The 57,671-nt window shown below is 29.8% G+C and carries 43 protein-coding genes, 2 tRNA genes, 1 rRNA gene, 1 other RNA gene and 1 pseudogene (1 of these 48 running past the window's edge); 5 read left to right on the top strand and 43 right to left on the bottom strand.

Annotated elements, in window-relative coordinates:
- The 3 genes from QJQ40_RS00240 to rpsT all read left to right on the top strand — a co-directional run.
- Positions 1-1,465, top strand: the 3' portion of a protein-coding gene (locus tag QJQ40_RS00240; RefSeq protein WP_282861309.1) for a TrkH family potassium uptake protein. 20 nt of this gene lie to the left of the window's left edge; the window shows 1,465 of its 1,485 coding nt (coding positions 21-1,485); its start codon lies off the left edge, out of view; its stop codon occupies positions 1,463-1,465.
- 97 nt (positions 1,466-1,562) lie between these two features.
- A complete protein-coding gene (locus QJQ40_RS00235) occupies positions 1,563-2,018 on the top strand; it encodes a YhcH/YjgK/YiaL family protein (RefSeq protein ID WP_282861308.1) in 456 nt (151 codons plus the stop codon).
- A gap of 144 nt (positions 2,019-2,162) precedes the next feature.
- Positions 2,163-2,435, top strand: a complete 273-nt coding sequence (gene rpsT / locus QJQ40_RS00230; protein ID WP_044285775.1) for a 30S ribosomal protein S20 — start codon at positions 2,163-2,165, stop codon at positions 2,433-2,435.
- A gap of 106 nt (positions 2,436-2,541) precedes the next feature.
- On the opposite strand, the gene rplA is transcribed toward rpsT, so the two are convergent.
- From rplA to tpiA, 5 genes and pseudogenes are all read right to left on the bottom strand, one after another.
- Positions 2,542-3,237: a 50S ribosomal protein L1 gene (gene rplA / locus QJQ40_RS00225; RefSeq protein ID WP_282861307.1), complete on the bottom strand. Its 696-nt coding sequence runs from the start codon at positions 3,235-3,237 to the stop codon at positions 2,542-2,544.
- On the bottom strand, positions 3,237-3,680 hold the full coding sequence (gene rplK / locus QJQ40_RS00220; RefSeq protein WP_069099168.1) for a 50S ribosomal protein L11: 444 nt from the start codon (positions 3,678-3,680) through the stop codon (positions 3,237-3,239). The genes rplA and rplK overlap by 1 nt, the downstream gene beginning before the upstream one ends.
- 530 nt (positions 3,681-4,210) lie before the next feature.
- An RNA gene (gene rnpB, locus QJQ40_RS00215) (RNase P RNA component class B) lies at positions 4,211-4,558 on the bottom strand.
- 48 nt (positions 4,559-4,606) lie between these two features.
- Positions 4,607-4,873: a 30S ribosomal protein S15 gene (gene rpsO / locus QJQ40_RS00210; protein WP_044285774.1), complete on the bottom strand. Its 267-nt coding sequence runs from the start codon at positions 4,871-4,873 to the stop codon at positions 4,607-4,609.
- A gap of 197 nt (positions 4,874-5,070) precedes the next feature.
- Positions 5,071-5,787: pseudogene (gene tpiA, locus QJQ40_RS00205) on the bottom strand (triose-phosphate isomerase); the annotation flags it as partial.
- A gap of 165 nt (positions 5,788-5,952) precedes the next feature.
- On the opposite strand from tpiA, the gene QJQ40_RS00200 reads away from it, so the two are divergent.
- Positions 5,953-8,028 carry an ATP-dependent Clp protease ATP-binding subunit gene (locus QJQ40_RS00200; RefSeq protein ID WP_282861304.1) on the top strand — a complete coding sequence of 692 codons (2,076 nt, stop codon included), beginning with the start codon at positions 5,953-5,955 and terminating at the stop codon, positions 8,026-8,028.
- A 2-nt stretch (positions 8,029-8,030) separates the two neighbouring features.
- Here QJQ40_RS00200 and QJQ40_RS00195 read toward each other — a convergent pair whose 3' ends face one another.
- From QJQ40_RS00195 to QJQ40_RS00170, 6 genes are all read right to left on the bottom strand, one after another.
- A complete protein-coding gene (locus QJQ40_RS00195) occupies positions 8,031-11,057 on the bottom strand; it encodes a P110/LppT family adhesin N-terminal domain (RefSeq protein ID WP_282861302.1) in 3,027 nt (1,008 codons plus the stop codon).
- A gap of 6 nt (positions 11,058-11,063) precedes the next feature.
- A complete protein-coding gene (locus tag QJQ40_RS00190; protein WP_282861300.1) occupies positions 11,064-14,210 on the bottom strand; it encodes a P97 family adhesin in 3,147 nt (1,048 codons plus the stop codon).
- Positions 14,211-14,229: 19 nt separating this feature from the next.
- The gene (locus QJQ40_RS00185; RefSeq protein WP_282861299.1) at positions 14,230-15,147 is read right to left on the bottom strand and encodes an NAD(P)/FAD-dependent oxidoreductase; all 918 of its coding nucleotides are present in this window, start codon (positions 15,145-15,147) and stop codon (positions 14,230-14,232) included.
- Positions 15,148-15,256: 109 nt separating this feature from the next.
- Positions 15,257-16,237, bottom strand: a complete 981-nt coding sequence (locus tag QJQ40_RS00180; RefSeq protein ID WP_282861298.1) for a prolipoprotein diacylglyceryl transferase — start codon at positions 16,235-16,237, stop codon at positions 15,257-15,259.
- Between the two features lie 134 nt (positions 16,238-16,371).
- On the bottom strand, positions 16,372-16,863 hold the full coding sequence (locus tag QJQ40_RS00175) for a peroxiredoxin (RefSeq protein WP_010321223.1): 492 nt from the start codon (positions 16,861-16,863) through the stop codon (positions 16,372-16,374).
- Positions 16,864-16,896: 33 nt separating this feature from the next.
- Positions 16,897-16,970, bottom strand: a tRNA-Trp gene (locus QJQ40_RS00170).
- Positions 16,971-17,247: 277 nt separating this feature from the next.
- On the opposite strand from QJQ40_RS00170, the gene QJQ40_RS00165 reads away from it, so the two are divergent.
- On the top strand, positions 17,248-18,057 hold the full coding sequence (locus tag QJQ40_RS00165; protein ID WP_282861297.1) for a hypothetical protein: 810 nt from the start codon (positions 17,248-17,250) through the stop codon (positions 18,055-18,057).
- Between the two features lie 1,115 nt (positions 18,058-19,172).
- Here QJQ40_RS00165 and QJQ40_RS00160 read toward each other — a convergent pair.
- From QJQ40_RS00160 to dnaA, 32 genes are all read right to left on the bottom strand, one after another.
- Positions 19,173-21,656 (bottom strand): PTS transporter subunit IIABC, encoded by a 2,484-nt coding sequence (locus QJQ40_RS00160; protein ID WP_282861296.1) that lies wholly within the window; start codon positions 21,654-21,656, stop codon positions 19,173-19,175.
- 245 nt (positions 21,657-21,901) lie between these two features.
- Positions 21,902-22,171, bottom strand: coding sequence for an HPr family phosphocarrier protein (locus tag QJQ40_RS00155; RefSeq protein WP_010321031.1), 270 nt, complete (start codon positions 22,169-22,171; stop codon positions 21,902-21,904).
- 123 nt (positions 22,172-22,294) lie between these two features.
- Positions 22,295-22,368: transfer RNA gene (locus QJQ40_RS00150), tRNA-Gly, on the bottom strand.
- Positions 22,369-22,431: 63 nt separating this feature from the next.
- Positions 22,432-22,986, bottom strand: a complete 555-nt coding sequence (locus QJQ40_RS00145) for a thymidine kinase (RefSeq protein WP_044284307.1) — start codon at positions 22,984-22,986, stop codon at positions 22,432-22,434.
- A gap of 83 nt (positions 22,987-23,069) precedes the next feature.
- A complete protein-coding gene (locus QJQ40_RS00140; RefSeq protein WP_282861294.1) occupies positions 23,070-23,981 on the bottom strand; it encodes an ABC transporter permease in 912 nt (303 codons plus the stop codon).
- Positions 23,981-25,699, bottom strand: a complete 1,719-nt coding sequence (locus QJQ40_RS00135; RefSeq protein WP_282861293.1) for an ABC transporter permease — start codon at positions 25,697-25,699, stop codon at positions 23,981-23,983. The genes QJQ40_RS00140 and QJQ40_RS00135 overlap by 1 nt, the downstream gene beginning before the upstream one ends.
- On the bottom strand, positions 25,692-27,218 hold the full coding sequence (locus QJQ40_RS00130; protein ID WP_282861292.1) for an ABC transporter ATP-binding protein: 1,527 nt from the start codon (positions 27,216-27,218) through the stop codon (positions 25,692-25,694). Before QJQ40_RS00130 ends, QJQ40_RS00135 begins: the two co-directional genes overlap by 8 nt.
- Positions 27,219-27,300: 82 nt before the next feature.
- On the bottom strand, positions 27,301-28,629 hold the full coding sequence (locus tag QJQ40_RS00125; protein ID WP_282861291.1) for a BMP family ABC transporter substrate-binding protein: 1,329 nt from the start codon (positions 28,627-28,629) through the stop codon (positions 27,301-27,303).
- 98 nt (positions 28,630-28,727) lie between these two features.
- Entirely contained in the window at positions 28,728-29,285 is a 558-nt protein-coding gene (locus QJQ40_RS00120) for an inorganic diphosphatase (protein WP_282861289.1), read from the bottom strand.
- A gap of 45 nt (positions 29,286-29,330) precedes the next feature.
- Entirely contained in the window at positions 29,331-30,128 is a 798-nt protein-coding gene (locus QJQ40_RS00115) for an MAG0110 family membrane protein (RefSeq protein WP_282861288.1), read from the bottom strand.
- Positions 30,118-30,972 (bottom strand): DNA-binding protein WhiA, encoded by an 855-nt coding sequence (whiA, locus tag QJQ40_RS00110; RefSeq protein ID WP_282861286.1) that lies wholly within the window; start codon positions 30,970-30,972, stop codon positions 30,118-30,120. Before whiA ends, QJQ40_RS00115 begins: the two co-directional genes overlap by 11 nt.
- 98 nt (positions 30,973-31,070) lie before the next feature.
- Positions 31,071-31,176 (bottom strand): 5S ribosomal RNA (rrf, locus tag QJQ40_RS00105).
- 72 nt (positions 31,177-31,248) lie between these two features.
- Entirely contained in the window at positions 31,249-34,659 is a 3,411-nt protein-coding gene (locus QJQ40_RS00100) for a P110/LppT family adhesin N-terminal domain (protein ID WP_282861284.1), read from the bottom strand.
- Between the two features lie 32 nt (positions 34,660-34,691).
- A complete protein-coding gene (locus tag QJQ40_RS00095) occupies positions 34,692-38,105 on the bottom strand; it encodes a P97 family adhesin (RefSeq protein WP_282861281.1) in 3,414 nt (1,137 codons plus the stop codon).
- A 115-nt stretch (positions 38,106-38,220) separates the two neighbouring features.
- Positions 38,221-39,621 carry an Asp-tRNA(Asn)/Glu-tRNA(Gln) amidotransferase subunit GatB gene (gene gatB, locus QJQ40_RS00090; RefSeq protein ID WP_282861280.1) on the bottom strand — a complete coding sequence of 467 codons (1,401 nt, stop codon included), beginning with the start codon at positions 39,619-39,621 and terminating at the stop codon, positions 38,221-38,223.
- Positions 39,611-40,930, bottom strand: coding sequence for an amidase family protein (locus QJQ40_RS00085; RefSeq protein ID WP_282861279.1), 1,320 nt, complete (start codon positions 40,928-40,930; stop codon positions 39,611-39,613). The genes gatB and QJQ40_RS00085 overlap by 11 nt, the downstream gene beginning before the upstream one ends.
- On the bottom strand, positions 40,923-41,216 hold the full coding sequence (locus tag QJQ40_RS00080; protein ID WP_044284314.1) for a glutamyl-tRNA amidotransferase: 294 nt from the start codon (positions 41,214-41,216) through the stop codon (positions 40,923-40,925). The genes QJQ40_RS00085 and QJQ40_RS00080 overlap by 8 nt, the downstream gene beginning before the upstream one ends.
- A 96-nt stretch (positions 41,217-41,312) precedes the next feature.
- Positions 41,313-42,164, bottom strand: coding sequence for a pseudouridine synthase family protein (locus QJQ40_RS00075; protein WP_282861276.1), 852 nt, complete (start codon positions 42,162-42,164; stop codon positions 41,313-41,315).
- Positions 42,165-42,169: 5 nt separating this feature from the next.
- The gene (gene fba, locus QJQ40_RS00070; RefSeq protein WP_282861275.1) at positions 42,170-43,033 is read right to left on the bottom strand and encodes a class II fructose-1,6-bisphosphate aldolase; all 864 of its coding nucleotides are present in this window, start codon (positions 43,031-43,033) and stop codon (positions 42,170-42,172) included.
- Between the two features lie 21 nt (positions 43,034-43,054).
- On the bottom strand, positions 43,055-43,300 hold the full coding sequence (gene rpoE / locus QJQ40_RS00065) for a DNA-directed RNA polymerase subunit delta (RefSeq protein WP_044284293.1): 246 nt from the start codon (positions 43,298-43,300) through the stop codon (positions 43,055-43,057).
- Between the two features lie 3 nt (positions 43,301-43,303).
- Positions 43,304-44,908, bottom strand: coding sequence for an arginine--tRNA ligase (gene argS, locus QJQ40_RS00060; RefSeq protein ID WP_282861272.1), 1,605 nt, complete (start codon positions 44,906-44,908; stop codon positions 43,304-43,306).
- Complete coding sequence (locus tag QJQ40_RS00055; protein WP_282861270.1) at positions 44,892-45,638, bottom strand: nucleotide exchange factor GrpE; 747 nt, start codon at positions 45,636-45,638, stop codon at positions 44,892-44,894. Before QJQ40_RS00055 ends, argS begins: the two co-directional genes overlap by 17 nt.
- A 2-nt stretch (positions 45,639-45,640) precedes the next feature.
- Complete coding sequence (locus QJQ40_RS00050; RefSeq protein ID WP_044285752.1) at positions 45,641-46,648, bottom strand: heat-inducible transcriptional repressor HrcA; 1,008 nt, start codon at positions 46,646-46,648, stop codon at positions 45,641-45,643.
- A 70-nt stretch (positions 46,649-46,718) separates the two neighbouring features.
- Positions 46,719-48,746, bottom strand: coding sequence for a thioredoxin domain-containing protein (locus QJQ40_RS00045; RefSeq protein WP_282861268.1), 2,028 nt, complete (start codon positions 48,744-48,746; stop codon positions 46,719-46,721).
- 119 nt (positions 48,747-48,865) lie between these two features.
- Positions 48,866-49,867 (bottom strand): signal recognition particle-docking protein FtsY, encoded by a 1,002-nt coding sequence (gene ftsY, locus QJQ40_RS00040; protein ID WP_282861267.1) that lies wholly within the window; start codon positions 49,865-49,867, stop codon positions 48,866-48,868.
- A gap of 77 nt (positions 49,868-49,944) precedes the next feature.
- On the bottom strand, positions 49,945-50,520 hold the full coding sequence (locus QJQ40_RS00035) for a Panacea domain-containing protein (RefSeq protein WP_282861266.1): 576 nt from the start codon (positions 50,518-50,520) through the stop codon (positions 49,945-49,947).
- 95 nt (positions 50,521-50,615) lie between these two features.
- The gene (locus QJQ40_RS00030; protein WP_282861265.1) at positions 50,616-51,590 is read right to left on the bottom strand and encodes a DHH family phosphoesterase; all 975 of its coding nucleotides are present in this window, start codon (positions 51,588-51,590) and stop codon (positions 50,616-50,618) included.
- Positions 51,583-52,566, bottom strand: coding sequence for a DHH family phosphoesterase (locus QJQ40_RS00025; protein WP_282861264.1), 984 nt, complete (start codon positions 52,564-52,566; stop codon positions 51,583-51,585). The genes QJQ40_RS00030 and QJQ40_RS00025 overlap by 8 nt, the downstream gene beginning before the upstream one ends.
- A gap of 12 nt (positions 52,567-52,578) precedes the next feature.
- Positions 52,579-53,037 carry a 23S rRNA (pseudouridine(1915)-N(3))-methyltransferase RlmH gene (locus QJQ40_RS00020; RefSeq protein WP_044284284.1) on the bottom strand — a complete coding sequence of 153 codons (459 nt, stop codon included), beginning with the start codon at positions 53,035-53,037 and terminating at the stop codon, positions 52,579-52,581.
- Entirely contained in the window at positions 53,037-54,896 is a 1,860-nt protein-coding gene (gene mnmG / locus QJQ40_RS00015) for a tRNA uridine-5-carboxymethylaminomethyl(34) synthesis enzyme MnmG (RefSeq protein ID WP_282861263.1), read from the bottom strand. The genes QJQ40_RS00020 and mnmG overlap by 1 nt, the downstream gene beginning before the upstream one ends.
- Positions 54,897-54,981: 85 nt before the next feature.
- Positions 54,982-56,118, bottom strand: coding sequence for a DNA polymerase III subunit beta (locus tag QJQ40_RS00010; protein ID WP_282861261.1), 1,137 nt, complete (start codon positions 56,116-56,118; stop codon positions 54,982-54,984).
- Positions 56,119-56,282: 164 nt separating this feature from the next.
- Positions 56,283-57,671: a chromosomal replication initiator protein DnaA gene (gene dnaA, locus QJQ40_RS00005; RefSeq protein WP_282861260.1), complete on the bottom strand. Its 1,389-nt coding sequence runs from the start codon at positions 57,669-57,671 to the stop codon at positions 56,283-56,285.

Below are 57,671 nucleotides of genomic sequence, written 5' to 3'. Positions count from 1 at the left end.
CAAAAATTTTCTGCGGTCCATTTTTTCTCTTAAAAAGATACACATTATTTTTACTTTTTACACGTTAGTTATTCTTCTTGGGGCCGGAATTCTAACAGGATCGTTTTCACACTCTGAAAATTCAGAAAAAATTAATTTTTTTTCGGCACTTTTTACTTCAGTTTCTGCCTTTAGTGACACTGGACTTAGTTTGGTTGACACTGGCACAAGTTTTAATGTTTTTGGACAAGCTATTATTGCAATTTTAATTTCTATGGGAGGAATTGGAATTTTTGCAATAAAATTCTACATTTTTAACCATTTATTTGGAAAAAAACTAAGCATTTTATCCCGTGAAATTTTGAAAATCGAAAGAGGTTCAAGTAAATTAAGTGAACTAAAAGGCATGATCAAGGTTTCTATTAATTTTTTTATGATTCTTGTTTTGATTAGTAGCCTTACTCTTAGTCTTTATTTTTATTTTTACGATGCTGATCCTCAAAAATTTTCATTTCAAAAATCACCTTATAAAAATATATCTTTATCACTAAGATTTGCTGTTTTTCATAGCATTTCTGCAATTAATAATGCTGGATTTGATATAATCGGGCCAAATAGTTTTGAGCCTTATTATCACGCTTATTTTTTGCAAATTATGATAATAATTCTGACAATAATAGGAGGAATTGGCTACCCGGTAATTTATGATTTTTTTAGCTTTTTCAAACTTAAACTTTCTAAGCAAAAAATAAAAAGATTTAGATTTTCCTTATTTACTAAAGTTTCAATTTTGAGCTATTTTGTTATTGCCCTAATTGGCTTTATTCTTTTAATTACTTTTGAAGCTAGTTCAAATTCTCCTTTTACTTTTTGGAATCAAAAGCAAAATGGCACCTGATTTGATAAATCATTTGCATTATTATTTCATAATTTTATGACTCGTTCAACTGGTTTTTTTACATTTGACTTAAAACAGCTAACTCAACCAAGCACATTTTTAACAAGTTTATTGATGTTTATTGGCTCTGCGCCTTCTTCTACAGGTGGTGGAATTCGTGTTACAACTTTTTGAATTTTTATCGCCGTGGTTTTATCTAAACTTAGGGGAACTAGTGACGTTAATATATTTAAAAGAAAAATCACAACAGATAAAATTGTTTCGGCTGCGAGTGTGTTTTTTATATCATTTATTTTAGTAATAGCGGTAGTTTTTCTCTCGAGTTTTTCACTAGATAGTATTTCAAACCAGGAAAAAACTGGCGAATATAGAATTTATCATTTAATTTTTGAGGTTATGTCGGCTTTTGGAACTTCGGGTCTGTCGACCGGTTTAATTCGAGATTTATCTGTTGTTTCACAAATTGGATTTATGATTATTATGCTAATTGGTCAGCTCGGAATTACCTCTTTTATTTACGTTTGACAAGGCGATAATATCGGCAAACAGAATAAAACTTACATAACTGAAGATATTTTAATAGGGTAATTTTTTAGCTTAAAAATGATTAATTTGAAATTTATTCTTTTTTGGTCAATTTTTTTGCTATAATTTAAGAAAAATATAAATAAAAGAGGGGTGGAAAATGATTTATGACAAATTAGAAAATTTTAGCAAATATAGTTGTTTAAATGAAAATTTTGCAAAATTAGCAAAATATCTAAAAGAAACTGACCTAGCAAAATTACCACTAGGCAAAACTGTAATTGATGAAGACAGAATTTTTGTTATACATGTTGATTTTGAAAGTTTCGATGATACAAACGCTCTCTATGAATATCACAAACGATATGCAGATGTTCATGTAGTACTTGACGAAAAAGAACAATATTTCTTTGATTTTTCAGAGAAATTAGTCAATAAAGTAACTGATTATTCTGAAGAAAATGATGTAGCTCTTTATAAAAAAGATTCGACCCGAAATTTAATTAGACCGTTAAAAGGCGAATTTTTAATTTTTCTACCTGGCGATGCTCATTTGCCAAAATATACTGGGCAAATTGGCACAGTTAGAAAAATAATTTTTAAAGTTGAATATTAGTCTTATTGAGTTTAAATTTTTTTATTAAGTCTAGAGATTAAAAATTCATTTTTTAAATATAAATAACATATTTTTATGGTATAATTTTTAGTACTGTTTTTTAAAGGGCTGAAATAAACTATTATATATAAATATAGGAAAAAAATGGCAAATATAAAATCCAAAATTAAATCAATCACCAAAATGCAAAAAGCAAGAGCAAGAAATAATGCAATTAAATCTCGTGTAAAAACAGCAATCAAAAAGGCTAAGCTAGCTGTTACAAGTCACGCAGAAAATCAAAATGAATTAGTTGCAAAAGCTCATAAAGAAATTGCAAAGGCAAAATCAAAAGGTGTTTTCCACAAAGGAAAAGCATCACGAAAAATTTCTAGACTTCATTTGTTTGTTAATAAACATCAAAAAACAACAGTTTAATCTCTTTCCTGTTTTAATAATAAATTTTTGAAAATTTTTCGAAGCCCAAAATAAAAAAACCCCTTAAATTTAAAGGGTTTTTTTATTTTTTACAGGTTATTTTTTATTACAAATTGTCGAAGCGAATTTTAATAGAAGGACCCATTGAAGCTGAAACAGTTAAGTTTTTGAAATAATTTCCTTTAACTGAATTTGGTTTCAATTTACGGATTAATTGTAAAAGGGTTTTAGCGTTTTGGACTAAATGATCGGCTTCCATATTGGTTTTTCCAATTAATGAGTGAATAATTCCGTATTTATCAGCACGATAATTTGCTTTACCTTTTTTAATTTCAGCTACAGCTTTTTCTGGTGTTGGGGTAACTGTACCTGTTTTTGGGTTAGGCATAAGCCCTTTTGGTCCTAATTTTTTCCCGTATCTTCCTAAAACTGGCATTAATTTAGGCTCAACAACAATAACATCAAAATCAAAATTATCAATTTTCAAGTTTTGCTCAAGTTCAGCTGTTGAATAAATTAAATCAGCACCTGCTTCTTTAGCTTTAGCTGCTACCTCTGATGAATCAGTTGCAACAAGCACGCGTACAGATTTCCCGGTTCCATAAGGTAAAACAACAGAACCTCTTAATTGTTGGTCAGCTTTTCGAGTATCTAAATTAAGCCGAATAGCTAAATCAACAGAGCCAGAAAATTTAGTATATGATGTTTTTTTAACCAATTCCATCGCTTCTTCAAGTGAATAATAATGATTTTTATCAACTAATTCACGAGACTGAGCTAATTTACGTGAAATTTTTTTCATTATTTAACTCCTTGTAAAAATTCTTCGATACCTTCAACTTCAACGCCCATTTGTTTGGCGGTCCCATAAACTGTAAGAATTGCTTTTTCAATATTATCAGTATTTAAATCTGGTAATTTATATTCTGCAATTTCTTTAAGTTGTGCAAGAGTAATTTTAGCCACTTTTTCAGCTTTAGATTTTTTAGATCCAGATTCGATTTTTGCAGCTTGTTTAATTTTGTAAGAAGTTGGGCTTGTATATAACTGAAATTCAAAGCTTTTATCTTTAAAAACAGTAATTTTTACAGGAACTGGTTCGCTTCCACGATTTTTTGTTTCATCGTTAAATTTTCTTGTAAATTCAGGCATTACAATACCAAGACCTGCAAGAGCTGGTCCGGGTTTTGCTTGACCGGCATTGAATTGCAATTTTGCAACTCTAACTACATTTTTTTTTACCATTTCGAGCATCCTTTTATTTTTTTTAGTTCTCTTAGTGGTTAACGGTTTGAAACCTTCCACAAAAATTATTTAAAATTATACCACAAAAATTATTTAAAATTATGGCAAAAAAAATTTATTTAACAAAAATAATTTTTTTTGCACTAAAAAAACCACAACGTGTGGCTTTTATTTCTTTAAATTAGTGTTCTGTGACAAAAAGATGTAATATTTTTATAAATAAAACAACAATTTCGTCAACTTTGACCACTGAAGACCATCAATTTAAAATTTTAATTTTAACTCAATTTAAGATGTTCCTCGATCTCATTGTTTCTAACCTCCATAAATTTTTACCATTAAATTTTACCATAAAACTATTAAAAATCCAAAAATCAGTAAAATTTGCATGTTTTTAAAAATCATGATTTTGTATGACATGCAAATTTATTTTATGATAAATAAGACTTTAGAAGTCTAAACAAAATGAGCAAAAAATTACAAAAGTGTACATTTAAATAAAAAAACAGCGAATTTTCGCTGTTTTTTGCACTAATAAGCCGCGTTCTGTATTAGTCAACCATTTATCTAGGTCTTTTACAACCTTCCAATTTAAGTTCGTTTCCCAAATTGGATTCCCCTACCAAAATTTAGGTTTCTAGCTCATGGAGTTTACCGCGTTTCACTTTATTTGTTAGGATTTTTTAGGAGTGAACAATGATTATGAAAAATTTATAAAATAATAAACAAATAAACTCGTCTCTGTGGCACTTGTCGTCTAGGCTTGGATTTCTTAGATCCAACATGAACACTACTACCATCGCAGGTAGTGCTAGCGCGGACTTTCCTCAAATATTTTTAAATTAAAAACTTAAAAATACCAGCGGTTGACTTGTGCAAAATTAAATTATACCATACTTTAAAATATTTGGTAAAAATTTAAAAAATTATTTACGTATATTTAAAGCTTCGATTGTCTCTTTGTAAGTTTCAAAACTTTTTTGTTTTAAGTAAGAAAGTAATTTTTTACGTTTATTAACCTTTGCAATAAAACCTCGCATTGAATGTTTGTCCTTTTTATTATTTTCAAAATGAACTTTTAATTTTTCAATGTCTTCGGTTAAAATTGCAATTTGAACGGCTGTATCACCGGTGTTTTTAGCGTTTTTTCCAAACTTTAAAATTAATTCTTGTTTTTTCGCTTTTGAAATCATTTTAATTCCTTTAAAAAAATAAATAAATACAAATTTAAACCTAGCAATAATTCGCGAAACTATTAAAACCAAGCATAAATTTAACTAATAAATCAGGCAAATTATTCGTCTAGATCGATATCATTGCATCCACAATGACTATCATCTTCTAAAATGCCAGAATTTAGTGGATCTGTTGCGCATGCATCAGAAAATTCTACCATTTTATAAAATTGCTTAGGATCTAATGATGCACCACCAACAAGTATACCATCAATAAGTTCTGAATTTAAAAAATCTGCATAATTTTGTGAGTTAACAGAACCTCCGTAAATAACTTTAACATTTTTGCCAAATTCTTCTTTAATTAAGGACGAAATTTCATTGGCAATTGCAGCAGATGCTGTTTTTCCGGTTCCAATTGCTCAAATTGGTTCATAAGCTATTATCGCTTTTTCGAAATTTAGCACGTCTTTTACGGCATTTATTTGTGAAATTATAACTTCATTAGTTAATTTATTTTCATATTGTTCTAATGTTTCCCCGACACAAAACACGGGAGTTATGCCATATTTTTGTGCTTGTCAAATTTTTTGAGCTAAAACTTCATCAGTTTCATTAAAAAACATTCTTCGCTCAGAATGACCAATTATTATATAACTAACACCTAAATCCTTTAGCATTTTGGCGCTAATTTCGCCTGTGTAAGCTCCGGATTCGAACTGGCTAACGTTTTGAGCAGCTATTTTTAATGTTTTAACCTGAGATTTAGAAATTTCACTTAATAAAGTAAAAGGAGGGGCAATCGCAAACTCCATTGTTTTAGCGACTTTTTTTGGATTTTTGTTAAAAAGCGCGTCAAATTCAAAAAGGAAATCATAAAATTCCTTTCTGATTTGATTCATTTTTCAATTCCCGATAACAATTTTTTTCATGATATAAGTAAAAATTATAACATAAATTAGCCAAAATAATAGTGTTATTTTTTAAGTTTCTAATTTAATAAAAAAAATTTTTGGCACTTAATTGCCACGAGTGACAAAAATATGTTATAATTATTTTTGCATTAATGTAAAAAAATAAAAATAAGGAAGAAAAAAATGGAAATTAAACTCGAAAATCTTGAAAAATATGCAAGAAATTTAACTAAACTAGCAAAAGAAAACAAAATTGAGCCTGTAATTGGGCGAGATTCTGAAATTAGAAGAATTATAAAAATTTTGTCAAGAAAGACAAAAAATAACCCTGTTCTAGTCGGCGATCCCGGTGTTGGAAAAACAGCAATTGTTGAAGGAATGGCACTAAAAATAATTGCAGGACAAGTTCCTGATAATTTAAAAAATAAGCAAATATTTGAACTTGACCTTACAAGTATTCTCGCTGGAGCCTCATATAAAGGTGAATTTGAGCGAAGAATTAAGGCAATTTTAACTGAAATTGAACAAAGATCTGATGAACTTATTATTTTTATTGACGAAATTCACTTATTAATTGGAACCGGTTCATCTGGATCTGATTCAATGGATTTTGCTAATATTTTAAAACCAATAATGGCTCGAGGCGGAATTAAATTAATTGGCGCAACAACAAATTCTGAATATCGACTTTATATCGAAAAAGATGGAGCGCTCGAACGAAGAATGCAAAAAGTTGAAGTTTCAGAGCCTTCAGTTGTTGATACCATCAATATTTTGCGCGGAATTAAGGAGCGATTTGAAAATTTTCACCAGGTAAAAATTCTTGACTCAGCTTTAATTTTTGCCGCAAAAATGGCAAACAGATATATTTTTGACCGTTTTTTGCCTGATAAAGCCATTGACTTGGTTGACGAAGCGGCTGCTTCTTTAAAAGTGGAAATTAATTACCAACCAGAAAAACTTGAAAAAGCAAAGCGCGAATTGATTAATTTGAAAATGATGGAAATTAATTCGACAAATTCGAACAACGAAGATCTCAAAAAACAAATAGCTGAGGTTGAAAATCAGGTTGACCAAATGCAAAAAGAATGAAACGACTCGCGAAATTTAGCTTCAAAAATTGCAAATTTGTCAACAAAAGTTGAAGAATTAAAACACAAACAAAACACACTAATGGACCAGGGCGATTATCAAGGTGCTTCGCAAATCAAGTATGTAAAAATTCCTAAAATTATGGAAGAATTGGAAAAATTAAAGGAAAAACAGATTGAATTTTCTAACGTTCTTGATGAGAACCATATTGCAAAAGTTGTCTCAAATTGAACTAAAATTCCAATTGGCAAACTTTTAGAATCCGAAAGTCAAAAATATATTAATTTAGAGGAAAATCTTAAAAAAGTCATTAAAGGACAAAATCAAGCTTTAAAATCAGTTTCAGAGGCCATTTTAAGATTTAAGGCAAAAATTAATGATGAACAAAGACCAATTGCATCCTTTTTATTTGTAGGTCCTACTGGTGTTGGAAAAACTGAAGTTGCCCGTGCGCTTGCCCAAAATTTATTTGACAATAAAAATCAAATTATTCGGCTTGATATGTCAGAATATATGGAAAAACATAGTATTTCTAAGCTAATTGGGGCTCCTCCAGGTTATATTGGTTTTGAGCAAGGTGGAATTTTAACTAACAAAATTAGACAAAATCCATATTCAATTGTTCTGGTTGATGAAATTGAAAAGGCACATCCTGAAGTTATTAATATTTTTTTACAAATTCTTGATAACGGCGAGCTTCTTGATAGCAAATCTATAAAAGTAAACTTTCGCAACACAATTATTATTTTAACTTCAAATATTGGTGCTAACAAAATTCTTGAAGGCAAAAAAATTGACGAATCTAACATCAAAAATGAATTATTAGTATATTTAAAACCTGAATTTATCAATAGAATTGACGAAATTATTGTCTTTAACCCTTTAAATCGCGAGGTAATTTCTGAAATTATCCACCTAGAACTTGATACTTTCAAAAAAAGATTAATAGAAAATAATTTTGAGATAGATTTTAATGATTCTGTTATTGACTGAATTATTCAATCTGGTTATGATAAAAATTTTGGCGCTCGTCCAATCAAAAGATTTATCAAAAAAAATATAGAAAGTTTTATTGCTCAAAAAATAGTTACAAAAGAAATAACAGAAAATTCAAAATATAGATTGTCTTATAAACAAAATAATCTATATTTGGAAAAAGAAAAATAGTTTTATTTTAATGCTGTTGCAAAGGCTTTTTCAAAATCTTCTTTTTTGGAAAATTGGTTATTAAATTGTATAAAATATCTAAACAAAACTTCTGATTTTTCGGAGGTTTTGTTGTTTTCTTCATCTCCAAAATGAAGGGTTAAAATTTTTGCTGGGGTTGGTGAAGTTGCTGTTGAAGAAGCAGGTGAAGAAGTTGTAGAAACAGTTGAAGTTGCTGTGGTGGTTGGGGTCGATGTTGGTGTTGTTGAAGGAGTTGTAACTGTTGTGGCTGAAGTAGTTGGGGCTGTTGCTGATGTTGAAGATCCCGAAGTTCCCGAAGAACCTAAACTTGTTGAAGAAGAATTCTGAGTAGATCAAAAGTTTTTTTCTAGTTCGATTTGTGGTTGATCTTTTGATTTTGGAGTTGCAATTTTTACAATTATCTTTTGAGAATTTTGAGTTTGAACCCCTGAAGTTGAAGATGAATTCTCATTCAAAGCATTGTAAGAAAGAACAAAATTAGTAAATTGACCTTCATCAACAGGCAAAATACCAATAATTTTTTCGTTTTGATTTGTATTTGCAGTACTTGATTCAATATCTGCCTTTTTTGAAACACCTATTAGCCAAACTGGAGTATTATCAGGAATTGAGTCTGAATTTGTTGTATTTAAGTTTGTTAAATCGCTTTTTTTGGATAGTTTTTTAACTCAAATTAAATTAGGATCCTGATTTGTTTGTTGATCAGATGTTCCGTTTTGTTCTGTAATAAATTTAAGGACAACTTTAGATTGGTTAGGTTCTAAGTTATTTTGGACTGAAAATGAATAAAAAAATGCAGTATTTTCTTCAAAAGCTACAGTTTTTTCAAAATTTTCGTCAGTTTTATAAAATAATTTTAAATAATTATCATTTAGACTTGGATATAAAATTCCTGAATTTCTGACAAGTTTAACTTTCTTATCAGTCTTTTTTGAAGAGTCAAGGCTAAGTTCAACTTGAGGATTTGTGATTGATTTTAGGCCTTTAATTTCTGAGTGAAATAGATTGCTTTCATCAGAAGCATCAACATTATATCCACCAGATCCGTCAATAAAAAAATTTGCTTGATTTTCTTTGGCTAATAATAATTGCGGATTTGTTGGTGACAAGCCGCTTATTTTTATATCTTTTTGTCCTAAAATTTTATTAAATCTGTCATAAATACTAATTGTTATTGTTAATTGGCCGGTAGAACTTTCAAAAAATAAATTATATTTAACCCCATATGAAAAAATTTGCTTAGAATTAATTATATCATTCATTTTAGCAAAAATTTTTGATAAAACTTCTTCAGGTTTGTCATTTTCATCAGTTTTTTTTCAGGTCGGAAATGTTAATGAATCTTTAAAAAAGTCTTTAAATCACGTCACAATTGCTCTTTGACTAGTTAAACTATCATAAGTTGGACTACTTTCTAAATTAACAATTTCTAAGCCTTTACTTGTGTTTCTATTCTCTTGAAAAGAATAAAAACTAGCATTAATTGACCTTAAATTATTAATAACTTCAGCGCCGTCTAAATAATTAAATTTTTGCCTTACAATATAAAGATCATTATCCTTAATCACCGAATCCAAATATCTTTGTGCTAAATTTTTAAAAGGTTTTAGGGTGTAAATAAAATTAAATTTACGGTAATTTTCTTGAGTTTGTGAGTTATTTAAATTTTCTTGACTTGAATTTTCAGAATTATTTGTACCAGCATCTTGAAATAAGGATACCTGATTTTGAAGGGTTTTTTGCACTTGGACAGGTGGATTTTGTTGTAAATTTGATACACTTACATTCTCAGGAGTTGACTGGTTTTGGGCTAGATTTTCAATTTGTTTAGCCTTAAAATCGATTTGAACCATAAGTTCAACTTCGCCAATTCGGTCCATTTGAATATTTGTTCCAAACAACCTTACATTAAAATTTGGCAAGGAATTTGTGAATAAATTTTGTAATTTTGATATATCAAAGAGATTGCTATGATCAGTTTGGGACACCAAAAAAGTAGATAAAGACACATTTTGTGCAACAATTTCTTGAATTTTTTCATCTTTTAAGATGATAAGTTCATCATCAGTTCTAATTAAATTATTAAGATAATTAGTAACTTGTGCATAATCTAATAAATTTGAAACTTTTAAATCGAATGTGCGAATTTTAGTTTTATTTGAGTCAAAAACTCCAAAGGAAATTCACAAATTACCTGTTGAATCGTCAACATTTTTAAAAATTATGTTTCCTGATTGGTCTGTTTCAAAATCAAAATGGGTGCTCTCGGGAAAATTTACTAAATTGTCATTTGAGTCTAAAAATAAAAAAGAACCAAATTTTTCAAGGGTTTTTTTAGCATCTTTTGTATTTTTATACTCAGAATTTAGCGCTTGAACAAGCGAAAGTGCGTTTCATTTTTGGTTTATTTGTGCTGTTTGCAAAATAAAAGCGGACTTTTGTTGGTCAATATTAAAGTTTATAAATGGAATATCACCTTTGCCATTAAAGCCACGAATTGAATGAACTTTTGAATAAGTTTTATTTGTAAATTGATCATGAGCCGAAAAAACAACATTAATTAAATTATTATTAACAACTTTTGTAACTAGATCGTCATTTTCAACATCAGATTTATTGATAGGATTGATATTAAGTTTTAAAAAAGGATATTTTGAACTAAAATTGGTAAGGTTAAAAATTGTAGTAAGATGAAAATTAGATGCTGAATCACGAGATAAATCGAGAATTTGTTCGGCTGAATATTTAGAAAAATCCTCGTCAATTTGCATTTGATCAACAATTTTTTCAAATTCTTCATTTGAAAGTTGAATCCCTTTTTGATTAACCTCAGTTTTTTCTAAATTTCGCTGATCAACAACATCAAAATATTTTGACTCAACCAGCGAATAAGTTAAATAAGAAAAACCTAAAATTGCACCAATTGCAATAGGTCAAGTCGCCATAATCATTAAAGATCTGGTGTGTGAAACTTTTTTTACTTTTCTTACTATTTTAGTTTTTTTCATTTTTTCCTAATTTCGATTTAACTGCCTTTTTGGTCTAATGACTGTAAAAATAAGCGGATATTTTGCTTCATTTTCTTGCGGTACAAAGGGATCTAGATTATTTTTGAGTTGCGGCTGTGCGGTCTGAGTTGCAGGTTGTTGAGTTTGAGGTGGTTGTTGAGGTTGTTGAGGTTGTTGAGGTTGTGGAGTTGGAGCTGGCTGAGTTTGCGCTGGTGGGTTTGGAACTGACGGAACTGAAACTGAAGTTGAATCTTGAGGGCTAGTTGGATTTTGTACTGAATTATCAGGATTATTTTGCTCGTTATCTACAGTGTTTGGAATGAAAATTTGAGATTTTTCAGCTGAATTTAGATTTTTTACGGCAAATCTAATTTTCAAATTTCCAAATTTATCCTTGAAAACGCTATCTTTTTTATATACAAGCCCATGACCATTTAATAAAGGATAAATTTGAACAAAAGTAGAAAAACCAAAAAGTTTTTTAATACTCTCTAATGTTTGTTTAAAATCTTTATCTTCTTTATTAAACTCAGAATTTAGAACTTCTTCAGCGGTTTTAGAAAATGTAAGTGCAGTTGCAAAATTAGACTCATCAAGCTCTAATTTTAAAAGATTTTGTGGAAAATTTAAAACAACATTGGACAAGACTTCAATTTCACTTTGAGGATTTTGATCTGTAAAAACATCTAATTTTAGCGAATTAATTGGGGTTCTAAAAACAATTTTATTGTTTATAGCAGAGGTAAAAATATAATAATAACCTAATGTAAAAATCTCTTTTTTGGGACTATTATCACTTTCAGAAGCTTCCTGATCGGCAACCTGAACTGGGTTTGGGGTTGAATTTTGGCCTTCAGAATCGATTTGTTCTGGGTTTGGATTGGCTAGAAAAACAATTTTATAAGAAAGATTTTCGCCAAGTGTTTCAAACTGCTTAACTAAACTATTATTTTTATAAGTTTCTATAAATAATTCAGAAAATGTTTGAGCATTTAAATCTGCTTGTGACTGTCCATTTTTTTGATTTAAAGCTTCAATTTTAGAAATTAAGTCGCTAAATCCCGTAATTAAATATTGATTTTGAAGATTTGAAACAATTTTTTCATTAATAGTTTGAATTTTTGGGGCTAAATTAGTATCAGGAGTTTGACTTTCTGAGTTTTGTTGTTGGTTTCCTTGATTTTCGGGTTGCTGAGAATCTTGAGAACCTGTGTTGTTTTCAGAATTTTCAGTTTCTGTTTCCTGAAATTGGGTTGCTTGTGCGGCGACAGTTTCATTTTTTGGGGCTGAATCAAGACTTTGAGTTTCAGAAGTTTGCTGTTGGTCACCCAAAGTGTCAGATTTTATTTCCGCAAGAGAATTAAAAAGAATTTTAAGGTATTTTTGAGCTTCTTGTTCAGGTAAGGTCAAAATATTTTTTACAAAATATATAAATTCTTGATTATTTTCAAAAAAAGCACGAGTATTTGTGTTATTTTCTAGTGCTTGTGGAGTTAGTGTTTTTTTGGAAAACTCAGAAATAGTTGGAAAATCATATTTAAAAGTTCAGGAATTTAAAATTTGAGTTTCAGGAAAGTTAAGATTAAATTTTGAAGAATTTATTAAAATATTATAAATTTCTTCATGTGCATTTGAGTCAATTAACCTTTGAATTTCATCTTTTGAAACATAATCAAAAGATGAAAAAATTTCATCTTTTTTATTTTTATCAGTAAGATAATCTAAATTAACAACTGGAATTTGGCTAAAATTTTTAGGGTCAAATGTAGAAACATTTTGGGATTCAGAATTTTTAAAATTTCTTAAAACAAGTTCTGAAGATTTAGTTAATTTTTCTGAACCATCTTCATTAAGGGGATAAAAAATTTCAAACGGTATGCGAACTAGCGATGACTGCTCGTCTGAATCAAGTTGAATTTTTTCAACTATAATATTAAAGCCAAATTTTTGCTTGATTTTTGGATCTAAGTCATCATAATCGGTAAAATCAAGTTGTAAATCTGAATTAATAAAAGAATTAAGGGCTATTTTTGCTTCTTCAGGTGTTTTTAATGCTTTTGTTTCTTCGTTATATTTAAGAAAGTTATAAACTCAAGATATTGATTTTTGTGAAATATCAACTTTGTTGTCTTGATTTTCGTTTGAAAATTGATCAATTTTTAGATCTGTTAGCTTTGGAATTTGTATAAAAAGTTTGGGATCAATAAAAGCAGACTTATTTTTAGCTGAATCAAAAAGTAAAAAAGTAAAATTTTTAGTTATATTTGTATTAAAATTTTTTGGGAATACTTCTTTGGCTTCATCTGTAAAACTAATTTTACCTTGTATTTCTAAAAAATCTGAGTGCAATTGCGAAGGTTGAACTCAAGTGTTTTTATTATTTTTTATAATTTCAATTTTGTAAGGAAAAACTAACTTATTTTCATGTTTAATAGCAAAGTTTTTGTTAGTTAAAATTGACTCAAAGTCAAAGTCAAAAAAATCATGAACCTTTTTAATAAAACTTTCTGCACTTTGCTCAGAATTTGCTTCTGCTAAAAAGTCGCTTGCAAGCCAAATTTTAGGTGAGATTTTATTTTGCTCGCCTCTAGAAAATGGTCTAATATTTTGAAGATTTATTTGGAGCGCTTGGTAAAAATTTTCCAGAAAAAAAGTTGAATTAGGACTTATAGAAATTTTGTCAGTTCTTATATCAGATTTTATAATTCTCGAGTGATTATAAGTTTTGAGCAAAAATTCAACATTAAATTGTTGATTTGCATCATCTGGTTTTACATCTACAAACTCAAGTCAAATTCCGTTTGGCAACTTATATGGTTGCAATCTTTTATTTTCAAGACTAAAAAGATCGAAAAAATCACCTTGGTTTGGTGAGTTTTGAATTTTTTTTCACTCTTCTTTTAGTGAGGCATAAGTTGAAAAAGGTGAAACTTTTTGAGCATTAAAACTAAGAGCATTAATTTTAGTTATTGTTCTATTTAAATCCTCAACAGTTGTTTGATAAGAATTTTTTTTAATTAAGCCAAAACCATAAGAAATACCGACTGAAATTCCTAAAACACCAAGAAATGATGCGGATAAAGTAAGTCCTAGTAAAATTTTTGATTTTTTTGTTAAAAATTTCGTTTTGGAAAATTTCTTAACTATTTTCACTATATAGGAACCTTTTTTTTTACTTAATTCGATTAGTTAAAATTTTACCAACAATTGCACCATCATTTGCGGCAGTAACAATTTGTCTAATTTCTTTTGTAACAACATCACCAACAGCATAAACTCCAGAAATTTTTGACTGTCCGTATTTGTCAACTTGAATAAAATTAAATTTATCAAGAATTTCTTTATGGTTTTTTTGCAAAAAGCTAGTAGCTGGTAAAAAACCAATGTATGGGAAAAGTGACTTAATTTCTAGTGTTTTTTGCTCACCGTTGTGATCAATAATTGCTGACTCAAGTGCGCCATCTCCTTGAAGCTCTAAAACTTTAGCGTTAAATAAAATTTCAACATTTTTGTTTTTTTTGAGTTCTTCTATTAAAAGTGGTTCGGCGATAAATTTGTCATCACGAACTAAAACATAAACTTTTGAAGCTATTGAAGCTAAAAAACTTGATTCCTCAACAGCAGAATTTCCTCCTCCAATAACGATTGAAGGTTGGTTAGCATAAAAAGGACCATCGCAAACAACACAATAAGAAACACCTTTACCTTCAAAATCAAGGTAATTTTTAATATCTAGCGGTTTTCTTTCGACCATTCCTGAGGCTACAACAACGGATTTTGCTGTGAAAGTTTTACCATTTTTACAAATAACTTTGTGATCAAAAGGTGAGTTAGATTCAATATAATCAACATCACAATAACGGTGTTTTGTTCCGAATTTTAGTGAGTGTTTATACATTCTTAGCGCTAAAGATGCACCATCAATGAACTCATCTCCAGGTCAATTTTCAATTTTAGATTGTGAAACAAGCTTCCCGCCTGGGGCTCCTTTTTCCAAAATTAGAACTTTTAAATTACCACGAGAAGCATAAAGAGCAGTTGTTAGACCAGCTGGCCCTGCTCCGATTATTATAACATCATAATTTTCCATGACTAAACCCCTTAAGAATAAAATTTTAATGATTATAAATAATTATATAATATTAAATTATAAAAAACATTAAAAACTAATGTTTTTCGTTGTAAAATTTCAATTTTGCCTAAGCCTCTAAGATTTTTGGTTCTGATTTTGCAGGCTCAGAAAGGTTGCGATTTCATCTAATTCAAGGCAAACCAATATAGCGTCTGTTTTCTTTTGTGTATCTTTCAGAAAATGCTAATTTTAACTTTTTGTTTTCAATTTTTACATAGTAATTTGTGAAAAATTGAAAGCGGATGAACAACAAAATTCCCAGAATTATCATTAAAATTGCAATTACAAAATAATAAACATATGATTCTTGCCGTAAAAATTCCATAGAAGCCCGGACAATTCCGTAATATAAAATGTATAGCGCCCCTGTTGAACCTGGTTTGAGTCATGAAAAAAGGTTTAATACTCATACAATTACCAAGTAACCAAATAGCGAAGTTAGTGATTCATAGAAAAATAATGGAACACGGAGTTGACCATTTGGCGCATGTTTATCGGCAATAAACATATTTTTTCGAATAAAATCACCTAATCAATTTACGGTTTTACCTTCAGGATCAAGGAATCCATAGACTTCGTGATTTGTAAAATTTCCTCATCTTCCTAAAAATTGGCCAATTAGAACCGCTGGCAAGATAAAAGAAAAGCCTTTTCGTCAATCAAAACTAGCCCGTTTTCGATATGCATAAATTAAATTTGCAACAGTTGGAAAAATAACACCTCATTGAATTGAGAGTCCACCTTGGCGAATATTTCATCACTGTTGTAATGATGTAAGATCACCAACCACTAAACGCTCAAGAATATATCCGAAACGTGCTCCAACAATAGAAATAGGAATTGTGATAAAAATCAGCGCGGCTAAATGATCAAATTTATAACCTTCGCGTTTTCAGAAAAAATAAATTGTGATAATTGACGCAACCATACCCAGAACGACTGTGAGGGCATAAATTGGAATTCAATCCTGAATTAACCAAAAAGCCTCACCTTCTTTAAAAGGGCGTTCATTTATTAGGTCAGCGGGAATTTTTGTAAGGTCATTCATTGTTATTCCTATTTTATTTTGTCTTATAAATTATATCACTTTTTTTATTTTTAAAAAATAAATAAAAAATACACAATTAAATGTGCATTTCTTGAATATATAAATAAAAATTAATTTTTAAGTTTTTAGCAAAATTATGAAAGGTTTTGAAGATGTTTTTCTAATTGTTCAAAATTAATTTGATCGTGAACATCAGAATTAGGTTCAACAACTAAAACTTTTCCTTCAGAGTCAACAATAATATAACCACGATTTAATAAAAATACATCATCAATTAAAAATCCAGTGGCTAATCCAAAACTACGCAAACGATAGTCAGAATATATCTCCATATTTTCGGATAAATTTGCATTTTTTCACTGAGCAATCGCGGAAGGAAGATCAAGTGAAACTGAAATAAATCTAAATTGTGAATATTTCCTTGATAAATCGCGGATGGATGTTGTTTGTTCATCGCAAATTTTGGTATTAATTGAAGGAAAAATCGAAATTAGCGTTGTTTTTCCAAAATTTTTAAAGTCAACAACATCAAAATTTATATCACTAACGGTAAATTCTAGTTTTTCTCCTGGTTGTATTAATGATGAAACTAAATTATATGCTTTGTTCTTGAATTTTGTTTGCATCTTGCCACCTTTCGTATTTTAAAAATAATTTTTTGGCGGGGGTTAAAGGATTCGAACCTTCACTGATGGGTTTGGAGTCCATGGTACTTCCATTATACTAAACCCCCTTTTTCAACAATCTAATTAAATTATACCCTAAAAAGTTATAAATAAAAATTAAATGCTAAATAAAAAATGTTTATATTTACAGGAAAATTAATATCCTAACCTATTAAATTTTTAGCTAAATTAATGAAAAATTCAAACAATTACTTTTTTATCTATGGCTTTGATTCTACCGCTTTTGTTAATTTTTTCCTCTAATTTATTAATGGAAAAATTTTTTATTCTTTTTTAACTTGTGCTTAATATTATAAGATATAATAACGCTTAATTATAAAAATAATGGATATTAATCAAGTTAACATGATCAAAAAATTCTACACGCAATATTTACGGCTACTTAATAGGAAATTTCTTCTTATTATTGTCTTTCCTGTTATTGCTTATCTAGCAATTACAATTGTATATATAATTTCATTTAGTAAAATTGAATTTATAAATACTCAAGGCGGAACATTTCCCATGAGAGTAACTACCTATTTTACTTTTATTTTCGTAACATTTCTAATCATAATAAATTTTTTTGCCTTCTTTTTTTTATATAAAAAACAAGGGCTTAACACAGAGCATCAAGACTATATCGTTGAATTTGGTTTGTTATTATTTGGAAGTTCTCCTCGATATCTTAAAAAAACTAATGAAATTAACAATGTTTCTTTCCTACAAGGGAAGGAAATAAAGCCCGAACTGAAACAATTTTTATTTAAAATTTTTTATAAAATAAGTAAATTTGAATTATGAATTGCGGTTTTTTGCCTTTGTTTTTCAATTTTAACATTTATTTTACACGAAATTTTCTTAACTCTTGTTTTCGGTAATAACAATTTTGCTATAGATTTTATCCGAGATACAGGTCCACTTATAAAAGTTGATAAAAATTATATTAATTTATTAACAATCATTTTAGTTATTATTTTTTCTATTAGTATTTTGCTGTTTGTTTCTTTTTTCTTTTTTATTTTTTATAACAATAGAAATTTATCCAAAATTTATAGGTTGATTTCAAATTCTTTTGATAACCCTATTGAATTAATCACAAAAACTTTTAATAAGTCTTTGTTTGGAATTTATGTAAAAATAAATAAAAAATAATTATTCAAATTAGTAACGGGTCTGTCATTTGTTATGCTTTGTGACAAATATTTGTTTATTTTTCTAAAATGTAAATTTAAAAGATTTAAAAAAATAATTTAGGCTGTGCGCAACTTGACCCTTTATATAGCAAATAACCTGAATTCCTAAATTATCGTGAGTTTCTTAGTTGATAAGATAATTACAAAAAAGTGCTGGGTTTTAGGCACTTTTTTAACTTTTTTGCAAAAGTTAATTACCTATTTTTTACTGATCTATTAAAATATCAAGGTAAAAAATACACCTATTTCAAATATTTGGATCACCAGGAACTCATCAAACTGCTAAACTCAGAAAAAATAACTATCAAAGCAAAAATACTAAATTTTAAATCTAACACTCACGAAAGAAAAAACCTACTTATTAATCAAATAAAGCAAACTAAAAAAGTAAAATTTTGACTTAAAAAGCAAAATTATGAAATATTTAAACTACCTTTTTTAGTTAAAACACTGACAAAAATCATAAAAAAAACAACTACTATTTAAACTCAATGCAAATAGAAAACTCGTTTTTACTCACATCGAGCCTAAAAAATATATGAAGTTTTGAAAGAACAATAACTAAAAGCCATAAATTTGAAGATTTCTAAACGGTTAAATTTAAGGCATTCCATCATATTTAAAAATATAATGGATAATTCGCACTATTTGAGTTTTTTATGACAAAAAAACATAACTAATTCCCCTTAATTCAATATCAAAAATTTATTAATTATTCTTAGTGAGGTTTATTGTAACACAATTTTATTTTAGACCAAACATTTTTTTTTTTTTTTTTACAAAAGGTTAATTCCAAAATAATAAAAATTAAGATTTTAGCTAAAAAACCCGTATTTACAGGTATTTTTACATATTTAGATTCATTAAAAAGTGAATTTTTACCTTCAAACTAGCAAAGTCAGGTATTTGCTTAGACCTTAACAAAAGAAGTTATAAATTTTGACAAAAGGACTTAATAAATTTCGTATTAAAAGTTAATTGTATATTTTAGTCAAATAAAGTTAATTTAAAACAAAAACCGCGAAGTTAATCGCGGTTTTTTTACAAAAATATTCTAAAATTTAGAGACCAATTTTATTGTTTTTTGACTGGTAATGATTGACCAACTAGCATTGGAAGTTGATTAATGTTTTGTAAAGGAACTTTAAATTGGAATTCTTTTTTATCTGACTCGTGAAGAATAACAACGATAATATCGGTGTTTTTTATTCCTGATTGAGTTAAATAATCAAGATCAACGCTAGCAACTTTATCTCCAGCACTAATATCTTGGCCAGCTTCAACAAAAACCTCAATACCCTTACCTTGAAGTTCGACAGTATCAATTCCGATGTGAATTAAAACTTGGGTTTTATTGTCTTTAGAAGCAAATCCAATTGCGTGTTTGGTATTAAAGACCATTTTAATTTGACCATTAATTGGTGAAAAAATGTCTGTTTTACCGGTGTTACCAACACGAATTGCAAAACCTTTTCCTAATTTTTCTTCAGAAAAAACGCCGTCTTTTACTTGGGCTAATTCAATTAATTCACCTGTTGCTGGAGAATAAATTTCTTCTGGCAAGTGGCAAGTTTTGTTTTCACACTTAGTCATTTCAACTTTTTCTGGCATAGATTTTGTTGGTTTGTTTTTCAAAATTGCGTCAATTTCGTCTTGAGACATAGCTTTAATTAAATCACGTTGGGAATTAATTTTTGCATTCATTTGCTCAGCGATTGGCCCTAAAATTGCCTGAACATGGTGTTGTCCTTCAACTTTTATAGCAACAACGCCGGCAGCTTTTAATTTTTGTTCGTCAACAAGTGATAAATCTTTAATGTCATAACGAAGACGTGATGCACAGTTATTAAAATTGGTAATATTATCAATTCCACCATATCCATCAACGATCGCAAGAACTTGTGGATCAACTGATGTGGCAGATTTTGATTTATCTTTACGTGCTAAATAATCAGATTTTGTAAATAATTTGGTGTTTGTTCCTCTTCCTGGAGTTTCAAGGTTTTTCCATTTGATAACAAATAGGAAAACAAAGTAGTAAATTGGTGCATAAGCAAGTCCTACTACTAAAACTCACCAGAAATTAGTACCTTTTTGGACAGGAACGGCTCCATAAATTAAAAGGTCAAGAACTCCACCTGAGAAGACCATTGGAATGTGAACTCCAGCTAAATTCGCAAACATGAAGGAAAGGGCCATCATAAATGCGTGGAATCCTCAGAAAAGTAGTGGAGATAAGAATAGGAATGTAAATTCAATCGGTTCAGTAACACCAGTTACAAATGAAGTTGCTGCTGCTGGAATAACAGTTCCTGCAGTAACTTTTCGATTTTCTTTTGGTGCTGCCATAATCATGGCTGCTGCTGCTGCTGGAAGACCGAACATCATTCCTGAGAATTTACCGTCAGCAAATCTACCAACTTTGAAACCATGGTTTTCTAAAAAGGTAAATAATGGGATTGAAACTGCTTTTCCATCTTCGGTGTAATCGATTGTGTTAGCAAATTTTAATAAATAAATTGATGCTGTTGAGTCACCAACAAATTTATCTTTATTTTGAGCATGGTCAAGTAAAATTTCTTTAAGTGAATCACCAGGAATTACTTTACCACTAGCAACTACTTCGTAAATTACTTGTGTTGAATTTGCGGCTTCTGCAGTTTTGCTTATAACTTCAATTCCTTGATCTTTTGCTCAGTCAGCGATAGTTGCACCTGCGTCTCCTCCGGCTGATGAGAATCAAAGTGGTGCGTAGAAAACGTGGTGTAGACCAAAAGGAATTAGAGATCTTTCGATGTAACCAAAAATAAATGACTCAAATCCATAAGGAACTTTTGCAAGTGAAGCACCAAAGAGGTTAAGCCCAATTCCTATTCATGGTCAGAAAATTAGGAAAATAAAAGCTAAAAGCCCCATTACTGGAATTGTGATTAATGCAACAAATCTTTTACCTCCATAAAATGAAATCATTTGTGGTAATTGAATTGTATGAAAGCGATTATATAGATATTGAACAACAAGTCCAACAGCTATTCCGCCAAAAACTGAGGTTTGAAGCGCCCTGAATCCGAGAGCACCACCAACAAGCCTTGTTAATCCGGCTGGATCACGCCCTGCACCAGAGAATAAAATAGAAACCCCTTTACCAATGCTTTTTTTAGCATCAGCAGGATCAGGAATATCAACATCAGTGATAAAGACTGTTTGGACTGATGAGAAAACAAGATATCCGATTAATGTTGCAAAAACAGCCACACCGGACTCATCAGTAAAGGCAATAACAAAGGCAATCGCAAATAAAACCGGTAAACCGGCAAAAACAGCATCACCTAGGGCTTGGATAAATTGCCCAAATTGTTTAAGGTTATGAAGCGATTCGGCGTTGTTTGCAATCGCAGCACCAACCCCTAAGAGCAGACCAGCAATGGACATAACTGAGATTGGTAGCATAAAAGCGCCCGATAATTTGGACAAAATTTTACGCAATTTCCCAGCACCAGAGTTGTTGGTGCTCTTTCTTGTTTTTTCACTGAAAACTGATTTAAGTGAAATGGACATTTTTCTCCTTTCTTTTTTTTGTATATATAAAATAATTAATTTGATAAATTGATAACGCAAAACATCAAATTAATTACCATAATTTTACATTATTTTATAGGTTTTGCTAGAAAATAATTGAAAAATATATTTTTTTTCAATTTTCGGTAAGATTTGGGAAATCCTGGCAAAAAAATAAAATAAACCGACGTTTTGTCGGTTTATTTTATGCACGGTTTTTACTGATTATATAGGGTTTTTCTGAATTATTCAAGAATTAATTTTTCAGCAATAATTAATTCTTTGATCGCTTTTGCGGCAGTAATTTCGTCTTCACCTGAAACTTCAATGGTAAAATTTGATCCCATTTTAATTCCAAGAGCCATTATATTCATGATTGATTTGGCATTACCTGATTTTTCACCAGATATGATTTTAATTTGTGATTTGAATGTTGTTGCTAATTTTGCAACTTTTGAAGCAGGGCGGGCGTGAAAACCAAGTTTGTCTATTACTGTTCCTGAAATTATTTCCATTTTTTTTCCTTTTTAAGAAATTAAATCTTTTTTAAATTATACATTATTTTAAAAAAATAATGTATAAAATGTTAATAAAAAAAGCGCATTCGCGCTTTTTGTGAGAATTTGGACAACCTGATATGGAGCAAGTGAAGGGAATCGAACCCTCACAGTCAGCTTGGAAGGCTGAAGTTCTACCATTAAACTACACTTGCGCTTGCAAATTGTAATTTTACCACAAAAATTTGAATTAGTAGAAAAAATATTTTTTTTTTTTTTTACAAGTTATGACAAGCACGACAACGGGCCTCATATTCGGCACTATCACCAATTAAGTTTTGTTTTTCTGACTTAACAAGGCGAGCCGTTGTTGTTGCAGCGCGTTTGCAAATTGTGCAAACTGCTTGTAATTTTGTCACATTTTCGGCAATTGCCATTAAATTTGGCAAAACACCAAAGGGTTTGCGACGAAAATCCTGGTCAAGGCCGCTGACAATCACGCGAATTCCTTTGTTTGCAATTTTATCCAAAAAGGGGATAATATCTTCGGAAAAAAATTGGATCTCATCAATTGCAATTGCGCCGTATTTTTCTTTTGCAAATAGATCTTTTATTTCTTGAGTTGTCTTAGCGCTAAAAGTTGGGATTCTCAGACCTGAGCGCGAAACAATTTCGCAGTCAGAAAAACGGTTGTCAATTAAAGGTTTTATTACTAAAATCTTAATATTTGCATAAGTTAGAATTTTTATTCTTTTAATTAGTTCATCAGATTTGCCTGAAAACATAGGGCCGGTAATAACTTCAATAATACCTTCGAAAAATTTTTTGTACATAATAAAACCTTGAAATATTTTTTCATGAATGCTGTTTTTATTTTCTAATAAGGATTTAGAATTATACTATAAATTTTTAAGTTTTATTTTAAAGATTTATCATAAGGTATTCCGAGCGCTTTTGGCGCTAAGTCTTTTCTGGAAGTAAGACCTAAAATTAAAATTGTAATTAAATATGGTGCAGCTTCAATAATTGCTAAAAAGTCACCAAAATTTCCGGCTAAGCTAATTGAAATTGTGTATAAAAATGAGAAAATTAAGCCATAAATCACAATTAAAATTATTTTTCAACGGCCCATAATTAAAATTGTTAGCGATAAAAATCCTAGTCCCTGAACGTCGCCTGTAAAAGAAGATCCTAAATACTGGAAATAAAAAGCACCTGCGATTCCGGCAATTAAACCTGAAAGAAAAACTCCAAGTCATTTCATTTTATTTACATTAATTCCGGCTGCAGCAACGGCATGCGGATTTTCACCAACAGCTGAAAATCTGAGTCCAAATTTGGTTTTGGAAAAAACAAACCAAGTTACAAAAATTAGCGCTGTTACAATTAGTAATTTTAGTGAAAAAATGTTTAAAAAAGTTCTGTGTGGACCAAAGGCAAGTTCATTTACTGGAGACTCAAAGCGGCTACTGTTTCCATAAATTTTAAGCAGTGCAAATGCAATTGCTGGCGCCAAAATGTTGAGCGCTACCCCTGAAATAATATGATTTCCTTTCAGTTTTATCGTTAAAAATCCGTGCAGTAGCGAAAATAATCCTGAAAAAAGCGCTGCAAGTGGGATTAGTATTAATTGCATCGCCATGTTGGAAACATCAAAAAGAATTGAAAAAAGACCATAAACTGTCGCCCCAATAATCATAACTCCGTTGATTGCAATGTTTACAACCCCAGCTTTTTCACTATAAAGTCCTGCTATCGATCCGGTTGTTATTATTGAGAAAAAGACAAAGAAAAGCGCTAAAATTGGAATAACTGTTTCTCAGGTCATTATTTTTCCTCCGTTTTTAAAGGTTTTTTAGCTTTTTGGTTTGCTTTAAAATTTTGAATAATTTCAGATTTTAGACTACGAAACTGCAAGTGATGTTCAATAATTTGCTGTCAAAAGGCATTAAAATTATTTTTAGCATCAAAGTAACCTAATTCATTTAGTTCGATGTTTAATTTACGCCTTTTTTGGTTAATTTGCTCAAAAAAGGCTAATTTTTCCTCAACATTTTTTGACTTAAGTGCTGAATCTAGTCCAGATTTGTTTTTTAATTCGGTCTTTTTTTGTTTTCAAATTGCGACGTTGTCATGATTCTTAATTTTTAAGTACGCTCTTTTTAATAAGAAAAGTTTAATATTTATTTTTTGAATTTTTCGGTAAATTCAAAAAATATTAACTTTTTGGTCTAAAAATAAAGTTAAAAGTTCTGCTTTAATGTTTTCAAAATTAGTAATTTCTGTTTGCAAATTCCTAATTTTTTCCTTTTTTTCAGGTTTTATGAACAATAAACTTAAATTACTGTGAACAGGACTTGTTGGCTTAATTTTTATATTTTTTGCATTTTTAGCACTGAAAAATCGGCCTGTTCTAGATAAGTATCAAACATTCATCGTTCATTTTAGTGGCTTAAAATGAATAAAAATAACAGATATAGCAGATAAATACACTATAATTCCAATAATAATTTGTGTTGTTTGTTGATTTAAGGCGATTGAATGAGCCTCAAGTGCATTTGTTCCAATTAGAAGAACTGAGTAAAAAAAGGATATTGGGATTATTCCAAAAGGTGAATTAAAAGCTAAAAGTGCTAATAAAATAGCATCAAAACCTTCTCGCGGCATTCCGGCCTGAATTGTAAAGGATCGTCTGTAAAAAACATATCAGGCAAAACCGGCAATTCCGCCGACAATTCCTGAAAAAGTCATGACTGCAATAGTTGTTTTTTTGTTATTAATTCCAGCATAATTTGCAGCATCTTTATTTTGACCAGTAATTTTTATTGAAAGGCCAATTGAAGTTTTTTGCAAAACAAACCAGATTAAAAATGCAAATAATAATGCTAAAAATAACATTATTATTGAAAAATTACGGGTTAAAAATATTGATGTTAAAAATGCCGTCTCGTTTATAGTTTGTGAAGTTAGTGTTGTAGTTTTAAATCCAATGTCAAGACTTGTTGATGTAAGGAAAAATTTACCAATATAAAAAATTATTCAATTTAATAAAATTGTTGAAATAACTTCATTTATTTTCAAATAAGATTTAAGAATACCAACTAGTGCACCCAGAATTCCGCTTGTTAAAATACCTAAAAGTGCGGCTATTAATAACCGAGCATAAATATTAATTGATGTCAAATTTAAAACAATCATCAAGGAAACTATCCCTGAGATCATCATTTGCGCCGGAAGACCAATGTTAAATAACCCTGATTTAAAAGGAATTGCAATTGCAATACTAGCAAAAATGAAAATTGACGTAATTAATAGCAAACTTCTAACTTCATTTCAAGCAAAAGCGATCTTAAAAACAATAGTATAATAAACTCTAAGCGGATTGTATCCAAATGACCAGATAAAAATAAATGAGACTAAAATTCCAAAGAAAATTGCCCAAAAAGTAGACAAAATCTTTTCAGATAAGCTTTTAGAGGTGTTTTTTTCTAATTTTTTAAAGAAAAAATTAGAAAAAATAGAAAAATTAATTTTTTTCTTAATCATGATTTAAACCTGCCATTAGTCTACCTATTTTGTAACGGTCAATTTCGTTTGCAAAATATTTTTTAGAAATTTGTCCTTTATTAATAACACAAATTGTGTCTGCTAGGGCCAAAACTTCATCGAGTTCGTATGAAATGAGTAAAATTGTTTTATTTTTACTTTTTTCTTCAAGAATTTTTTGATGAACTAAATTTATTGCCCCTATATCAAGTCCACGAGTTGGCTGGACTATTAAAAGTACTTCGTGATCAGTTAAAATTTCGCGGCCCAGAACAAATTTTTGCTGGTTACCCCCAGATAAAAGTCGAGAATTCTTTTGGCCAGTTTTATCACCTCTTACATCAAAAAGTTCAACAATTTTATCGTATAATTCTTGAACTTTTTGAGTTTTTATATATTTTTTTGAAACATATTTTTCATTTCTCATGTTTCTTATTATTGAATTATCTAAATTTGGCAAATCTAAAACTATTCCGTATTTATGACGGTCGCTAGGAACATAAGAAATTAAACCAAAACGGGAAGCGGCGCTTGAATTTTCTAAGTTTATATGTTCGTTTTTTTGATTATAAACCAAAATTTTACCTGTTGAATGAATTAGACCTGAAATTGCAAGTTCGACCTCAAGCTGACCGTTGCCTTCAATACCTGCAATTGCAAAAATTTCACCTTTGTGAATTTCAAAGTTCAAATTTTCGATTTTTTTATCAAAAGAAGCGCTAAGATTTTCAACTTTTAGTCCAACTTGAGTGAAATCTTTTTTGAGTAAATTTTTTGAGCTGACAACTTTTTTACCAACCATTGCTGAAGTCATCTCGGAAATACTGATGTTTTCAAGATTTTCAAAGTTGGCAACAACTTCTCCATGACGCAAAACGGTCGCAGAATTTGCAACTTGTTTAACTTCAGATAATTTGTGTGATATAAAAATTATTGTTTTACCATTTTTAATAAAAAATCTTAAAATATCTAAAAAGGAGTCAATTTCTTGTGGTGATAGAATTGCTGTTGGCTCGTCAAAAATTAAGATATCTGAGTCGCGATATAAAATTTTTATAATTTCAATTTTCTGTTTTACAACCACAGAAGCGTCGCCAGTTTTTTGGTCTAAATCAAATTCAATATTGTAAATTTGTTGTATTTTTTTTATTTTTTCACGGGCAGATTGTCGATTTAGAACACCTCGGTGCGTAAATTCCTGTCCTAAAATAATGTTTTCAAAATTAGTATAAGCATCAACTAGTTTAAAATGTTGATGAACCATCCCTATTCCCAAGTCGCTTGCGCGATTAGGATTGTCAATAAATGATTGTTTTCCGTTTACTTTTATTTGTCCCTCATCTGGTGTATAAATTCCAAAAAGAGTTGACATAAGTGTTGATTTTCCGGCACCATTTTCACCAATTAGTGCGTGGATTGTGTTTTTTTTAACTTTAAAGCTAATGTTTTTATTAGCAAAAAAGTTGCCAAATTTTTTTGAAACACCAATAAACTCAATTACATTTTCTTCTCTGTCCATTTAATTAAATTTTAGCAAAAAAAATTAAAAAATCCAGACAAAATAGCCTGGATTTTTTTCTCGAGCTTAAAAAGTGCTGAAATTATTTATTAATTTCAGAAACTAGCTTGTCAATTCGAGCTTGTTGATCTTTGTCCATTTCTGGAATTTCTAATGTTTTACGAACATCAGTTGAGTTTGCTGTTTTTTCGTCAAAATGTTTTTTTGCATCTTCGATTGCTTTATTGGCTAAAGTTTTATCTGAATCTGGTAGGGTTGAATCGGCAATGTCGACAAATTTATCCTTATATCCAAGTTTTACAAATGCATTTTTTTGAGATTGAACAAATCCGCCTAAATATTTTGAATTTGTTTTTTTAGTGTATAGATCGGCAAGAACTGAAAAAAGTGAATATCCTAAATTTTTCAAAATTGATGTAAAAAATCTTCTTGTTGCATTTGTATAAACAAGTGACTGATCAGTATCAACCCCTATTAAATAACGGTCATGATCTCCTGCGGCAATATCTGCAAAAATCCCTGTTAGTGGACCGGCCACTGCTAGCAATGTTGAAGGAGAACCATTTGCCGCTAAATTTTCAAGTGTTTGTTTACTTGTTGCATCGACAGCAAAATTTGTATCTAATTTGATTGTATTAGCGGTAATTTTAGTTTTTTTGGTAGGATTTGCGGCATTATATGCTTTAATTCCGGCCAAATATCCAGCAATAAAGTCAGTAACAGCGGCAAAAGCACCACCGCCTACAGTTATTGCAGAACGTTTGGCTGCATCATTTGGATATTTAGCGGCTAAAAACGCTGCATTTGCATAACCTGCAATATATGCTGCTTCTTCAGATTTATAATTTAAACGGATGTATTGGCCTTGTGGAATTACATCATCCAAACCAGGTAAGTCAATTCCAATAACAATTATTTTTTTACTAGTAAATGATTGTTTATTTTCTGGAATAGCAAGTCAAGATTGTAGAGCTTCATTATGTTGAAATCCAGAAAGAACTCAAACATTTTTATTTGTGTTAATTAAAGAATTATATTTTTGTGATAAAGTATCAGTGTTACTATCAATCGAAGTGATTTCTCCACCTGTTATTGCAGCCAATTGTTGAATAGCCTCTCAACTTGACTGATTAAAAGACTTGTCAGTAACAGTTCCATCAGCTGTTACAATTGCAATATTCATTGCAAAATGTTTGGAAGCATCTTGTTTTGCTGCGCTTATTTCATCTTTACGGGATGAAACTAAATTAGAAATCTTGGAAACATCGGTAATTGTTTGTGTTTGGCCTGAACCTGGAGTTTGTTTTGCACCATCGTTTGAGTGACCATTACCGCAACTAGCAATAACTCCAATTACAGAAATTGGCATAACTAAACCTAGTTTTAAAAACTTGTTTCACTTAGTTTTCATATTCTCCTCTAAAGTTTTGATAATGTTATTTTGTTATTTTTTTATTATATCATAAAAAAACACATTTTTTTGCTATCTAACAAAAAAATGTGTTTGGGTTATTTTTGATATTTTTCCGGGAATTTTTCTTGCATTGTTTTAAGAAAATCTTCTTTTGAATAATGGTGAAAATCTTCATAAAGTTTAGTACAAGTTTCAAATTCTTTAATCGCCTCGTCAAGAGAGATAAATTTTGAGACTTTTGTAATTCCGGGGCGTTTTCAATTTTTATAATTGCTAAAAAAATAATGAATTGAATCTAATCACTCTTGAGGTAGACTGTCCATTGAATTAATATGATCTAAGCGATAGTCATCATGATGAACTGCAATTAATTTTGTGTCAATTTCGCCGTCATCTATCATTTCAAGGGCGCCTAAAATTCTAGCATTTAGTTGTGATCCGGGTAAAAATTTTTGGCTAGAATAAACTAAAACATCTAATGGATCGCCATCTCAATCTAGTGTCTCAGGAATACTCCCGTAGTTAGCCGGATAAACAAAATCACCACGAAGAATTCTATCAACAACTAATTTTTTAGTTTTAGGGTCAATTTCATATTTAATGTTCGACCCTTTATCAATCTCAATATCAACTAAAATTACTTTTTTTTGCATAAAGTCCTTAAAAAATATTTGAAAATAGAGGCTAAATTATATATTTTAACGTCTGCTCAAAAGTCTTAATATATTTACGACTAAACGAAGGAAAGAAATATATAAACCAAGTGCATTTCAAATTGATAATCTTAAGAAAACACGTTTAATTTCACGTTCACTATTGTAATTGGCTAAAATTACAGATGATTGATTTCTGATACTTCAAAACTCATATCCGATCGCTCCTAATGTAACTGTGATGGCAATAAGTGAATATAAGGTTTCTAAAAATGTAGAAAAAACATAAAGGGAAACAATGAAAAGAATGATTTCAATAACAAAACCAATCAAAATTAAAGGTAGTAATTTACCAAAATTCATAACTTGGAAATAACCTAAAATTCCAATTAGACCCATTATACCACCAGCACCACCAATTGCTATCATTATATAGTTACCATTGCCCAAGACTAGTTCGTTAGCGAAAATTAACGGAAGAATGATAGAATTAGCTATTACAAAAACAAAAAAGAGCAAAACAAGAACGAATGTTGGCGGGTTATCAGCTAACGCGGATTTACCTATATAATATGACAGCCCAAAATTTACTCCTAAAAGTAAAACAAGAAATAGTAAAATCCCAGTAGTTCTTGATGTAATAGGTCTAACTATTCTTAAATAAATTGCAAATAATGAGTCTATTGATAAAATTGCAAACGTAATTAAACCAACAAATAAAATTGCAACACCTAATCACATAAGGGAAAAAGACAACAATTTATTTGTTAGTTTTTTTGTAGCTTCGTCTGCACGGCTATAAGCACGTCAATCTTTGCGGTCAAAAATAATTCTATTGTGCATTTTTCACTCCTTTTTCTAAAATTTTATTAGACTTGACAAGCCAATAGTTTAGGCCTGCTTTTGTTCTAATAATATTATACTCTTTTTTTAGAATTTCACAAATTTCTTGTAAACTTAATTCAGGATTTTTTTCCCGGATCTCAAAGAAAATTAATTCTTGGTCGCTAAATTCCGATGTTAGATTGTATTTTTTAATTAAATTTCATTTTTTAATAAAGTTCGTTGATGATTCACTTATCTTTTTGGCATTTTTTATGTCAAAATTTGTGATTCTGTTAGCATTAAGATAGTGATCACGTTCAATTCTCAAAATTTCTAATTTTGAAGCTTGTTCAAGTGCGCCGATAGCCATTAAAAAATAAATTATTTCGTTAACTTTTTTTAAATAAATTTTTAAGCGGTTCTGATAAAAAATTTGCTTAAAATTAAATTCTAATTGATTCTGGCGCAAAATATTTAAAACTTTTTCACATTTTGATTTATCCAAAAATGAAATTTCAAGATGGTAAGATTTTGACCCTAGCGGTGAAATCGAACCCCCTCCTATGAAAAGTCCGGCAAAAAAATATTGGATATTCTCAGGTGTTTTATCAATTTTAATTAATTTTTTCTCAATACAGATCCAATTTTTGTTTTTTTTAGTTTCTGAAAAAAACAATTGAAATTTCTTAAAAATTTCAATTAATCGAGAATTAATTTCATTTTTGTTAATTCTTAGTATAAAATAGCTTGGATCGTCATCTAGTGATGATGAAAAAATTAAACCTTTAACTAAGGAATTAAATTTTGGTCGAGTTAGTCGATTTGCTAAAATTTCAAGTTTTGCTTGTTGACTGAAAGTCATAATTTAACTCTTTTTTGGCTATTTTTAAGCGTTTTTTCGGTTATTTTCGCTATTTTTTGTTATTTTTACACTTTTTTTATTTATTCAAGAAAATAAAAAAACAGTAACTCCCTATTTTCCTATTTCTAGTATCGTCGGCGTAAAAAGGCTTAACTACTGAGTTCGGAATGGGTTCAGGTGATCCCTTTTGCTATTGTTACTGTTATGTTTATAATTATATCACAAAAAAATTTTTTGTGCAAAATATTTTTTTTTTTTTTTTTTACAGGCGAAAAACTATCTAGTTAGTTCCTTAATAAATGCTTTTGTAAGTTCTTGAGAGATTGATTCTTGGTTTGCAGAATCTATAGAATCATAAATTGCAAGACCACGAACAGTTACTGTAGAATCGGATTTGTCTTCTGGGTTTGGACCTAAATAACTTCAATCAAGGTGGCTATTAAATAATTGAGGGTTTGTATCTTCTAAATTTAAATTAGAAACAATTTTTTGAGACAACGGATTACGAGATGAACTTAAAGTAAATGTGTAATTAGTATCTTTTTTAGAGATAGTTAAAAATAATAAATCATCTTCTTTAAGTAAGTCAAAATTAGCACTTCGGTTAGTTAAATTGATATTTTTTTGAGAAAAAACATCAAAATCTAATGATGCTATATTACTTTTTTCAAGTTTAGATAGGTTGTCTTTAATTTCAAAAAGTCCAACCGCGTTACCTTGAACTCCAGAAATTAGACCAACTACTGGGATGGCCTGTGCACCTGATGCAGCTTGTGAACCATTTTGGTCTAGACCAATTACTAAAGTATCTTTTTTACCAAAATCAAGTTTTGAAATAAATAAACCTCTACCATCCTTAGATGAAAGTAAGTGAGTTTTTTTGTTTTTAGTAATGTTTTTTAGACTAAAAGCTAACATTACCACACCGTTTTTAAGCGCAGGTTGAGTATCATTTCCTAAAATTACAGGTTTTTTTAGTATGATTCCATCTTCTGGGGTGGCGGTATTTTGAACAGGAGTTGCAGGAGTAGTGGCGGGAGTTTCGCTAGTTTGAGCTTCGGCTACGGGTGTCGCTGAAGTTTCCATTGAAACTTCTTCCATTTGTTCCTCTTCAGTTTCTTCGGTTCTTTTACTATTTAGTTCAATTTCAACGTCAGTTCGATTTAATGATGAAATTTTTGAAACTTCTCCATTTTCAGTTTTTTGATTTTTTCTAAAATCAAAAAGAAGTAGCGGATTATATTTAACTAAATAATCATAAGACTGATTGTCTTCAAGATTTTGAATTGAAAAAATTAATTTTGCTGGTTTTGATGTAGTTTCTCCAGTTGTTTTTGGATTAAAACTCATAACTACATCAATTTGGCTGTTAGAATTTTTAACAACATCATAAGAAACATCAGAATTTTCTAATTCTGGATAGTTAGATTTTTGTAAAAATGACCAAAGTTTAATACCTAAACCTTCTGTAATTTCAGGTTTTTCAGGTGTTTTAGCTTTTTCATCTGTTTGGGTTGTTGTTTCTTGAGGTACATCTTGAAAAGCGGATGCTGCTACAGGGGTTGCAGCTGAAGTTTGTGTAGGAGCGGTTGTAGGAGCGGCAGTGCCTGTTGATCCACCAGTTGTTGCTTGGGAATCAGTCCCGGTTGAAGTTGAACTTTGATCTGAAGCTGGTGGTTGAGAAGGAGTTGAATTTGAAGTTGGAGGTGTGGTTGAAGTCTGATCTTGTGCTGATTTTTCGTCTTTTTTATCTTTTTCTTCAGGTTTTTTGTCACCTTGAGAAAACATTGCTGAATATTTTTGTTTGTATTCTTCTAATTTAGCAACATCTTCTGGTTGGTGTCCGTGATCTAAGAAATAAAGTTTTTTAGCTACTTGATCAAATGTTTTTTGTTGTCTAGCATCTTCAACAACTTCTGAAACTAGAGATTTAATAAATTCTAAAGTCAATTTTGGACCATTAGGATTTTCTTTGAATTCAAAAGTTTTAGCTAGAGGATTAAGATTTTGAATTTTTGGATCTTCAAGATTAATTTTGTCTAGATTTGAAAAGTCAATTTGTGAATTTTGTTTTAAAGCAGAATTTAGAAGTTTTCGCTGATTTTCATCATAATCAAGTTGAACTTCAAAAGTAGATTTTGAAGAATCAAGGTCAATTAAAACAAATTTAGAATCATTTCCTTTTCCTAATGTGGCAAGTGAAGATTCAAGAACTTTCGGATAATTTGACTTAACAAATTCACTTTCAAGGTAAGGAGCTTCAATATTTAGCTGTTTTTTTATTTGAAAATCAACTTCAAAAGAAACTTTATTTTCTTTTAAAAGTTTATCTTTTTGCTCTTGAGATAAATTTTTTGCTAAATCAATTTTGTTAATTTCAACAAAATAATCATCAAAGCCAGGAACTTGGATTCTGTTAGACTTTGAATTGAAAAAAGTGCTGAAATCTTGGCGGTTTATTTCAACTTTGTCATCATTAGCTTGTGAATTTTGGCCTGAAACTTGGAAAAGTTGGGTTGAAACTTGGCTCTGTCGTCCAATTTGTTGAGAGTTTTGCGTAATTTTGCTCAAGAGTGCGGCGAGATTAACGACCTTATTATCAGTGTAAATAGTTTGAGCCAAACTTTGATTGTCTTTGACAAGTGCAAGTTGAACCAAAGGTTTTAATTGAACTAAATCACTAAATTGTGAAAGAATTTGTTTTTCAACATCTTTTACATCAACGCTTAATTTTTTAATTCCTAAAATTGGGAAGTCAAATTCCTTGACAATTTTCCCGGTTGGGTCAATTAGTTCAAAAGAAATTGAAAGAGTACCAGCTTTATCGTCATGATTTTTGAAAACTAAGTTTTTAACATTCGTTAAGCTATCAACTCTTTTGGTGTCTGAATCACCAATCATAACTATTTTTTCTTGTTTAGCTTTTTGGTTTTCAACTGTTTTTGGAGACAAAACATAGCCTTTTTCCAGAATTGTTGGCAAACCTAAGGTATTAACTAAATTATAGGTTAATCCGTTTTGGAATAAAGCATCAGAAAATGCTTGAGATTTTGAGCGTGATATTTTATATGCAGCTTGAAAATCATTGTCAAGTTTAAAAGCGACTTCTGAAGCTGTCAAATTAGAACTTTTTGCTGCAGAAAGTTCTAATTTTGATTTTTCAAGATCAATTTGGAATCCAACTAAATCACCATCAGCTTTATCACTTTGAGCAAAACCTTTAAGGTCAACTTGTTTTGAATAAGTAAGTTTAAGTGGATCTGAATGAGCATAAACTACAACATTTTTCACTTCAGTGCTTGAAGGACTTGCTTTTTCAATGTCTAAAACTACCCGGAAATTGTGCTTAGTGATCGGACTAAAGTCATATGCTTTTAAAAAATTAAATGCATATGAGGGGTTTTTAGCTAATTCAAGGGCTGTTTTTGCTGATAAATTTTTGTACTCATCGTGCAATTTTAGATCATTAAGAGCTTTAATAAAATCTTCCTCGCTAAAAGTTGCCTGAGTTTTTAGACTAACAACCTCATTTTTATCAACATTTCCAAAAATTTGTGAACTATATGAACGCTCAAAAATTGTTAAACCAATTGGAACTGCAACAATCGTTGTAAGAATTGCTGTAATCGAAAAACCTGTTGAAATTATTGTTTTTGCATTTTTTATTTTGTTTATTTTATTAAGCATGTCTTTCTACTTTCTAAAAATTATGTGGTTATTTAGCTTGTTGATTCGGTTGTTGGGGATGTTGCTTCTGAACCGTTTGAACTTGTTGATTCTTGAGTCTCTGGTTTAGGTGTTTCCGGTAGTTTTTGAATTCTAATTTGGAAATTAAGTTGAGATTTTTCACTATTTTGGGCAGCAGTTTCGGTAGATTCTGATTCAGTTTGAGCTTTTTTGGTAACTTCAAGGAGAACTATTTTTGTTGTGTCAGGATGGAAAACATCTTTTGTTTCAGATTTAACACTAAGAACTAAATTTGGATCATGTTTTTTAATAATTTCTTGAATTTCTTTAAATTCTTTTGTATCTCCAAAAGCTTTTTTTGAAGATTGACCACTACTTTGGCCGGCAGCTATTTTATCAAATTCAGTTTTTTCATATTGAATCAAAGAATAAGAAGGCGGAATACTTAAAACTGCATTATTTAGGGTCTTTTTTTCTTCAGATTGTTTTTGATCTGTTGTAGAAACTAATATTTTTAAAGCTGTTTTGGGACTTTGATATTCTTCAACCTTAGTTTGTTTATCGAAAATTTTGTAATAATAAGTAAGATTGTATCCTTCAGATCCGCTTGGAATATCGGTTCCTGATGAATAATTTGCTGCACCAGTTTGTTTTTCAAAAACTATTCGATAATCTAAATCTGAACTAACTTTTGCTCAACCTCTAAAATTATTAAGTTCTTTAGCCTTAACATAAAATGCAAGTAATAAATCTTTTAAATTAGTAAGTTTTTCTGTTTTTGTTGAATAAAAAGTTTTTACTAATTCTTCAACAGGTTTTGCGGGTTCTTGAGCTTGACCGGTGTTAGTTGAAACTAGTGTTAAAACTCCGGTATTTGAACCTGAAGTGTTATTACTTTCATTAATTTTCTTAGCGTTATCGCGAATATCTTTGTAGATATCTTCAGTTTGACCTGTTTGTGTTGAGGTGCTTTCTGATGAATCTTGTTGAATTTTTGCTGGACTTATTTTGTTGAGTTCTTCAAAAATTTTGTCATCATCACGGTTATCTTTGAATTTATCAGCAATAGTTTTTGGTAAAAATAGGTTAGAAATTCAACCTCTTTTATCAAAAGTTTTAACATGACCATTAAAATCCAGACCCATAATGTTAGACTCAGGTTTAAATTTTATACTTTCTGCGGTTTTAAAAATGTTACCTTCTTTGATGTCATTTACATTTATTTTTTCATTAGGATTAATTAAGTTTGCTGATTTTGCAATTTCAAAAAGATATTCTAAAATTTCAGTTGGCTCCATGCTTAATAAATAAGCATAAAAAGCAGCAACATCATGCTCGCTTGTGAAAAATTTATCAGATTTTAAAGATTTAATTCCAAATTTTGTGCTTGTTTTATCATCAGATTGAAAATCAGAAAAATCATGTAATTTAGGGAACTTTTGATTTCCTGTTCATGATTTTAGCATTGATTCATGAGAATTAAAATCATATCCATACTGGAACTGATTTGATAAAATTTGCTTTAATTCTTCAGATTTTTGATTATCATTTTCAATTAATTTTTCTAGCTCAGTTTTGGAAATAAATGAAGTTGCGGTTACAATTTTTTCTTCATGAATTTTAGGTTGAGCCGATGAAGCAGCAGAAGTCTGAACTTGTTGAATTTGAGCAGAATTATCTGGTAAAGAATTAATGAAGTAAAAATCTTGACGATTTTTATCAAGTTGATAAGTTGTTCCAGATGTTGTTCCAGCGTTATCTTTGAAATATTTTATTTCAAAAGTTTCTTTTTTTGATTTTAATAGTTTAGGATTTTTATCACCAAAAAAACTTGAATAAAGGTTAATATTTACCGGAATTTCAAGAGTATTTGAGGTTACTTTTGCGCGATTAATATCAAGTTCAAAATCAACTCCTGATACTTTTTTTTGTGAAAAATATGGTGAAAATTCACCAAAATCAAGAGAAATCGGATTTATTAAAAGATTGTCTTCGATTGCTTTTACAACAGATTTAGATTGATCTTTATTTGATTTATAAAGATTTTTATTTATTTTTTCTAAAAATTCTATCGAAGTAGTCGAATTAACGGTAAGTTTGTTGACAAATTCTTCAAAACTTTCGGTTTTTGTTTCAGGAGCAGGGGTTTGTTCTGGTGACTCGGTTTGGGCTTGGTTGTCTTCAGTTCCTTGTGTTTGTTCTTGCCCTTCTTGTTGCCCTTCTTCTTGGAATAATTGGATTGAATTTACTTGCTGAAGTTGTGGCAATGACTCTGAAATTGATGAGGAAGGTAAACTAGCTGCAACATTTGTAGAGGTTTGCGCAATTGTTCCTGGGGCAACTTTAAAATCAAGAAAATTTAATTTTTTGAGTGAAATTTTAGATAAAATATCATCTAAATCAGCAAAATAAGTTGTTTTTTTTGCTTGTTTTTCGGCTGATTCAGAGGTTTTTCCTTCATTATTTGCATCTTGACTTGATTCAGAACCTGAACTAACTTGGGGAACTAAATCAATTTTTTCAAGTAGTTGAGCATCTTCAATATTGAAATTTTTAAGCTCAAATTTTGCATCATCAGTCAATTCAGCCTTAACTAAAAAACTTGGAACTGAATTTGAATCAACTGAAATAAAATTATTTGTTCCAGGATGTTTTTCTAAACTAAAATTGTAAATTGTTCCTTGTTTAAAAGGGAAAGAATTATTTTGATCAAAGTTTAATTCGTTAATTATTTTTTGAAAATCAGGGAAATATTGGGATATTTTTTCAACTGCATCAAGTTGAGTTCCAGATTTATTAATGTCAGCGGCAAAATCCTCAACACGAGTTAAGGATGCAATTTTTTGATCAATTAAATTTGGACTTGAAAAGTTAGAGGTAAAATCTGTTCTTCTTAAGTTTTGGATGTTTTCTTTGAAACTTTTAGTAATTTTTTCTAAATTTGAATTAAATTCGGCAAGAGCAAATTGTGAACGTTGTGCAAATGAAACTTTTTTAGAAATAATTGTTGAAAATGCGGTGTGATTATTATCGATTTGGTGTTTTGCACGAAATTGAAGCTCAAAACTTTGATCATTATCGTTCGGAATTAAGTCAACAAACTCTAAAAATGGTTTATTTGGTGCAAAAGTTGGCTCAAATTTGCGTAATTTGGAGTTAACTTGTGTATAAAAAGATATAAATTTATTTAAATCTGTGCCAGCTAATAATTTTCCACTGTCGTCAAAAAGTTGTGCTTTTATTTGACTATATGTTGTAGAATCATCAAAGACATCGGATTTAAAGGCGACATTTTGGATTCGAGAAACTAAATTTTCTAACTCAGCTCGCGGATTTTCTCCTGTATAGCGAATTCGAGTTACAAGTCCAATCGTTGTCGCAAAAATAGCAACACCACCAACAGCGGTCAGTGCTAATATTAATGAATTTTTGTTTTTTTCGTGCATCCTTTCTCCTTATTTATTTTTGTTTATAGATACATAATTATATCATAAATCGCTGTTTTTTATATGTTTATATGTAATTTTGAGCAAATAAATTCATTTAAAAATGATTTTATTTTTAGAGATTTTTTAGTCACTGAGTTAAAATCAGATTTACTTTTTTAGGATCAGCATTACCTTTTGTTTTTTTGATTAATTTACCTATCAGAATTTTAAATAATTTTTCTTTATTGTTTTTATTTTGCTCAATTTGACTAGTTTCTTCACTAACAAGTTCAGCCAAAAGGCTTTTAATCTCGCCATCAGACAATTTTTTGTCCAAAATTGTTTTTATGATGATCTCGAGATCTAAGTTAGGTTCTTTGTTTTTTATTTCAATTATTTGACGAAAATCACTGTTAGTAATTTGATTTTCTAGCAATTTTTTGACTGATTTTCCAAAAAAATCAGAGTCAATATAAATCTGGTCAAAACCATTTTTGTTAATAATTGGAACTATTTCAGCAAAAAATAATTTTACACTTTGGGATCAATTTTCTGGATTTGAATTTTTTAAAAAAGTTCAAAATTCAAAATTATTTAAAATTTGATTAATATAAAATGCAGAAACACCATGTTTTTCAAGGTTTTTTTGAATTTCTAAAGGACTAAGCGGGACTTGGATAGAGTCAATAAATTCTTTTGTTAATTCGATATAAGGTAAATTTGGCTCAGGAAAATATTTATAATCTATGGCGTCCGTTTTGGTTCTCAGTGTTTGATTTTTTATTAGTTTGTCGTTAAATTTTTTAGTAACTTGAGAAACTTTTTGGCCTTTTTCGTAAGTATGAATTTGCTCTTCAATTTCAAGTTGGGCAGCTTTTTGGATGTTAGAAATTGAATTTATGTTTTTAATTTCAACTTTTGGATTAAAAAATTCTTGATTTTTTTCACGAACTGAAATGTTTATATCAGCCCTGAGTGAACCATTTTCTAGTTTTGCATCAGAAATACCTAAAAATAAAGCTAATTTTCTAATTTCATCAACATATTGAGCAGCTTTTTCGGCCGAATCTAGCATCGGATGAGTCACTATTTCAATCAAAGGAACCCCACAGCGATTATAGTCAAAAAATGTCTGATTTTCTTTATGAATTTGCTTAGCCGTGTCTTCTTCAAGGTGAATTCTTTCAATTAAAACACTAAAATCACCAATATTTATTGAACCATTTTTTCCAATTGGATAAAATTGTTGGGTAATTTGAAAACCTTTTGGCAAATCAGGGTAAAAATAATTTTTCCGGTCAAAAGCTAGTACTGACGGAATTTCCATTTTTAAGGATTTAGCTAAAATTATTGCTTTTTCGACAGCTTTTTTGTTTATTTTTGGCAGTGTTCCAAGATAACCTAAATCAAAAAGATTAAAAAATTTATTAGGTTGACCACTCGAATTTGGCGAATTTGAGAACATTTTTGCCTTTGTGTTAAGTTCTAAGTGAATTTCAACCCCAATAGTTACTAAATATTTATTATTCAACATTAATGTCACCTATTTTTTCTTCAATATAAAGTGAAAAACCTAATAAACTTGCATCAGAGTTAATTTTTGAGTCAATGGCTAGATTAAAAGGTAAATTTTTGTGTTTTCCTAATGGGATTGTTATCGATGGATTTCCGACTAAATTAGAAATTGCAAGTATAAAATTAGTAATTTGGTCACTTTTTTCACTGTTTTTTCCAAAAACATCAGGCGCAACGCCATAAAAAGCAGGGAAAAGTACTATATCAAACTGATTTAAAAGTGATTCATAATAATTTTTAATTAGGGTTCTAATTTTTTTTGCCTTGATGAAAAAATGTTCTTGATTTTTCTGTTCAAGGAAAAAAGATCCTCAAATCAGTCTTTTTTGAAGCATAAAGCCAAATCCGTCTGTCCTTGTTTTTAAGAAAATATCTTCTCATTTTAGATTTTTGTCCGTATTTCCAAAAGTTAAACCGTTTATTGCCGACAAATTTGAAGTAGCTTCTGAATAAGAAATAATTTCATAAACTGGTAAAATTGTTTTTAGCAAATTTAAATCAGGGATGATGTTTTCAACCAAAACACCCTCAGATTGTAAAATGTGCTGTAATTTATAGAGTTTTTCTTTAACATAAGGTTCAATTTCGTCGTCAAAATTTAAGAATAAAACTTTTTTTGGCCTAGTTTTTTCAACTTTTTGAACTTCAACTTCAACAGAAGTTAAGTCATTTTCATCTTGACCAAAAACTGTTTGAGAAACCAAAATTGAATCACTAACATTGTGAGTAAGTCAAGCCACCGTGTCAAGAGAAGTTGCATAAGCAAACAAACCATGACGAGAAACAGCCCCATATGAAGGCTTAAAGCCAACTTTTCCGACAAAACTAGCCGGTCTTCTTATTGAATCACCGGTGTCTGAACCAATTGCAAAATGGACAGAGTCAATTGTTGCCGCACTTCCTGAAGATGAGCCACCAACTAACTTAGTTTTGTCAAGTGGATTTAAAATTTTACCAAAAAAAGAAAAAAGACCTTTACCACCTAGGCCTAATTCGTCGTTATAAACTTTAATTAATGGCTGGGCTCCTTGATCAATTAATTTTTGAAAAACTGTTGAATTATATCCAGGTCTAAAATTAATAAGCGAATTTGATGAGCCATGCGAAACTCCTTCGACGGTGGCAAAATTTGATTTTATGCTAAAAAACATGCCTGATAATATTCCTTTTTTTTGATTTTTTAGTTCAAAAAAAGAAAAAACAGCATTATTTTCATCTTTTTTTAATTTTTCAGTCGCTTGGTCTATATTTAGTTCAAATTTAGTCATCAATCACCTTTTTGGTTATAATTTCATTTTGATCTGCGTGGACTGAATTTGTAAAAAGTTGGGATCTAAAATCAGAAAAATTTGGCTCATCATCGAATAAAATTTCAATTCCTTTTGGAAAAGAGTTGATTTTTTCCAAGCTAGGAACGTCTTTTGTATCAAAAGTATGCAAAAAATTAATTCGTTCTAGCATTTGATCTTTTTCTTGTAAAACGGTTTCAATTACTTTTTCACTAGGAACAAAATAAAGCGATTTTGCAAGTTTGATTATTTTTTCTCTATCCATTTTGCCTCCAATTTTGTTATTTTAATTTATATTAAATTTAAAATTATACTAGAAATTAGGGTTTAATTTGAATTTTAAGTAAAAAATGATGAAAATCTATGGTTTTCATCATTCTGGTTTTGAGACAAATTTTTTCCCGTTTAAATAAGATAAAAAGCCGTCTAAATTATTGAATTTTAAAGAAAATGAATGCAAAAATAAGCGATTTTTCTGCTCGCCGTTGTATTTTTCATCACCAAAAATCGGGAAACCTAAGTGTGATAAAGTTACTCGGATTTGATGTTTTTTGCCAGTATGTAAAATCGCAAAATTCCTGTTGTTTTTAGAAAAAAATGTTGTAGAAATAAGGTGACATCCTACTTCATTTTTACAAACTTCCATTTTTTTATTAAGGTCATTTTTCCTTATAAAAAGATCGGTTTTTATAGGTTTTTTTAGCTTTATCTTTGATTCGAAGGTATAAATTTTCTCAAAAAATTTCTGCTTTTTATTAAGTTCAACAACACTTTTATAGTTAAGTCCGTATAAAATAATTCCAGATGTTTTTTTATCAAGCCGACCAACATGTGAAGGCATAAAAACGTCGGTTTTCTCTAATTTTAAATAATTTCAAACGACCAAATCAAGGTTTCTGTCCCCGCCATGAACCTGTAAATCCTTAGGTTTTTCAACAATTAAAACATTTGAATCTTGATAAATTATTTTTAAATTTGTCTTTATTTTAGGCAACTTTTTTTGATTTTCAACTTCTTTTTTAGAGTTAAAAATCAAAACTCTGTCACCTAAAGCCAGCAAATATTTTTGTGATTCAGCCTTATTATTAACTTTAATTTTTTTATTACGAAAAAGCTTTTGAATTTCGTTGTAATTGAAATTCAAAAGCAATTTTTTGACTAATTGAATAAGTTTTTGGCCTACTTGATTTTCAGATACGCTAAATTCTATCATCCAAATTATGCTTGATTCTCTGAACCAAATTCGACAATTTTAGCCTCAACAAGTTCTTGGATCGCTTTTGTTCCTGGAGCTAATAATTTTCGAGGATCAAAATTTTTACCTTCTTTAATTTTTCCAGAAACAACAAAATCTGTTACAGCAGCTGCGTTGGCCTGTTGAAGTTCGGTGTTTACATTAATTTTTGCAATTCCTAGTTTAATTGCTTTTTGAATTTGATCTTTTGGAAGACCGCTACCACCATGTAAAACTAGAGGAAGTTGAGTTTTTTCAGAAATTTTGTCTAAAACATCAAAGTCCAAAGATTTTCAACTAGGCGGATAAACACCGTGAATATTACCAATTCCGGCAGCTAGGCAGGTAATTCCAGTTTTGGAAATTTCATATGCTTGATCAACATCAGCAATTTCACCATTTCCGACAATTCCGTCTTCTTCGCCACCAATTTGGCCAACTTCGGCTTCAACGGTTGCATTTTTTGAATTTGCAAGTTCAACAATTTCTCTTGTTAGCTCTAAATTTTTTGCAAATTCTTCTCTTGAGCCATCATACATAACTGAAGTAAAGCCTGTCTCAAGAGCTTTTTTGCAAGTTTCAAAACTTCCGTGATCCAAATGAAGCGCAACAGGAACTGTTATTTCTAAAGATTCAATTAAATTTGTCACTAAATTATAAACGGTTTTTAGACCTCCCATATATTTTAGCGCACCTTCTGAGGTCGCGATTATTAAAGGAGATTTTTTAGCTTGCGCACCAAGAAGTGCGGCTTTTGTTCATTCAAGATTATTTATGTTAATATGTGGAATTGCATATTTGTTTTTACGAGCTTTTTCCAACATTGCTTTTGTATTTTGTAGATTCATTTTACACCTTTAAAAAATAAATTAAATTAAAATATCACTTCTAAGGGCTCAGTAATTATTGCCCAAAGCAACAAAACTACCGTCAATTGTTAATAATTTATAGAGCTCGCCTCTTTTTAAAGTTAAAATTTTATCTGTGGATAAATTAGGTAATTGATTTTCTCATTTTGACATCAAGGCCACCTGAACTTCAAGAAAAATGTCGCTAAAATGGGCAGATTCTCGGTTTTTTAGAAAATTTATTGCTATTGAAATTATAGTTTTCATCTTTTAAATCCTTTCTTTTGCCTTTATTCCAAGTAATTTTAATCCATTTTTTAAAACAATTGAGACAGCTTTTGTTAAACATAAAAGATTATTTGTGTCTGAATTATTCAATATTTTTGTATTAGAATAAAAGGAATTAAAGAGGTTAGCTAGTTCTAGTAAATATTTTGGTAGCAAATTAATTTTATAATTTTTTGCTATTTTTAAAACAATTTCCTCAAATTGGTTTAATTTTGAAATTAAATTAGTTTCATTTTCTAATTTAAATGTCTCTAGATTTTTGACATTTAAATTAGATTTAGCCAACAAATTAACCGCACGAGCATGGGCATATTGGATTAAAAACAACGGATTCTGTGAATCTATGCTACTTGCTAAGTCAACATCAAATTCTACAAGCGAATTATACCCCCGTTCAGCAATAAAATAACGAATTGCATCAGCATTTGCAACTTGAAGAAGATCTTTGATTGTAAAAGTTTGCCCTTTTCTTTTGGACATTTTAAATTCTTGGCCGTTTTTTACTAATTTTACAAGTTGATATAGTAAAATTTGCAACTTATTTTCTTGATTAGCAATTTTTAGGGCCGCATTTACACGGTCAACATAGCCAATATGGTCTGCTCCTCAAATATTTATTAAAATTTCGGGCTTAAATTCTGAATTAATTTTGTGTAAATGATAGGCAATATCACTTGAAAAATAAGTGTAGCTACCGCCGTTTTTTATCAAAACGCGATCTTTTTGATCGCCAAAATCTGATGTTTTTAGTCAAAGTGCGTTGTCTTTTTTATATGTAAAACCTATATTTTCAAGGGTTTTTTGAACTTTTCCAGATAAAAATAAATCACTTTCAGACGTGAATTTATCAAATTTAATTGATAAATTTGATAAATCTTTTTTTATTTCAGAAAGAAAAAAATCAAGAGCTTTTTGGCGAAAAATGCTGTAAATTTCAGGGTTTGCAAGACTTGATGATTCAAATTTATTGCCGTATTCCTCAAAAAAATTTTTGGCCATTAAAATAATTTCTTCACCAAGATAAGCTTCTTCTGGAAGAGGAATATCTTTAAAAATTTGTTGATAACGGGCAAAAACTGAAGAAACTAATTTGTCAATTTGAGACCCAAAATCATTTACATAATACTCGCGAAGAACAGAATTACCTGAAAATTCAAGAATATTTGACAAAATATCACCAATAACAGCGCTTCTGAGATGACCAAGGTGTAAAAATCCCGTTGGATTAGCGGAAACAAACTCGACATTTATTTTTTTTGACAAAAAACTTCGACCAAAATTTTCATTTTGATCGATTATTTTCTTAACAATTTTTGAATATTCTGTTTTGGAAACAAAAAAATTTAAAAATCCAGGTGAGGCTATCTCGATTTTTTCAAGACCTAATTCTTGCTGGTTTAGTCAGTTTTTAATTTTTTCTGCAAGTTCTAAAGGCTTTAACTTGTTCTGCTTTGAAAAAATTAAAGCCACATTTGTGCTAAAGTCACCAAAATTTTTTGATTTTTCAACTATTATCTTGGTTTTATCAAAAATCAAATTATTTTTGATAAAAAATTCGGATATTTGGTTACTAATTTTTTTGTTCATTTGTGTTTCCAACAACTACAAGCGCTGTTTTTACAACCCGATCATGAAGTTTGTATCCAATTGAAATTATGTCAGAAATTTTATCTTTTTCTCCATCAGAAACTTCATAAACTTCGTGTACTGAAGAATCAAAAAAACCACCTATTTCAGGCACTATTTTTGTTATTCCAAAATTTTCCATAACATTTTCAATTTGACCAACAAGCATCTCAAATCCTTTTACATATGAAGAAGTTTCAGGATTTTCTGTGTTTAGACCATATGAAATTGCTTTTTTAAGGTTTAAAAATGGTGAAATAAACTCTTCAAAAAAGGGTTGTAAGCTGTATTTTTTTATGTGATTTTGGTCGTTTTCAAATTTAGCTTGAAGTTCAGATTTAATATCTTTGACTTTTTGAGCAGCTTTTTCCTCGAAAATTTTGACTTGAGATTTAAAGTCATCCTCAATTTTTTTGATTTTGTCTTTTAATTTTAAGGACTCAATTTCAAGACTGATGTTTTTTGTGGTTAGCGATTGAATTTGATTTTCAAGGTCTTTTAGTTTAGATTCCTTTTTTAAAAAACGACGTGATTTTTTGCTATTTTTTTCATTGTTTTCTGATTCGGTTTCTATTTTTTGGGCTGAATTTTCAAGGTTATTTTCGACTGACTCACTAGAAATTTTTTCAGATTCTTGTTGTTCACTGTTGTTTAGATTAGTTTTTTTATCTTCAGAATTCTCAAAAATCATTATTATTCCTTTCTATTTTTGTTTTTATTTGATAGAAAATCTTCTAAAAGTTTTATGCCTGTTCGTGCTGCAGAATAATTAATTTTTTTCGTTGATCCTATCATGCTAATTTCCTTGATTGCAAAGGATTTTTCAAGTTTTTTTGAGATAAATGAGGTTTCAGGCGATTCAATACTGATTTTTAAGGTTTCATCTTCAGTTGTAGTTTTTTCGTCTAGCATTTCTCAAATCGACTTTTTTTCAATCAAATTAAGCAAATCAACAAGTCTGGTTCTAGAAATTTCGCTATCTAAGATTAACATATTTTTATTATAAACGTCTGATTTATTTTGGATTTGGAAGTTAAAAATTTTATGTATAAAATGGTGCAAAAGTTCATCGCTATGTTTAATTTGTTTTTCTAATTCTTGTTTTAAAATGATTAATTTTGATGAAACTTCCGCTAATGGAGTATTTATTAGCCTTTGTTGAAATAGGCGAATTGCAATTTTGACATCCTGCAGAGAAATTGAAGGCGAAAATGTGATTTTTTTATTTTCAACACTTCCACTAGAGCTAACAACGACAACAATTCCTTCATTTTGTGATATTTGCGTCAAATTTATTGACATTAAACGGTCATTTTCGTTGCTCGTTGTGGTAATTATTGTGGTGCCAACAGATTCAGAAATCAAATTAAAGGCTTCAGAAATTGTATTTTCAATGCTGACACGTCGGCGGGCAAACAAGTCTTTTAGTTTATTTGCTAAAATTTCGTTTTCGTCGAATGACAAAAATTCAGCATAGTACTGAAATCCCCTCAATGTTGGAATTCTACCGCTTGAAATGTGAGGTTTTTCCAAAAAACCTTCTTTTTCAAGTTGATTCATTACCATTCTAAGGTGTGAAGAGGATTTTTTTATGCTGTAATTTTGTTTTAAAGCGTTTGAACCAATTGATTCTCCGGTTTTAATAAAATTTTCAACTATCTGCTTTAAATATTTTTCTTTTTTAGCATCTAACCTTGACATTGTTGTTAAATTATAACAAAAAAACTGAAAAATAATTAATTTTAGTAGTGTGAAAATTTAAATTTTGCGCTTATTTTTTTAGGGCTTCTTCAATTGTTTCAATCAGTAATTCTGCTGGAGCGTATTCAAATTTTTTGAAAATTGGCTTACCGTCTTTGAAAACGAAGTGAGTTGGCACAAAAAGAACTTCGTATTCAGTGTCTTTTTTTCTAAATAATTGCGCTTCTTCTGCATTAACCTGAATTAATTTTACATCTGTTCTATTTTTAAAATACTCAGAAAGTTCTTCATTAACAGGTTCTTGCATTTTGCAATCACCACACCAGTCAACCGCAAATTCTAAGTAAACAACACCAGTTTTAATTTCTTCCTGGGCGTCTTTTCATAGCATTTTTTTCATTTTTAGCTCCTTTTCTTCTGGATAAATGTTATGAATTATAACAGAAACATTGGGTTCTTTATCAAAAATACGGAAAATCTTTTTTTTGATATTTTTTTGAGTTTTTTGTTGTAATTCTTTCAAAATTTTATCATTTATTTTCTTAATATTCGAAAAATTATCAAAAATAATTTTTCGAATTATCTCGTGATATGATTCACGATTTTCACGGCTTAAGATTCCATGATCAGTTATTTCAACTTTTGAAACAATCTTTTTTAAAACAGGATTGAACAAAAAGGAAACAATTATTAAGCCGTCTTGAGACAGTGATTCACGCTCTTTTAGCACTTCAAAAGAAACATCGCCAATTCCGTAGCCCGAAATATAAATTTCATCTTGACCTTTTGTTAATTTTTTACGTGAAAATAAATTTCCGTCAATAAAATTAGCTATTCTTTTATTTTGCAAAATAATTGTGTTTTGCCTGTTTATTTTATTATTAGCGGCAATGTTTGAAGCAACAACTAAATATCGATAAAGTCCTTGAATTGGAATAAAATATTTTGGCTTAAGAAGGTCAATCATATCAGAAATATCTTCTTTATATGGGCGTGCTAGTCCAAAATCTGATTCAGAAATATCGACTATATTTGTTACAGATTTAGCAATTTGGTCTAAAACTTTAGCATAAAGTTGCTCCATCCCGTTAATTGGAGGGGTTAACATAATTACATAATCTGACTTTTTAAGTTTAAAATAGGCATCATCATTCTGAAGAACACGGTTAAATCGGTGACAAATTCTCTCTGGACTAGATGTTATTAAAACAACAGAATTTTTTTGTTTGTTTGCAAATTTATAGTCAAAAAAAGTTGGCAAACTCTTTATTTTATTAGTTGTTAATTTGTCAAGCTTATAAATCATGTCGTATAATTTGTCATATTTTTTCCCATAAGCCGTAATTTGCCTGTTGAATTTCTGGGCCAAATCTATGATTTCCTGAATCGAAACCATTTCTTCATCATAAGCTGAAACGACAATTCGCGAATTTTTATCGGCTTGCAGGAAACTTTTTTCAAGAAAAGATTTAGCAAAAAGCTTATTCATTGCTTTCCCAGGCACATTAGACTTACCTGAATCAGAGATAAACATTAAAACACCTTTTGGGTTCTGGCTAACTTTTTTGATTAAGTCAAAATTAGTTTCACCATAAACACCTAAATTTCCAACGACATAATTGGACATAAAAACAATCGATCCATCCTCGGTTTGAAAGCAAAAACCGATTGAACCGGGCATCGAACCTGCGACCGAAAAGGGAATTATAGTTATTTTTTCACTAATTTTTAGCTCAGATATTATTGGTTTTATCTCAAAAGTAGCATCTTCAATATTATATTTGCTCATTCGGTCAAGAATTAGCGCTTTAGTGAAAAAAGAGCTATAAATCGTTACATTTTTTAGTTTCATAACTAGCCAAGGGATTCCTGAAAATGATTCATTTTTGGCGTCAGTTATAAAAACACCTTTTATTTTATGCTTGTTTTCTTCAATATAAGTGTAATCTGGAATAATTGTATCAACACCAACTGAACTATCAAGCGGAATTTTAGCACCTGCGTTTATAACAAAAATATCGTCATCGATTTCTAAAATATAGCAATTTTTTCCGTTTTCATCTTGGCCGCCTAGTGCAAAAAAACTAATTTTAGCCATAATTTCCTTTTAATTTTTATTTTATTTATGTGAATTTTTCACATAAGGTTTATCTATTTTTTAACATTTTTAATTATTATTTTTGCAAGGTCATCAAATCTAAAGATTTGTCAAAATCCTTAGATTTGATATTGATTTTTTACTCCCTTAGTGATTGCAAAAATAAATAAATCTAGATCAAACGGCTGTAAGTCATCCATTCCTTCGCCCAAACCAACTAATTTTACACTGATATTAAGTTGATCTTTGATTGAAAAAACGATTCCACCTTTACTTGTGCCGTCCATTTTTGTTAAAATTATACCAGAAATTGGAGTTGCTTTTGTAAATATTTCAGCTTGAGAAACCCCGTTTTGACCGGTTGTTGCGTCAATTACCAAAAGTGATTCATGAGGCCCGCCTGGTATTTTTTGAGAAATTATTTTGTTAACTTTTGCTAATTCTTGCATTAAATTGACGTTATTTTGTAGTCTTCCGGCTGTATCAATCAAGACCAAATCCATTTTTTCTTTTATTGCAAAATCCAGGCCGCGAAAAACTACAGAGCCTGGGTCTTTTTCGTTAGTTGCCGGTTTTACAATTGAAGCGCCGACTCTTTTAGCTCATATTTCAAGTTGTTCAACAGCGGCCGCTCGGAAAGTATCTGCTGCAATAATTAAAACTTTTTTACCTTCAAGCACAAATTTGCGGGCTATTTTAGAAATTGAAGTTGTTTTTCCTGAACCATTAACACCAGAAATTAAAAAAACATTAATTCTGTCCGGTTTTACGTTCAAATTTATATTAACAATTGACCGGTTTGAATAAATTGTGTACATTTTATCCATAATAATTTCGGTAATTAACTCAGGATTATCAATGTTGTGAAAACGAACTTCATCTTTTAGTGCGTTTATTATTGTGTTTACAAAATTTGGAGAAATATCTGACATTATTAGTATTTCTTCAAGTTCATCAAAAAAATCATCATCAATCTTGATGTGTTTTTTTTGAAGTTGAACAATTTGATTCAAAAAAGAAAGTCTAGATTTAGACAAACCAGCCACGTATTTATCTAAATTAGCGGCTTTTTTTTCTTTTGAACCAAAAATTTTTTCTTTGATTTTTTGAAAAAAAGACATTTTGTGGTTCCTATAATTTTCAATAAATATATTATAAAATATAAGGGGTTTTAATTTTTTATTAAAAGTTAAAAAAATTAAAAATCGTTTTTTAGCACATCTATTTCGCTGTCTTCGAGTATTGTTTCGTTAAGAATAATTTTGCTTGTTGGATTTGACAAGGCGGTTTTGTATGATTTTTGTTTGTATGACAAGTTCATTAATTCGTTTGGACGCATTTTTTTCAACCGTTCAAAAACAAAGACAAAACAGTCTCACCGTTTTTCTTGGCCCTCTATTTTTTGTTCTTCAGTAAAAGTTTCGCCATAATCGTGACTAAAGTCTTTCAAAAAATCGTTTTTTAATATGCCTTTGAATTCGTCAATTATATCATTTCTGTGATAATCTAAAATATCCTCGAGATTATAAGAGGTATTTTTAGGTGTCTGAAGGCTAAAAAATTGAGTTTTTAAAACTGTTCATGAAACAGGTCCATACTTGTACGACTCAAAATCATCAGAAAAAAACGGTTCATTATAAAGTCTATAAAATTTTCAGTGCGTAAATCATAGTATTTTTTGAACTCAAGTTCGATAAAGTTCTGTTTCTCCGCTGTCGACGTGATAAAGTGCAAATAAATAATTTAAAAATTTTTTAATATCAATCCCATTCATAACAACCCCCATGGTGTGTTTGTGAATATTAATTTTTTTATGGTTTTTAGCCAAAAAATGGAAAAATTTAGTATTTTTGTCTTACTTTTTCCTTTTTAACTCAAAAAATTAGCTTTTCATTCTTCGTATTCTGTTTGACAATCGTGAACTAATAAATCTAATTTTTCAAGGTTTTCAAGAATAGTTCCTGAAGCATTAAGGTGACCGCCCCCGCCTCATTTTAGGGCAATTTTTTGAACATTTGGGCCTGCTGATCGAAATTCAACGCGTCATGAATTTTGAGTTTCTTGAACTAAACAGAGTCAAATTTTGTAATCGTCAATGTTTGCCAATAAATTTGGTCTAACTGAATTTTGTGAATTTTTTTGTAGTTTTTGCTGTTCTTCAATGGATAAAGTGTAATAAATTACATTTTTGTAAGTTTTTTTATTAGCAAAAATGTAACTATCAAATTCAAGATCAGATAATCTTTTGGCATTTAATTTTTCATGAATTTTTGAAAAATTAAATCCAGTTTCAAATAAAACTGCGCTTAAAAAGTGAGTTCGCGCTGATGTATTTTTATATAAAAAGCGTCCAGAATCTGTGTAAATTCCAAGATAAATGAGTTCAGCTGATCTTTTTGAAATTTTTCAGTTTAATTCATGCGCTAAATCTGCAATTTGTTCACAAGCGGCAATATAAGTCGGGTCAACTCAGCGATAAGCTTCGCCTAAATCATCCTCATTTGGGTGATGATCAATTCTCAAAATTGATTTGAATCGAATTTGCTCAAATAAATGAGCAAATTCGATGCGATTTTTAAAGTTTGCATCGACAATTATGGCCAAGGATTTTTCCAAAATTTCTTTTTCAGGCACTGAATCTTCTTTTAAATCTAAAAAGGAGAATGATTTCTTAAAATCTCCGATTGCAAAAACTTGCTTATCTGGGAAATTTTCTAAAATAAGTGATTTCAAACCGTTTTGAGCACCAAGACAGTCTCCGTCAGGTCTAATGTGGTGAAAAATCACAATTGAGTCGTGATTTTCGATGAGATTTTTAATTTCTGTTGCTATTTTTTTATCCATTACGTGTAAAACCTTCAGCTAATTTTTCTAGTTTTTCTAGTATTTCGCTAATATTTTGATTAATTTTTTCATTATTATCTAAGTTAATTCCAGCAGCAAAAGGGTGACCGCCTCCGCCATATTCGGCCGCTATTTTATTAATAACTGGGCCATTTGAACGAATTCTAACTCGAATTTGGTTTTCATATTCAATTAAAAACAGTCAAATCAAGGCATCACCTATATTTGACAAAAGATTAACTGCTGAAACTTGACTTGAAGACAAGTTGAATTTTTCCTGTTCGCTTTTTGAGACATAATGTCATAAAACCTTGCCTTTTTTGTTGTAATTTCCTAAAACATGTGCTTGAAAAGCGACTTCATTTTCAGCTCTTTGAGCCAAAAGGCGATTTAATTCGCTAAAATCAAAATTAGTTTTCATTAAAAAAGCTACAATTTCAAAGGTTCTTGCTGTTGTTGAAGGAAAAGCAAAACGACCTGAATCTGTTAAAATTCCTAAATAAACAAAAAGTGCAATTTCTTCATCAATTTGTCATTTTTCTTCTTTTAAAATGAAGCCAATCATTTCAGAAGCGGCACAAAAAGTTGGATCAATTCAAGTTTGATTGTAAATTTCTTCCTCTTTTTCAGGGTGATGGTCAATTTTAACTCTTGTTTTGAATTTAGAATTCAAGAAAAAGTCTAATTCTTGAATTCTATTAATATCAGCAGTATCGACTGTAATCGCAAGTGAATTTTCAAAAAATTCGCTTGGAATTGAATCTTCATTATCAAAATGAAAATTTAAAAAATCAAATTCTTTGTTGTTATCTCCAATTAAAAAAACATTTTTTTGGGGAAAATTTTTTTTAATTGCTTTTGCAAAACCTTGTTGAGCTCCAAGACAGTCTCCATCAGGTCTAATGTGGTGAAAAACAAAAATATTGTCGTGTTTTTTAATGTTTTTTATTATTTCTAAGTATGGTTTTAAGTTCATTTTTTCCTTTTTTTAGTCATCATGGTGGTACTTTCGATTATATTTTATAGAAAGTCCGCGATAAATTTGTTCTAGAAGTACAAGTTTGAAAATTCTATGGGGGAAAGTAATTTTACCAAATGATAAAAGCCTAATATTTGGTACTTTTTCAAGAATTAGCGCTTCATCAACACCCCTTGAACCGCCGATTATGAGGCAAATATTTGCTGAGTTTAATAGTTGTGAAAATTCTGGGCTAGAAATAGTTTGACCACGCTCGGTAAAAAGAAAACAGCTGTAATTTTTCGGTATTTTTTCTAAAATTAGCTTTGTTTCAATAGTTTTTTTTAAACTTATGTTTTCATTTTGACTTTCACTAAGATTAATTAAATCAACCTGGTATTTAAATTCTTTAATTTTATTGATTTCTTTTTGATATAAAACTGAAAAATCTCTAGAATTGCTTCCAAAGCCAATTATTAAAATTCTCATTATGTTTTTGCTTCTTTTTGCATTTTTAAAAGATTAAGATGAAATAAAAGCATTTGAATATCTGCCGGATTTACGCCGCTAATTCTACTTGCTTGGCCAATAGTTTTTGGTCTAACTTTTGAAAATTTATCAAGTGCTTCAGTTGATAAATTAGCAACTTTTTGATAATTTATATCTGTTGGAATGAGTAAATTTTCAAGTCTAATCATTTTTTCGGCCTCAGAATTTTGCTTTTGAATGTAGCCTTTTAAACGAGAAATGACCATTAACTCATAGCCATATTCAAAATCGGACAAAATATCTTTAAAATCAACATCAGGTCGAGAAATTAATTTTAACTTTGAAATTCCAGTTTTTATACCGTATTTTTTTGCCAACGGATCTTTTGGCGACAAAAAATCTTTAGAAAGTTTTTCTATTTTTTTGTCGATTTTTTTGTATTTTTCTTTAACTTTTAGGTAATAGTCTCTTGAAATCATGCCAGAAATAAAAGCATATTTTAACATTCTGATATCAGCATTATCATTTCGAAGAATAAGTCTATATTCTGCTCTTGAAGTTAGCATTCGATAAGGTTCTTTTGTCCCTTTTGTCACTAAATCATCAATTAAAACGCCGATATAGCCGTCATTTCGCAAGATTTCAATCGGTTTTTTCTTTAAAATAAATTGTCCAGCATTAATTCCAGCGACCAAACCTTGGGCCGCAGCCTCTTCATATCCGCTAGTTCCGTTAATTTGACCGGCCATAAAAAGCCCTTTTATTTTTTTAGTTTCTAAACTTTTTTTCAATTCAAGCGGATTAATTGCATCGTATTCAATTGCATAGCCATATTTTGCAATTTTTGCATTTTCTAGACCAGGGATTGTTTTAATAATTTGGTCTTGAACTTCTTCGGGCATTGAGGTCGAAAGGCCGTTTATGTACATTATGTCTTGTTTTTTTGTTTCTGGTTCAAAAAATATTTGGTGTCTAGGTTTGTCAGAAAAACGGACAATTTTATCTTCAATCGAAGGGCAATAACGAGGTCCAACTCCCAAAATTAAGCCTGAATACATCGAAGATTTGTCCAAATTCTCATTTATTATTTGGTGTGTTTTTGAGTTTGTGTAAGTCAAATAACAGGAAATTTGTTTTTTTAGTTTGTGTTTTGACTGAAACGAAAAATTTATATTATAAAGTGGCAAAACTTCACGTTCAACTTTTGAAAAATCAATAGTCGAAGTAAGAATTCTTGGCGGAGTTCCTGTTTTGAGTCGCTGCAATTCAAAGCCGAGTTTTTTTAGGTTATTTGACAGTAAATTTGAGGTTTCTTGACCATCAGGCCCGCTTGAGATAGACGAAGAACCGCGAAGAACCTTTGAATCCATGTAGGTTCCGGTGGTTATAATTACGCTTTTTGCAAAAAAAACAGCCCGTTTTTTTGTTTTTAGTCCAAAAATACGGTCTTTTTCAACCAAAAGTTCAGTTACTAAATCTTCAAAAATAGTCAAATTATGCTGCTCTTTTAGATCTTTTAGGATAATTTTTGAATATTTTTCCTTGTCAATTTGTGCCCGCATTGCTAAAACGGCAGGACCTTTTGACTCATTTAAATACTTAATTTGAATCATAGCAGCATCAGAAAATTTAGCCTGAACACCACCAAGAGCGTCAATTTCTCGAGTTATTATCCCTTTAGCAGGCCCGCCGATTGCTGGATTACACGGCATTGATGCTAATTTTTTTTTATCAAGTGTTATCAGCGCGACTTTAAAACCTTTTTTTAAAAGTGCATAAACCGACTCAATTCCGGCATGACCACCACCAACTACAATTGCATCAAACTCTAAACCACTTTTATTTTTTTCTTTTGACATTTTAGACTTTCTAATTCAATTAATTAAAAAATTATACTATATTTTTAGCTGTTTTTATTGATTTTTTCAAATAGAAAATCGCCTTTTACACAAGAATTAGACCAATAAGTTGACTAGTTTCTGGACGCTCAGGTGATTTTATGAGCATTTTTGTCTTTTTGTTATTTATATAAATTTCAATAATATTGTCAAAAACAGAAATTGCGTCTTTCAGGTAACGATAATTGACATTTATTTCGACAAATTCAGGATCATACTCGCCAGAATTAGCAAAAATTGGATTCATTTTAAAGTCAATAACATTTTTTGTTGAAACATTAGATTGACCTGAATCTTGTCGTGAAATGAAACCTTTTAATTCAGTTTTTGACATTGTAAGATTAATTACATTATCTTTTCCGGGTGAAATTATCGTAGTTTTATCAATTAGATCGATAATTTCGCGCTTTTTTATAGAAAAGAAATATAAAATTTCATCTTTTTTTGGCAAAACATTTGAAATATCTTTGTAGTCTATTGTCAAAATTCTTGACTGAATAGTTAAATTATCGTAAATGTAGCTAATTTTTGTAGGTTCAATATTTAATTCAATGTCTGAATCGAGCTCTGGAGGTATAAAATCTTTCAAATTTTTAGCATTTACAGAGATATTTATTTTACTTTGGTTAAAAATTTCAATTTTTTCTGAGGCAAATCTAGTTGTGTCTGTTGCTGAAAAAAATAAATAACCTGAATCAGAACTAAGATTTATCGCCGATAAAACGGGTTGAGAAGGGTTGTTTGTCGTTGCAAAAGCTGTGTTTTTTACGGCTTTTTTGAAGTTTTTTGCATTTACAATTAATTTTATCCCTTTTTGTTCAAAGTCAATTTCTGGAAAAAAACTAGCATTAATAAGACTTTTTGTAAATGAAGCTTCTTCTCATGAAACAATTAGTTCGTTACCTTTTAATTCAAAGCTAATTTCTGAGTCACATTTTTTTATAACATCGCGTAAAAAAAATCCATCAATTAAACAAAAACCGACATCAATTATTTCAATTAAATTTTCTTTTTCGATAAAAACTTTATAAGAAAGTTCGCTATTTGTCGATATTATAAACAAACCTCCTCTTGTTAATTTCATAAAAAAAGAGCTCAGTGGAGAATTATTGTGACTAAGAATTGCTACTTGCATTCTTTCGATTTGTTTTTCAATAATGTTCTTTTTAATTCTAAATTTCATTTTTACTCCTTGCAAAATAAATAATAAATTTAGTTTAGTTAAGTTTTGTTAAGTTAGGTTATGTTTAGTTTAATAAAAATTATAATAAGTTTGTTTAAAAGTCAAAAAAAACAAAAAATCTTTAATTTATAGTGTTTTTTGCCAAAAAACAGTGTTAATTTCTATTATTTTTTATGTTTAAAACTTCAATTTAAATGTTTATATATTTGATTTAAGGCCAACTCTAATTCGTGATTGTTGCTTTGTTTTAAATCATCAATTTTTCTAAGTGTAAAAATTATTGTCGAGTGCTTTCTGTTGTTGAAAAATGACCCAACCTCATTGTGAGTTAAATCGAGAATATTTTTAATTAATCAAATGGCGATGTCACGGGCATGAACTATATTTTTGTCTCTTTTTTCACTTTTTATATCGTTGACAGGAATTCCGTAATATTTAGAAACGCTCTGAATTATTAAATCAGGAGTGATTATTTGTTCGGTTTCATGTTTTTCTACAAAAATTTCAAGCATTTTTTGCTTGTCAAAATAAATTTCGGTCTGAAATTTAATTCTATTTGTTTGAATGTAGAAAACAATTGACTTTAGCGCACCCTCAAGTTCCCTAATTGAATTTCGAAAGTGTTTTGAAAGAAATTCAAGCGCTTCGGTTGTCCAAATGTGTTTGTCCAAATTTTGCTCGCGCAATTTGTGCGTAAAAATCCGCAAAAAATCCTCTTTTTTTGGCTTATTTAACTTTATATGCAAACCTGAACCAAACCTTGTGATAAATCTTTCTTCAAAACCACCTAATAAAGAAGGCGATTTATCCGACGTAATAATCACAGTTTTATCATTTTCAATAAATTTGTTCAAAATTTCAAGAGCGACTATTGAAGTTTGGTGTTTATGCCCTAAACCTTGAATGTCATCAAATAAAAAAACGTCAACTTGATTCAGTCATTCTAAAAAATCACTGATTTTATTGCTTTCACCGTTTTGCATTCAACCGGTTATGCAACTTATAAACTTATAATCATTAATGTAGAAAACTTTTTTACCTTTTTCAGCCAACAAATTCCCGATGGCATTAATAAAGTGAGTTTTCCCTATTCCTGAGGGTCCTGAAATAAAAATGGGCGAAAAATTGAGCTTTGTGTCGCTTATAATCGAATCGTAAATGCTAAAAATCTGAAAATTATAGTTAGACCTTATAAAGTTTTTAAAGGTAAATTTATTCAAAAAATTGTTTATTTTAAAGCTGCAGTACTTGTTTTTTATAGTAAAATCATGTGCTTGTTTAGGTTTTGCTATATAATTATTTTCATTATTAAAGGTTAAAACCTTAGAAATTTCAAGGTTAAAAATCGCTTTTTCGACAGTATCAATTCACCGGGAAATAACTTCTTGTTTTGCAATTTGGTCCGTAAAATCAACGATAATTTCGTTTTCGGTCTCGTTTACCACAAAAATTGTTTGAAAAAAATTGTTGTAAACCATTTTGTCATTTAATAGGTTTTCAATTTGTTGCCGAAGTTCCTGGGTTCTGATTTTTATATTACTATTTGCATTCAT

The sequence above is a fragment of the Mesomycoplasma ovipneumoniae genome (assembly GCF_030012565.1).
In the GTDB taxonomy this organism is placed as follows: Bacteria; Bacillota_I; Bacilli_A; order Mycoplasmatales; family Metamycoplasmataceae; genus Mesomycoplasma; species Mesomycoplasma ovipneumoniae_D.
Note: the sequence above shows the minus strand (reverse complement) of the source record. Positions and strands in the feature narration are given on the sequence as shown.